The sequence below is a fragment of the Arthrobacter ramosus genome (genome assembly GCF_039535095.1).
Taxonomy (GTDB): domain Bacteria; phylum Actinomycetota; class Actinomycetes; order Actinomycetales; family Micrococcaceae; genus Arthrobacter; species Arthrobacter ramosus.
In genome coordinates this window covers 3,035,513-3,093,183 of record NZ_BAAAWN010000001.1, presented here as the reverse complement: position 1 = coordinate 3,093,183, position 57,671 = coordinate 3,035,513, and the positions used below count along the sequence as shown (strand labels likewise).

Here is a 57,671-nt window from a genome sequence, read left to right as displayed (position 1 = left end):
GTGGCAATGCCCCAGCCGGAACGGCGAGGACCGCAGGTCCTCAACATCGGGGAGGTCCTCGCCCAACTCAGCGACGACTTTCCCACCATGACGGCGTCGAAGATCCGTTTTCTTGAGGAAAAGGGACTGATCAATCCGAAGCGCACGCCTGCCGGATACCGGCAATACGCCGAAAGCGACGTCGAGCGCCTGCGCTTCGTGCTGGCCCTCCAGCGTGACCAGTACCTGCCCCTCAAGGTCATCAAGGATTACCTTGACGCGATCGACCGTGGCGAGCGTCCCGAAAACCTTCCGCCGGGGGTGTCGGTTTCCCCTCGGATTGTCTCGGACGAACTTGCGGCTGAGCTGCAGGGCCGCGCACGTGCCCTGAGCGAGGAACAGTTGCGGACGGAATCCGGGGCCAGCGTCCCGCTATTGCAGTCCCTCCTCAGTTTCGGACTCATCAGCCATGTCAACGGCAAATTCGACGAACATGCCCTGCAAGTGGCGCGTGCCTGTGTCCAACTTGAAAGCCACGGACTTGAGCCGCGGCACCTCCGTCCGTTCCAAGCGGCGGCCGAGCGCGAATTCGGCTTGGTGGAGCGGGTGGTCGCTCCTTTGACCTCCCGCAAGGATGCGGCATCGCAATCCCGGGCCGCGGAAGCCGCCCGGGAAATCAGTGAACTCTGCCTCAGCCTGCATCGAGCCTTGGTGCAGGACCGTATCTCCCGTATGGACGCATGATGATTGAGGTCGAGATCGTTGGAGTGCGGATTGAACTGCCTTCGAACCAGCCTCTGGTCCTCCTGCGGGAGATGCACGGGGAACGCCATGTCCCCATCTGGATCGGCACACCCGAAGCCAGTGCCATCGCCCTGGCCCAGCAAGGAGTGGTGCCGCCCCGGCCCATGACCCACGATCTGATGATCGACGTCGTTGAGGCACTCGGCCACACCATCATCAGCGTGAACATTGTGGCGGTCGAGGACAACATCTTCTACGGTCAGCTCCAGTTCGACGACGGCACGGTGGTGAGTTCCCGCGCTTCCGACGCGCTGGCGCTAGCTTTGCGGGCGAAATGCCGCATCTGGTGTGCCGACGCCGTCATGGATGAAGCCGGCGTCCGGATCACTGAACACGACGAGGGCGAAGACACCGAGCCGGGCCCCGAAGTTGACGAAGAACGGGAATTGCGCCGATTCCGGGAGTTCCTGGACGACGTGGAGCCAGAGGATTTCGAAGGCTGAAGGCAGCCTAAGGTTAAAGTTGAGGGTGAAAGTTTCGACACGATCTGAAAATGCCCCGGACGTCTTTGACCTGAGGCTCCCGCACGCCTAACGTCGAAGATATCAAGTTCCCGTTGCGTACAGGACCCGCGCAAGTCACACTGAAAGGTGCGGCCGCGTTGAAATTACACGAGTGCATTTTCCCGTTTCGTGTTAGCCGCCGTATGCACCATCCCCAAGGGAACTTCTGACAAGGAGGGTCACGTGAGTCCCAAAGGCGAAGCAGGCGAGCTAAAGCAGGCCTCGACAGGCGTTGCTGTACCCGCAAGCGGTGCCCAGGGTCTGCTTTTCACCGAGGACCTTCCGGTCCTGGACGAAGATGCCGGCTACCGTGGTCCCACCGCGTGCAAGGCGGCAGGGATCACCTACCGTCAGCTGGACTACTGGGCACGTACAGGACTTGTTGAACCCGCTGTGCGAGGCGCCGCCGGTTCCGGATCGCAGCGGCTCTATGGCTTCCGGGACATCCTGGTTCTCAAAGTCGTCAAGCGACTCCTGGACACAGGTGTGTCCCTCCAGCAGATCCGCACGGCCGTTGAACATTTGCGGGAACGCGGAGTGGAGGACCTGGCGCAAATCACGCTCATGAGCGATGGCGCGAGTGTCTATGAATGTACTTCCGCGGACGAAGTCATTGACCTGGTGCAGGGTGGCCAGGGCGTTTTCGGCATCGCCGTAGGCCGCGTATGGCGCGAAGTCGAGGGCAGCCTTGCTGCGCTGCCGAGCGAGCACGTTATAGAACAGTCCTTTCCGGACGACGAACTCAGCAAGCGCCGTTCCGCGCGCCGCACAGGCTGAACCGCCGTCGGGATCGCCGCGAGCCGCCACTGAAGACCAATGAAGCCGCCTTCCAACAGGAAGGCGGCTTCATCGCCTTTCTCGAAGTTCGATAGCTGCTGCTTTGCAGACTCCCGTCAGCGCTTGCGGCGTTCCCGCGTGCCGTTGTTCGAGGACAACATGTTCTCCAGAAGCGAGTCAAACAGCTTGGCGGTGTTCTTGGCGGAGTCGCCAGGCCAGTGATGCACGGCATGGGCGGCCCCCTGGATTTGCTGCCAGTTCGCCTGTTCAGGAATATGCGGTGCCAGCAAAAGCTCGCCGAACATCGATTCCATCTCTGCAAGCCGGAACGTGTGCTCGGACGAGGCGGGCCGGACCCGGTTGGCAACGATCCCCGCAGGAGCCAGCTGCGGAGCGAACTCCTGGCGGAACAGCTGGATGGCGCGCATGGTGCGTTCCGTGCCGGCTACCGAGAAGAGCCCTGGTTCGGCGACAAGGACCACGCGGTCACTTGCGCTCCAAGCCATGCGGGTGAGGCCGTTGAGGGACGGCGGACAGTCGACGAGTACCAGCTCGTACTTTTCGGCAGGTGCAAGGACCGCAGACAGGCGGCGGAGATCGCGGCGCCCAAGATCCGGCCGATCGTAGATTCCGGTGTAGGCGGACCCGACGGCCACATCAAGGGCCGTCCCTCCGCCATTGCCGCGGGGGTGGTCAACCCAGCCGCTGCTGACCACGTTGTCCAAGAGCCTCGCCTTGCGGGGGTTCTTCAGCATGCGGCCGATGTCGAGCTGGTCGCCGGCCTGGACGCCGAGGGCCGTGGTGGCGTCGGCGTGGGGATCCAGGTCCACGACAAGGGTGGGGATCCCTGCGGCCAGTGCGGCCGAGGCCAACCCAGTGGTTACGGATGTCTTGCCCACGCCGCCTTTGAGGCTGCTGATGCTGACTACTTGCACTTGAAAACCCAAAACCTAACGCCGGTTGCCGTGTCGCGGTGCTTGTTGTTCCGGCGTTGCCGGAACCGGGGCTCTGCCGCTGCCCTTCAACATCATATGTTGAGTGGCCGCGGATTCCTGCCTTATCGGCCCTGAACGGTTTGGGCCGCCTGTTACTCGATCGTCTTTTAGCACGTGAAACTGCACCGTGCGCGAAGGTACACTGCTCGTGACGAATCCCCATGTGACTGTCACCACAAAGATTTGTGTTTGGGTATGGAGGTCTTACACACTGTGACCACCGACCGTTACACCCGCAATGATGCAGGAGAAGCATGTTTTCCAAGATTCTGGTGGCTAATCGCGGCGAAATCGCGATCAGGGCCTTCCGCGCTAGCTATGAACTGGGCGCCAAGACCGTAGCGGTCTTCCCGTATGAGGATCGCAACTCGATCCACCGGCAGAAGGCTGATGAAGCCTACCTGATCGGAGAGGAAGGTCATCCGGTCCGTGCCTACCTGGACGTAGACGAAATCGTCCGGGTCGCCAAAGAAGCGGGTGCTGACGCAATCTACCCGGGCTACGGATTCCTGTCCGAAAACCCGGACCTCGCCCGGGCGGCCAAAGAGGCAGGCATCACGTTTATCGGGCCGCCGGCGGAGGTGCTGGAGCTCGCCGGCAACAAGGTCGCCGCACTCGAGGCTGCCCGCAAGGCCGGCGTACCGGTTCTGAAGTCCAGTGCGCCGTCCCGCGACATCGATGAGCTCATTGCCGCAGCGGACGAGGTCGGATTCCCGATCTTCGCCAAGGCCGTCGCTGGTGGCGGTGGCCGCGGCATGCGCCGGGTGGAGACCCGCGAGGACCTTCCGGAAGCCCTCCGGGCGGCCATGCGCGAAGCGGACGCTGCGTTCGGCGATCCCACCATGTTCCTGGAGCAGGCCGTCTTGCGTCCCCGCCACATCGAGGTCCAGATCCTGGCCGATGGCGAGGGCAATGTCATGCACCTCTTCGAGCGCGACTGCTCCCTGCAGCGCCGCCACCAGAAGGTCGTGGAAATCGCTCCGGCCCCCAACCTGGACGAGTCCATCCGCCAGGCCCTTTACCGGGATGCCGTGGCCTTCGCGAAGGCCCTGAACTACGTCAACGCCGGAACGGTCGAGTTCCTGGTGGACACCGAGGGCGAGCGGGCCGGCCAGCATGTCTTCATCGAGATGAACCCGCGCATCCAGGTTGAGCACACGGTCACTGAGGAAATCACGGACGTGGACCTCGTCCAGGCACAGATGCGCATCGCATCGGGGGAGACCCTCGCAGACCTCGGCTTGAGCCAGGAGACGGTATCCATCAAGGGTGCCGCCCTGCAGTGCCGCATCACCACGGAAGATCCCGCCAACGGCTTCCGGCCCGACGTCGGAAAGATCACCGGCTACCGTTCCGCGGGTGGCGCCGGCGTCCGTCTTGACGGCGGCACGGTCTACTCGGGTGCCGAGATCAGCCCCCACTTCGACTCCATGCTGGTCAAGCTGACCTGCCGCGGACGCGACTACCCGGCTGCAGTGGCCCGTGCCCGGCGCGGCCTGGCCGAGTTCCGGATCCGCGGCGTGTCCACCAACATCCCCTTCCTCCAGGCCGTCCTTGCCGACCCCGACTTCATTGCCGGCAACGTGGCGACCGACTTCATCGACAAGCGCCCCGAACTGCTGAAGTCCCACGTCTCCGCGGACCGTGGAACCAAACTGCTGACCTGGTTGGCCGATGTGACGGTCAACAAGCCCAACGGCGAACTCAAAGTCCACACGGACCCCGCAGCCAAGCTCCCGTCGATTGCAGGGATCGTCGCACCGGCCGGCTCGCGCCAGAAGCTGCAGGAATTGGGACCCGAAGGATTTGCGAAGGCGCTGCGCGAGCAGCAGGCCGTGGCCGTCACGGACACCACCTTCCGCGATGCCCACCAGTCGCTCCTTGCAACCCGTGTCCGTACCCGCGACCTCGTCGCGGCCGGCCCCGCGGTCTCCGCGCTGTTGCCCGAACTGCTCTCGGTCGAAGCCTGGGGCGGTGCCACCTACGACGTCGCCCTGCGCTTCCTCGGCGAGGATCCTTGGGACCGTCTGGCCGCCCTGCGCAAGGCCCTGCCCAATGTCTGCCTGCAGATGCTGCTCCGTGGCCGCAACACGGTCGGGTACACGCCCTACCCCGAGGAAGTCACCGAGGCGTTCGTCAACGAGGCCGCGGCAACGGGCATCGACATCTTCCGCATCTTCGACGCCCTCAACGACGTCAACCAGATGGCTCCGGCCATCCGCGCTGTGCGGGCCACAGGCACCGCGGTAGCGGAGGTGGCACTCTGCTACACCGGCGATCTCCTCGACCCGAACGAGAACCTGTACACCCTCGACTACTACCTGGACCTCGCCCAGAAGATCGTCGACGCCGGTGCGCACATCCTGGCCATCAAGGACATGGCGGGCCTGCTTCGTCCGGCAGCCGCAGCCAAGCTTGTCAGCGCCTTGCGTGAACGCTTCGACCTTCCGGTCCACCTGCACACGCACGACACCGCAGGCGGCCAACTGGCAACCCTGCTGGCAGCCGTGGACGCCGGCGTCGACGCCGTCGACGTCGCGTCCGCGTCCCTGGCCGGTACAACGAGCCAGCCGTCGGCGTCGGCCCTTGTGGCCGCCTTGGCCCATACCCCGCGCGACACCGGGCTCAGCCTGGCCAGCGTCAGCTCACTGGAGCCCTACTGGGAAGCGGTCCGCAGGGTCTACGCGCCGTTCGAGTCCGGGCTTCCCGGTCCCACAGGCCGGGTCTACCAGCACGAAATCCCGGGTGGCCAGCTGTCCAACCTGCGCCAGCAGGCCATCGCGCTGGGCCTTGGCGAGCGTTTCGAGGCCATTGAGGACATGTACACCGCCGCGGACCGTATCTTGGGCCGGCTGGTCAAGGTGACGCCGTCGTCCAAGGTGGTGGGCGATCTCGCGCTGCACCTCGTGGGAATCCATGCAGATCCTGCGGACTTCAACGAGAACCCGCAGAACTACGACATCCCGGACTCCGTCATCGGCTTCCTGTCGGGTGAATTGGGAGATCCTCCCGGAGGATGGCCGGAGCCGTTCCGCACCAAGGCGCTTCAGGGCCGCAGCATCAAGGTCCGCGACGTCGAGCTGAGCGCCGAAGACAGTGCAGCGCTCAAGGGCGATTCCAAGTCCCGCCAGAGGACCCTGAACCGGCTGCTGTTCGAGGGCCCGACCAAGGACTACCTCAAGAGCGTGGACACTTACGGCAATCTGTCGGTGCTTGACACCCGCGACTACCTGTACGGTCTCCAGCTCGGCGCCGAACACGTCATGGAGCTCGAAAAGGGCGTGCGCCTGATCGCCTCCTTGGAGGCAGTCTCGGAGCCCGACGAAAAGGGCATGCGCACTGTCATGTGCAAGCTCAACGGCCAGTCCCGCCCCGTGGTGGTTCGTGACAAGTCGGTAGTCAGCAACGTGAAGGCTGCGGAGAAGGCGGATGCGTCCCAGCCCGGCCAGGTCGCAGCGCCGTTCGCCGGTGCCGTGACCCTGACCGTCAAGGCAGGCGACGCCGTGAAGGCCGGCGACACTGTTGCCACCATTGAGGCGATGAAGATGGAAGCATCCATCACGACGCCGGTGGCCGGCACGGTCTCGCGCCTCGCCATCAACAACGTGGAGCAGGTCCAGGGCGGCGATCTGTTGATCGTGGTCGAATAGCGGCTAGCTCCTCCGTGGAGCACGCATGAAGGAAGGTCCCGGGCTGTCAAGCCCGGGACCTTCCTTCTTTGGTTTCCTAAAGCGTCGGGGTGAGGCGGGTCAGGACGCCTTGGGCGCCGAGTACATTTCCTCGATCACTGCATTGAAGTCCTTCATGACCTGGGCGCGCTTGACCTTCAACGACGGGGTGAGGTGGCCGGAAGCCTCGGTGAAGTCGGCCGGCACAATCCGGAACGACTTGATCGCCTCCGCATGGGATACGGACTGGTTTGCGTGGCTGATCAATTCCTGGACGGCTGCCCGGACGACGGCGTTGTCCGCGGCATCCGTCGTCGTAGTGGACGCAGGAAGGCCGTGGCGCTCGAGCCAGCCCGGGAGGGCTTCCTCGTCGAGTGTGACCAGTGCGCCGATGAAGGGCCGGTTGTCGCCGATGACAAGGACTTGGGACACCAGGGCGTCTGCACGGATCTGGTCCTCCAGCAGGGCAGGCACGACGTTCTTGCCGCTGGCCGTGACGATGATTTCCTTCTTGCGGCCGGTGATCTTGAGGAAACCCTGTTCGTCCAGTTCGCCGATGTCACCTGTGCGGAACCACCCGTCGACGAAGGTTTCCGCGGCGAGGTCATCCCGCTTGAAGTAGCCCCTCATGACGCAGACGCCCTTGGCGAGGATTTCCCCGTCGTCGGCGATCTTGACCGCATTGCCCGGGAGCGGGGCCCCCACCGTGCCGATCTTGATCAGTGACGGTGTGTTGACTGAAATGGGTGCCGTGGTCTCTGTAAGGCCGTAACCTTCGAGGATCTGCAAGCCGATGCCGTGGAAGAAGTGGCCCAGCCTCTCGCCGAGGGGGCCGCCACCGGAGACGGCGTGGCTGACGTGGCCACCCATCGCAGCGCGAAGCTTCCCGTACACCAAACGGTCGAATACAGCGTGCTTGAGCCTCAGCACCAACCCGACGGATCCCGACTGCTGCGCCCTCGAGTAGGCGATTGCGGTGTCCACGGCCTTGTGGAAGATGGCACCCTTGCCACCGTCCTCCGCCTTCGTGAGGGCCGAGTTGAAGACCTTCTCGAAGACGCGCGGAACAGCCAGGATGAAGGACGGTTGGAAGCTTTGCAGGTCCGCCAACAGGTTCTTGATATCCGGCGTGTGTGCCACTTGGGCGCCGGCTGCGACGGCCAGGACGGAGATGAAACGGGCAAAGACGTGGGCCAGAGGAAGGAACATGATGGTCTTGGCGTTTTGGTTGACGACATCACCGAGGGAAGCCAAGGCGTTCTCCGAGAGTTCCACGAAGTTGCCGTGCGTGAGTTCACAACCCTTGGGGCGCCCCGTGGTGCCGGAGGTGTAGATGATCGTGGCGACGTCGGCTAGTTCCGCGCTGCTGCGGCGCGCCTCGAGTTCCTCGTCGCTGACACCGCTGCCGGCACTGCGAAGGGCGTCAAGGCCGCCGCCTTCAAGCTGCCAGACATGGGCGACCGAGCCGAGGCCTTCGGCGGTGACCGCTTCGCGGATGACGTCCTCGTGGTGCGAAGTCTCGGCGAATGCCGCGACTGCGCCGGAGTCGCCGAGGTTCCAGGCCACTTGCGACGGAGATGACGTTTCGTAGATCGGCACGGAAATGCCGCCTGCAAACCAGACGGCGAAGTCCACGAGGGACCATTCGTAGCGGGTCCTGGACATGATGCCCACCCGGTCGCCCACACCAACGCCGTTGGCGATCAGGCCTTTGGCCAGAGCCGATACGTCCTTGAGGAAGTCCTTTGCCCGGATGTCCTGCCATTGGCCGGCGCTGTTGAGCTTGGCAAACAGTGCCGGGTTGGATGGCTTGGCGGCCTGACGGACCACGAGGTCCGTGATGTTGGTTTCGGGGGCAACATTCACCAGGGGCGGAACACTGAATTCACGCACGATAGCTCCTTCGATATCAACAGACCATTGCGGGGCTGCTCTAACTCTATACGGCCAGGTAATGGGTGTGGCGCAATTCACCTTACTCAAGTTACTGATGAGTAACTTTACGTGAAGCGTGGGATTCCGCCAATGCAGGCGTGCGGGCGCTCCGTCCGCAGGTCCTGCATGTCAGTACATATGCGGCACTCGGAATAGGATGGCGACATGCCACTGAATTCATCCAACGACCAGAACCCGGCAAGAGTTCGGAAGATTTCCTGGTCCGGTTCGGCGTCAACCGGCCGGCGCCCCGGCTCCACGCACGGCGGCCTGCGCTGGGAGTCGGTGCCATGGGCCGCGCGCCGTTCCCATCTCGGCCGCAGGGGGCTGGCGATCGGGATCGACATCGGCGGCACGAAGGTGGCAGCGGGGGTTGTGGATCCCTCGGGCCGTGTGGTCGAGGAAGCGCGGCGCTCCACGCCGGGCAATGACGCCCGGGCAGTAGAGCGGGTGATCGTCGAGCTTGTCCAGGAATTGGGCAGAAGCCACCGGATTGCCTCCGTGGGGATCGGCGCCGCCGGTTGGATGGACCTCGACGGCGGTACGGTGCTGTTCAGCCCGCATCTTGCCTGGCGTAATGAGCCGCTGCGCGAAAACCTGCAGAGCCTGCTGAGGCGCCCGGTACTCGTCACCAACGATGCCGACGCTGCTGCCTGGGCTGAATGGCGCTTCGGCGCTGGTCTTGGGGAGAGCCGCCTCGTCTGCATCACGCTCGGCACCGGCATCGGTGGTGCCATGGTCATGGACGGACGGGTGGAGCGTGGTCGTTTCGGCGTAGCGGGGGAGTTCGGCCACCAGATCGTGGTGCCCGGCGGGCATCGCTGCGAATGCGGCAACCGCGGCTGCTGGGAGCAATATGCTTCCGGCAACGCGCTCGGTAGGGAAGCCCGGGAGCTGGCTCTGCGGAATTCACCGGTTGCCTACGAACTGCTCAAGGCGGCCGGAGGCTCGGCAGAGAACATCACGGGCGTTACCGTGACGGAGCGGGCAAAAGCCGGAGATTCCGCTTCGAGGGAGCTCCTGGAAGAAGTGGGGCACTGGCTCGGGCTTGGCCTGGCGAACCTGGCGGCTGCGCTCGACCCAGGGACGTTTGTTATCGGCGGCGGGCTATGCGATGCCGGTGAGCTTCTTGTGGGCCCTGCGCGGACAGCGTTCACCCGGAACCTCACCGGCCGCGGTTTCCGTCCCGCGGCAGCCATCAAGCTTGCCGCGCTGGGACCGAGGGCGGGGATGATCGGTGCTGCCGACCTGTCCAGGGTCAGCGGCAGGGCACGCGGCTAGTACGGGCTCCGCCGCGAGGGGATGCGCAGTGCAGCAGTCCGCTTAGATGCGGGCGCCGTCGTCGTTCTCGTCTTTTTCCTGGGGCAGCTTCATGATGAGGTAAACCACTGAGGTCAGAAAGGTCGCCAGGATGCCCATCACTGCCAGGAGCGGCGCCGAGCGCCAGAACATCGCGGTGAACAGCAGGGCGAGCGGGCCGCCCACGGCTCCGATCCAGGCGAGCATGGTCAGCGGTTCGGTGCCGGCCAGGCTCGGCGGGTCCTCCGGGACGAAGCCGTTCTCGTCCTCGACGTCGTAGTCGCGTGGACCGGTCGCTCCACTACCCTCCCCGCTGCTTGCGGGTTCTTCTGCAGCGCCCCTTTTGGACAATCCAAGAGGGTCGAAGTCCTGGAAGGAACGGGACGATGAGCGGCCTGGAACGTCGTCCGGCCCTGGATCCGGCTCTGTTCCGGAATCGTTGCCGGGTTCCTCCGCCGTCGGCGCCTCGTCGAGGGCCGAGGAAGGCATTGACTCAAGCCGGGCCACCAAATCGAGCCAGACGGCGTCGTCGTCTTTGTTGGCGCTCTGGTCGGGGGAGTCAGGCCCTGGCCTATTCATGGGGTGAATCCCGAAGCTCGGCAGCAGACTGGCTGGCAGGGGCGGAACTGCTTGTCAGCCCTGCCATCGTTTTCCTGATGAACTCGGCCGAGCCCCGGAAAATCTCCAGGGCGTCGTTGTCCAGGGTGGCCACATGGTAGCTGTTCTCCAAGGTGCTGAACTCCATCGAAGCGGTGACCCGCTCCTTCAATTGCTTGATGCTTCGATCCGAAACCACGTGGTCGACGGAGGAACGGAAGACGCGCACCGGTGCGGAAATCCGGGGGAGCAGGGTGACGGTGTCCTTGTACATCTTTTTCAACTCATGGGCGGCGGCGACCGGTGTCCGGGGGTATGCTCCCTCATCCATGCCGGGTTTGAGGATGTCGTTGGCAATGGCCGGGGTGGATTTCATGACGTGCTTGAGGATGCCGACCACGGCGGCGCGGGGATCATCGATCACCAGTCCCGGATTGACGACGACGGTACCGGCCACGGGCCGGGTAGCCGCGATCCGCAGAGCCAGTGTCCCTCCCATCGACAAGCCGGCGGCGAAGACGAAGTCGCACTCGGCCTCGAGCTCGAGGTACGCCGCGTCCACCGCCTGGTGCCACTCCTGCCAGTGCCGCGTGGCCATGTCCTGCCACGTGGTCCCGTGGCCCGGAAGCAGAGGGAGGCGGACAGCGTAGCCTTCCGCCGCCAGGTACTCGGCCCAAGGGCGCATGCTATGCGGACTGCCCGTGAAGCCGTGGCTCATCACGACGCCGATGCTGGGTCCACTACCGGTGAAGTCGCTGGTGTACGGCGAGGGATCGGGGAGAGTGTTCATGATGACTCCGAGGCTACTCTGTTGGCGGCACTGCTTTCCGTGATGAGTCCATCGTGTCACTGTTCGGGACAATTCTCACTGGAGTATGGTGGCTTCTGAGTGCGGGCCAGGACCGTCCGGACGCATTGCAGACGCCGCCCCGGAGAGGAACCAAAGTGTTCTATTGGGTCATGAAACGGATCTTTTTGGGTCCGCTTCTCAGATTGCTGTTCCGCCCCTGGGTCAAGGGCCTCGACAATGTTCCCCACGATGGCGCCGCGATTCTCGCTTCCAATCATTTGTCCTTTTCAGACTCGATCTTCATGCCGGTGATGGTGCCCCGGCGCGTCAGTTTCCTGGCCAAGTCCGAGTACTTCACGGGTACCGGACTCAAAGGCAGGCTTACGGCCATGTTCTTCCGGCTCACCAACCAATTGCCGATGGACCGTTCGGGCGGGGCCGCGTCCGAGTTGTCTTTGCAGGCCGGCAGGGACGTCCTGGCCGGGGGCGGCCTGCTGGGCATCTACCCGGAAGGCACCCGAAGTCCCGATGCCAAGCTGTACCGGGGCAAAGTAGGGGTCGCCAAACTTGCACTCCAAACCCGGGTGCCCGTTGTTCCCGTAGCGATGATCGGCACCGAGAAAGTCCAGCCCATCGGCAAGCGTTTGCCCAACATCCGCAGGATCGGGATCATTTTCGGGCAACCGTTGGACTTCAGCCGGTACTACGGCCAAGAAGAAGACCATTCCGTTCAACGCGCCGTGACCGACGAAATCATGTACGAACTTATGCGGCTCTCGGGGCAGGAATACGTGGATGAATACGCCGCCGTCGTCAAGCAGCGACTGGCCGGGCAGCTTCCGGAACCGGCGGGCGGGAGGGAAGCGAATCCAGCCGACGCCGGTGACGAGGGCAGGCGCCCGCCCGGCAACGGTTCAGGGCCGGACGGCGACGGTGCAGTGGCCGGGAAAGTGTGACGACCGGCGAATAAGGGTTACGGAAGCCATGCCCCGAACAGCGGGCAAGGCAACTAGTCTTGGAGAGTGACTGAGCTATCCGCGAACCCCGCACCGTCCATGACCGGCCCCCTGACCAGTTCCCTGGGCAGCCCCCTGACCAGCACCGCGCAAAGTGGCGCGGCAAACTATCCCGGCTTGGACGATTGGCGCCAGCTGCCTATCTCGCAGCAACCCACCTGGACCGATAGGGGCGTCTTCGATGCCTCCGTCAAAGAACTCTCCGTGCTTCCGCCGCTGGTCTTCGCGGGTGAAGTCGACATATTGCGCGAGCGTTTGGCCGCCGCGGCCCAGGGCAAGGCATTCCTGCTTCAAGGCGGCGACTGCGCCGAGACTTTCGAGGACGCCACGGCTGACAAGATCAGTGCCCGGGTCCGCACCATCCTGCAGATGGCCGTTGTCCTCACCTATGGTGCGGCCATGCCGGTCATCAAGATGGGCCGCATGGCCGGCCAGTTCGCCAAGCCCCGGTCGTCGAACGAGGAAACCCGCGACGGCGTGACCTTGCCTGCGTACCGCGGCGACATCGTCAACGGCTACGATTTCACCCCGGAGTCCCGCGCCCACGACGCCAGCCGCATGCTGAAGGCCTACCACACCTCGGCTTCCACACTGAACCTCATCCGCGCCTTCACGCAGGGCGGCTTCGCCGACCTCCGCCTGGTGCACCTCTGGAACAAGGGCTTCACCGAAAACCCCGCCCATGCCCGCTACGAGTCCTTGGCGAGGGACATCGACCGTGCCATCAAATTCATGGCGTCCTGCGGTGCCGACTTCGAAGCCCTCAAGCGCGTGGAGTTCTTCGCGAGCCACGAGGCACTCCTGCTGGACTACGAGCGTGCCCTGACGCGCATCGACTCCCGCACGGGACTTCCCTACGACACTTCCGGGCACTTCCTCTGGATCGGTGAGCGCACGCGTGAGCTCGACCATGCGCATGTGGACTTCCTGTCCCGCGTGCGCAACCCGATCGGCGTCAAGCTCGGTCCCGGAACCTCCGGAGACGACGCGTTGAGGCTCATTGACAAGCTGGACCCGAACCGCGAGCCCGGCCGCCTCACGTTCATCACCCGGATGGGTTCCAAGAACATCCGCGAGAAGCTGCCCGCCGTCGTCGAGAAGGTCACGGCCTCCGGCGCGCAGGTCCTCTGGGTCACGGACCCCATGCACGGGAACACGGTCACTTCGCCCAACGGGTACAAGACCCGCAACTTCGACGACGTCGTGGACGAAGTCCGCGGGTTCTTCGAAGTCCACCACGCCCTGGGCACGGTACCGGGTGGCCTGCACATGGAAATGACGGGCGACGACGTCGCGGAATGCCTTGGCGGCGCCGATCCCATTGACCAGGATGCCTTCCTGGACCGCTACGAGTCAGTGTGCGATCCCCGGCTGAACCACATGCAGTCCCTCGAGATGGCGTTCCTCGTGGCTGGAGCCCTCACCAAGCGGTAGTCCCCACCAAGCGGTGGTTCCCACCAAGCGGAAGTCCAGAAGCACGCCCGAATACAGGAAAGGCGATCCGGAACATTCCGGATCGCCTTTCCCGTACGGGTACGTCCTACACCACGGTCAAGGTGACGACGGAGCCCTCCGGCGCATCGCTGTCCACGGGGTTCTGGTCACGGACAGTGCCGAAGAAGCCACCCAGGATGTTGTTGATCTTGACGTCGAATCCGAGCTGCTCCAAGGCTTTGCGGGCGGCGTCCGCCTGCTTGCCGATGAAGTTGGGGACGTGCACCATTTTCGGACCCTTGGACAGGGTCAACGTGACGGAGTCGCCTCGGATCAAGGTGCCGTTGGCAGGGATCTGGCTGACCACGGCTCCCGCGGGGACCTTTTTGTCGTTGACGGGTTCCGGCGCAATTTTCGCGGTGAATCCGGCGTCGCTGATCGCTTTGACGGCTGCTTGCTGGGTCATGCCGCGGACATCCGGTACGGGGAGTGGCTGCGGTCCCTTGGAAACCACCAATGCCACCGGGGTGCCGTGGCGGACCGCGGTGTCCTGGGCCGGGGACTGGGAGATGACCGTACCTGAAGGCACTTTGTCGTCATATTGCTCGGTGACTTTGCCGAGCGTCATTCCGGCCACACCAAGGGCATTCTTTGCCTGGTCGAGTGTCAAGCCCGACATCGCGGCAAGCGGAAACAACTGTGGACCCTTCGAGACGAAGAGCGACACTGCTTGGAACTTCCGAACCACCTGGCCGGACGCGGGTTCCGTTCCGACCGCCAACCCTGCCGTGACTTCGTCGTCGAACACGTCTTTTGGCTCGGATTGGAAGCCGGCGGTTCTCAGCAGCTGCTGTGCCTCCGCAACCGTCTTGTTCTTGGTGTCCGGGATGGTTCCGGGCGAGCCGGGCCCCATGCCGAAGAACCAGCCTGCCGCAGTGGCCAGGATCGCCAGGACAATCACGACGATCGTCCAGATCACTGCCCGGCGGCGCGGGTTGCCTTCCCGCAAGGAGCGCGACGGCGTGGCCGCGGCCCGGGCGCGGTCCTTTTCTTCCTGGCGCTCCATCCGCCTGATGTCGCGTTTGCTTGGCGGGGCTTCGGCCGGTGCTTGGGGTTCCCGGTCCTGCGGCACCTGGACGTCGAAAGCCGCGGCGGCGGGGGAGAATCCCGACGGCGGAAGCACCGTGGTTGGATTGCGCTGGCTTGAGATGATCTCCGTCGGGCGGCCTATCCGTTCCAGGGGCTCGGTACGTTCGGAATGGAGAGGGGCGACTATCGCGGTTGCCCCGGCCGCTTCCTGTTGCCCTTCGGACGTTGCCGCCTTGGCGGCCGGCGGGTTGATGTCCAGTTGCGCGTCGCTCAAGCTTGTGCGGATATGCCGCAGTTCCGACAAGAGCGCGGAACCGTCCACGGGACGCTCTTCAGGTTCCTTCGCGGTGCACCACTGGACGAGTTCGTCCACGTCGGCGGCAAGGCCGGGCACCGCGAGCGAGGGCGGAGCGACGGCCGAGTTGACGTGCTGGTAGGCAACCTGGATGGGAACGTCGCCCGCATAGGGTTGCCCGCCGGTAAGCATTTCGTAAAGCATGATGCCGGTGGAGTAGATGTCGCTCCGGGCGTCCGCGGGTTTGCCGAGGACCAGTTCGGGAGCCAGATATGCGACCGTGCCGATCAGGGCGCCGGTGCTGGTTGTCGCCGTGACCGCCCGGGCGAGCCCGAAGTCGCCCACCTTGATGCGTCCGTCGTCGGCGATCAGGACGTTCTCCGGTTTGACGTCGCGGTGGATCAGCCCCGCCGCGTGGGCGGCCGCGAGCCCTTCGATGACGGGGTCGATCAGTGCAAAGGCCAGCCGGGGCGGAAGCGCTGCCTTCTCGTTGAGGACGTCGCGCAGAGTGTGGCCTTTGATGTACTCCATGACGATGTACGCAATGTGGCCATCCTGTCCCTGGTCGAGGACCCCTACGACGTGCGGGTGGGAGAGGCTCGCCGCGGCCCGGGCCTCGCGCTGCAAGCGGTCCAGGAAATTTTGGTCGTTGGCCAGGTGCGGATGCAGCACTTTGAGCGCCACGTCGCGGTCGAGACGCTCGTCGGTGGCGAGATAGACGGTTGACATTCCGCCGTTCGCGAGGCGCGATCGCACCAGGTAGCGCCCGTCCACGAGGGATCCGAGGAGTTGGTCCGAAACTTGTTCCTGCACCCTACGATCCTAGTTGAGCAAAAACACGGGCCCGAATCGACATGCGATCCGGGCCCGTGTTGTTCGCCGTGACTTAGCTGAAGTTCTTCTTGAGGGCCAGGATCGAGGCGACGTAGGCCTTGGTGTCGTCGTACATGCCGTGCTTGCTCACCGAGTACTGGCCCTGGTAGTAGCCTGCGATGGCGGTGTTCAGATCCTTGCTGGTGTTGACGAGGGCCCGGATGATGGCGACGCCGGCGGTCACGTTGTCATACGGGTCCAGGATGTTGAGCTTGCGTCCCACCAGTTGGGAAGCCCATTCACCGGAGGAGGGAATCACCTGCATCGTGCCGATGGCGTTGGCGGGAGAGACCGCACGCTGGTTGAAGCCGGATTCCTGGAAGGCGAACGCCATGGCCAACGACGGGTCCACCCCCATCCGACGCGCGGTATCGGCGACGATCCCCTTCATCTGGGCAGTGCTGGGGACCGGGGACGCATTGAGCAGGGCCTTGTTCGCGTTGGCTGAACTGACCACCGCCTCCGGGTAGGTGTAGCCCAGGAACGTGCTCGGAACCAAGGGGGCGCTGACCGAAGCCGGGGCCGGAGCCGAGGGCGCAGGAGCGCCCGGGATGGCGAGCTTCTGCCCCGGATAAATGATGGTGCTCATGGACAGCTTGTTGGCCGAGAGCAGCGATGACAAGGACACGCCAAGGCGGGACGCGATGCCACCAAGGGTGTCACCCGACTTGATGGTGTACGAGCCGGTGTTGGCAAGTGCCGGCGCTGCCGGGGCCGCCGGAGTGGAAGCAGGGACGAGTGCCGCTGGAGCCGGTGCCGCGGGCGCCGGTGCGTTCGTTCCCGGGCCGACCTTGATCTTCTGTCCCGGGTAGATGATGGACCGGCCGTTGAGGCCGTTCCAACTGAAGACGTCGGACAGGGCCACGCCGTGGCGGGCGGCAATGCCGCTCAGGGTATCGCCCGACACGACTGTGTAGCTGGCAGCCGACGACGACGCCGGGCTGGGTGCCGGGCTTGGCGCGGGTGCCGGGGCACTTGGAACAGCCGCGGAACCGGACAACTTGATCTGCTGTCCCGGGTAGATGATGGTGTTGCCCGAGAGCCCGTTGAGCTGCAGGACAGTGTTGGTGTTCAGCCCGTAGCGGGCCGCGATGCCGCTGATGGTATCGCCCCGGACGATGGTGTACGTGGCCGGAGCCGCCGGTGCCATGGGCTGCATGGCAGCCGGGATGGTCGCGGCAACCGCGGAGGCGGGAATGACGTTTGCGGACACGGCCGCGGCCTGGGCCTGCATGGCCGCAGTCAGCGATGCGGGGATCTTCTGGGTTTGTACCGCCGGAAGCGCTGTTGCCGGTTGGGCGAGCGCCAATGAAGAGAGCATGACGGCGGGCAGCGCCGCTGTGGTGGCCGCAATTATGGGCATGCTCGTTGTCTTCTTGGGCGAGCGGGGCGTCGTCATGGGAGCAATCCTCATCTCAGCAGCGGATGTTGGGAATGCCGCTGTTGCCTGTGTTACTAAAGTTAGTAGTGATGCAAATGTGGTCAATGTGAATCTCTCACATTTTTCGATTCCGCACAAGAAATCCCGGCGCATTCGATTCTTGGGCAATTCGGGGACGCAAATTCCGCCCGTACCGTCCGTCCGGCTAGGCGCAAAGTGCGCGGGCGTGGCAATCTTGATCCGTGAGTAATATAGAAAGCCTCGTTTCCGAATGGCTGCCGCTGCCCGATGTGGCAGAGCTGCTGAACGTTTCAATCACCAAGGTCCACGGTCTTCTGGATGAGCGTGCAGTGGTGGCTGTGAGAGTGGGCGAACGCAATATACGTTCGATTCCTGCACTCTTTATCCAGGACGGTCATGTGGTGGATAGCCTGAAGGGCACCATCGCAGTGCTTGGCGATGCCGGGTACACGGATGAGGAGCTCATCGCGTGGCTTTTCACTCCGGACGAGTCGCTGCGTGGCCGCCCTGTCGACGCGCTCCGTGAAGGGCGCAAAACTGAGATCCGACGCAGGGCCCAATCGCTTGCCTGGTAAGGGACTCCTGCCTTAAATACAGTGGTGGCGATCAGATTGCTGATCGCCACCACTGTATTTAAGGCAGGAATTTAGACTGCCCTTGACGTGGATTTCTCCAAGAGTTCACGCGGCCCGGCTGACGGCAGCTTCGGCCAACTGCCTGAGCGCGGTAAGCGGGAGCTCAGCCAAGGGGAGGCGTTCCAAGGCCTCGAAAGCCTCGTTGCTGAGTTCCTCGATCATCGATTCCGTGGCTTCGAGCGCACCGCAATCCACGATGATCCGCCGGATCTCGGCAACCTCGGCCTCGCCAAGGTCCTGCCTTCCGAGCATGGTATCGATGTAGCTCGAATCAGCAGCCCCGGCCTGGTTGATGGCGAAGCCCACCAGCACGGTCCGTTTGCCTTCGCGGAGGTCATCCCCCGCGGGCTTTCCTGTCGTCCCGGGGTCCCCGAATACTCCCAGGACGTCGTCGCGGAGCTGGAATGCTTCACCAAGCGGCAACGCGAACGCGGAATAGCCCTGCAGGAGCTCTTCGCTCGCACCGGCCAAGGCGCCCCCAAGGGCCAAGGGGTGTTCCGTTGAGTACTTCGCCGACTTGAAACGGATGATGGATTGGGCACGGTGGACGGCACCCGCGCGGTCCCGCACCGGGCCTGCAACTTCCTCCAATATGTCCAGGTATTGGCCGGCCATGACCTCGGCGCGCATCAGGTTGAAGATCCGCCGCGCAGGCGTGCCGGAAGCAGCCCTGCTACCAATCTCTGTGAACGCCTCCTCGCTGAAGGACAAGCAAAGGTCTCCGGTGAGAATCGCAGCCGCGTGCCCGAAGCGTTCGCTGTCGAGGGCCCAGCCTTCGCCCTCATGGAGCTGGCTGAACCGCTTGTGGACGCTTGGACCGCCGCGCCGTGTATCAGAGCGGTCGATGATGTCATCGTGAATCAGGGCTGCAGCCTGGAAGAGTTCCAAAGCGCAGCCGGCAGTGATGATGTCGGGATGTGCGGACTCGCCTCCGGCACCTCGCCACCCCCAGTAGCACATCAAGGCCCGGAGCCGTTTGCCACCTGTCACGAGGCTTGTGATTGAGCCCATGAGCGGAGCGACATCGGGGGAGATGGTGGCCATGGTTTCTTGTTGCACCCCAAGGAAACCGTTAAGTCTGGCGGCGACATCGGCCACAAAACGGCTCTGTTCCGAACCCAGGCTCTCCGTGGTCACTTGATTGACCCGGCAGCCACGTTGGCACCGATGGTGAACGTGGATTTGCCTGCGGTTTCCACCACCGAGATATTCACGGTTTCATTGTCGCCACGGAGGAAATCCTTTGATTTGATACTTCCGACAGTGCTGCCGGGGACTTCCTTAAAGCCCTGCGCCGTGAGCGCAGAGGTATAAAAGGCCACTACTGCGTCCGAGGGGGACGCAATGGTGCCGACCAGGGCCACGGACGCCGGGGAGGAGTTCTTGTCGAAACTGCTGGATTCCACAGCCGCCTTGGGCATCAATGGAATCAGTTGCTGCGGGAATCCCGGGACCAGGGCGCCGACCGCGGCCGAAGCTCCTGCAGCCGCCGTGGAAGTGGTGGACGGCCCCGGACTTGCCGAGGCAGTGGCCCCCCCGGACGATGTTGGCGCAGCCCCTTGGGATGCCGTGCTTGCCGGGGACGACCCGCAAGCCGAGACGGTCAACGCGACGCCCGTGGCCAGCAAGGCCAGGCTGACGGGTTGAGGCTTTCCAAAGAGCTTCACAGGGATTTCCTCCTGGGGACGACGCCGGATGCTGCCTCCAGTTTAGGGCGCCGGATGCAGCCACCAGTAACCAGTGCCGCGGCATAGGATTTCCTTGTGAGACCACAAGCAGAGAACAACGGGCGGGGCCCCGGACAAGAATTCGCCCCGGATCCCGCTGCTCTGCGGGAACTGAGGCGCACCAGCATCCTCCACGTGGACATGGATGCCTTCTTTGTCTCGGTGGAATTGCGCACCCGGCCTGAACTCAAGGGAAAACCCGTCATTGTGGGCTTCCCGGTGGATCGCTCGGTTGTCCTGTCCGCCTCGTACGAAGCGCGCGCTCTGGGCGTGAAGTCTGCCATGCCCATGGCCAACGCCATGCGGATGTGCCCCAACGCGGTCATCATCGAGCCCCGCCACAGCCTCTACTACGAGGTGTCCCGGCAGTTGATGGGCATATTCGAATCGATTACGGACCTCGTTGAGCCCTTGAGCGTCGACGAGGCTTTCCTGGATGTCGGTGGCGCGATCAGGAGGCTTGGTCCACCTCTCCAGATCGGTCATTTGATCCGGCGCCGGGTTGCGTCCGAGCTGGGAATCACTGCGTCCGTGGGAATAGCCGCCAACAAGTTCGTTGCCAAGATTGCTTCTACGCGCTGCAAACCCGACGGATTGCTGCTCATTGAGGAAGGGCAGACCGTAGCTTATTTGCACAGCCTGCCTGTGAACGCTTTGTGGGGAGTCGGGGCCAAGACCGCCGATGTCCTCGCCAGGCTGGGGATCCGTACCGTGGCTGATGTTGCGGCCACGCCGCTTTCTTCCTTGAAAAAGGTCCTTGGAGCTTCGGGTGAGCACGTCCACCGATTGTCGATGGGCTTGGATCCGCGGCCGGTCACGCCTACGCGCCTCGAAAAGAGCATTGGTTCCGAGGAAACGTTCGCTGTTGACACCCCGGATGACGCGCTCCTGCACCGCGAGTTGCTACGGCTCTCCCACCGAACCGCTTCACGGCTGCGGACAGCCGGAATGCTGGCCCGGACGATAGCTCTGAAGCTGCGCTATGCGGATTTTTCGACAATCAGCCGCAGCAAGACAATGCATACGCCGGTGGACAGCGCCCAGTTGATCTACCAGGTGGCGAGCCAGTTGCTGGCGTCCTTGGGGGAGCGCCCCATGAGCGTGCGCCTCGTAGGAGTCCGGGCTGAGCAGCTCGAACCGGCGGAACACACCTCGCTGCAGTTGAGCTTCGATCGCCGGGACGACAACTGGCGGGCGGCTGAACAGGCGCTTGACCGTGTCACCGAGCGATTCGGCATCAAGACTGTCCTTCCGGCGACGCTTCTGGAGCCGCATGCGGAGCCGGACGGGCCGGGCTCTCCCTAGGCTTCGAAGAGCCCTCGGGTGCCCTCCGGTGTGTCTTTCAGAACAGCGGCCAACAAACTATCCTAGAGATACACAGATTTAGACCGTCTGGATAAATTGCCATGTTGCGTCTGTTCCGTGAGACCGTGTTCACAAGACCCGGTCTTCGGGAACCCTTTTATGGGTTCGTCCGTTCAAGGGAACAGAGGCAACGGCCGCGGCGTATCCAGACGCTGGCCGACTAAAGGAGGTCGCGATGCCCCTCTCGGAGCACGAACAGAAGCTCCTCGAGCAACTCGAGAAGCAACTGCATGAGGACGATCCAAAGTTTGCCAATTCAATGGGCTCTGACCCCATTCGCTCATGGTCGACCAGGCACATCGTTATTGGCGTTCTAGGCACTATCGCCGGGATTCTCTTGTTGTTGGTAGGTGTGTCCTTGCAGAACATCTTCCTTGGGGTGCTGGGCTTCATCGTGATGGGCGCCGGCGTTTACTTTGCCACCCTGAGAAGGGCAGCCGGCGGGAAGTCGAAGAGTGGCAAGCCGGGCAAGGCAAGGAACTCATTCATGAGCAACCTCGAGGAACGCTGGGACGAGCGCCGCCGCGGCGAGGAGAGCTGAGCGCTCCACAAAGGGGCTTGTCCTCCAGACGGATGCCGAGTCCTCCACATTGCACCACCAGGTTCTGACCTGATTGCGAAAAGACCCGAATATCGGGTCTTTTCGCATTTAACGCCACGTTCTCCACACCTCGCGAGCCTGTAGGCGCGACTGGCGAAGCCGCCGTCGTGCGCCTCCGTGGAGCGCCGCCGCAAGTCTCCTCCACCACCAACCACCCCTGAGATCCTCATGTTTTCAGGCTCCTGCATTCGAAAATGGGGCCGAAACACGCCGGATTGCGTTGACTGTGGGGGCTTGTGGAGTAAAGTGGAGCGAGTAAGAGGGTAGTGGCGGCGTGGGGCAGGTACGGGCACCTTTACGGATGGGGGCGGTGGGCCAGTGTTTCTTGGCACGCATTCTCCTCGTCTGGACGAAAAGGGCCGGATCATCCTTCCCGCCAAGTTCCGCGAGGAACTTGCTGACGGCTTGGTGCTCACAAGGGGCCAGGAACGTTGCATCTACGTCTTCAGCCAGCGGGAATTCGAACGTATTCACGAATCCATGCGGGAGGCCCCCATCTCCTCCAAGCAGTCACGTGACTACATCAGGGTTTTCCTGTCCGGAGCCTCTGACGAGGTACCTGACAAGCAGGGGCGCGTGACGATTCCGGCGGCGCTCCGGAGCTACGCAGGTCTTGAGCGGGAATTGGCGGTCATTGGCGCCGGAACCCGTGCAGAGATCTGGGATGCCCAGGCTTGGGATGAGTACCTGGCCGAGAAGGAAGCCGCCTTCTCGGAGACCGACGACGACAACCTTCCCGGGTTCATTTAGAAACCGGGACAGGAAGCAGCAATGCTTCTTGGACGGGATCTCCAGCCGCCCATCACATTGTTTTCCTGGCTCACCTTCCCCGGAGCCAGGCAGACGCTGCGATAGGCGCGGATGGGGATCCGGCTCAAGAAGCGACCCGCCCGACTGACAGACGAACGATTCAGCTCTGAGGAGGCCGCATGGAGGAGCAAGACGCGCCAAAACCAACCTCGGAGCGACATGTACCTGTCCTGAAGGACCGGTGCATCAATTTGTTGGCACCAGGTTTTGAGGCCGCCCGCAGCCGTGGCGAAACGCCCGTCGTCATCGACGCCACGTTGGGAATGGGTGGCCACTCCGAAGCGATGCTGCAGCGGTTCCCCGATCTGCACCTTGTTGGCATAGACCGGGACGAAGAGGCCCTGGCCCTCGCCGGAGAGCGACTGCAACCGTTCGCGGCCCGCACTGACCTGGTACATGCCGTCTATGACGAAATCGAAGACGTGCTCGCGGATCTTGGTGTCCCGGAGGTGCACGGCATCCTCATGGATCTGGGCGTGTCTTCCCTCCAACTGGACGAGCGGGAGCGCGGCTTTGCCTACTCCTACGACGCGCCGCTGGATATGCGGATGGACACCAGCCGCGGCCAGACTGCCGCCGACGTAGTCAACAACTATTCCGAAGAAGACCTCGTGCGGATTATCCGCAAGTGGGGCGAAGAGAAGTTCGCCGGCAGGATCGCGAACCGCATCGTCACGGCGAGGGCCACCAAGCCATTCGCCACCACAGGGGAACTCGTCGAGCAGATCCGCGGCGTTGTTCCTGCGGCGGCTGCAAAGTCCGGCGGGCATCCGGCAAAGCGGACTTTCCAGGCCCTGCGGATTGAAGTCAACGAGGAACTCGACGTCCTGGAGAGGGCAGTGCCTGCCGCTCTCGCAGCCTCATCAATGGGCGGACGAGTAGTGGTGATGTCGTACCACTCACTCGAAGACAAGATCGTCAAGTCGGTCTTCCAGTCCCGGTCCAAGTCGTCGGCCCCGCTCGGCTTCCCTGTGGAGCTGGAAGAACATAAGCCGGAATTCAAGACCCTGACCAAGGGCACGGAAGTGCCTACCCCTGAAGAAATCGCCGAAAACCCGCGTGCGGCATCTGCCCGCCTGCGGGCCGTGGAACGCATCAAAGCGAGGAGAACAGCATGAGCACCGCTGCCGCGAAGATCCTGCCGACCACGGTGGGGAACACCGCGCGTGCCCTGCCTGCCCGGGGACCGGAGCGCGACACGACCCGCAGGGCGCGGACGCCGCTCTCGCTCGTACAGAGTGTTCCCGGACGACGGCGGACTCCGTTCGTCGTCTTTTGCTTCGGCGTGCTGGCGGCCGCCTTGTTGACCGTCCTGGTGCTCAACATCTCCGTTTCCACGGCCCAATACGACCTTGTGAAGCTCAGGAACGACGCTGCGTCCCTGAACAAGCAGAACCAGGATCTGACACAACAGGTCCAGAACTACCAGGCTCCCCAGAATCTTGCCGCCAAGGCCGCAGAATTGGGAATGGTAGCTTCCACCACCACGGGCCAGATCGATCTGGACAACCTGACGGTCACAGGAAAAGCCACGCCGGCAACCAAGGGACAGAATCCCGGTGCCGTCATCGCTGCTCCCGCGGTTGCAGGCCAGTCCAGCGTCGCTCCTTCTGCACCCGCCAAGAATGATGCACTGGACAGCCGTAAGCCCAACGGGGCCGCAGACTCGACGCCGGCCAAACCGCAGGCGCCCCCGGTTCCTGCGGCACCCAAGCCGCCGGTTGTGGATCTTCACGGTGGTTCGGTCCCGGCTCCACAGCAGAAGGTACCAGGGCAGTAGCGTCCAGCCGACCTGATTTCAGGTAACCAGCAAGGCAAGCAGCAAGGAATCGACGTGGTGCAGAAAACCGGCAAATCGAAGAACAAGAGAACGCCGGCGGCGAAGAAGCGTTTGCGCCTCGGCCTCGGAATCATGCTGACGCTGTTGCTGGTGGTCGGGGGCAAGTTGTTCCTCGTCCAAGGGCTGGACGTCGGTGGCCTGGCCGAGGCGGCCTACAACAACAGGCTGACAACCACGATCCTGCCAGCCGAACGAGGCAAGATCCTTGACGCCAACGGCACCGTGCTCGCCAGCAGCGTGATCCGCTACAACATCGTGGTGGACCAAACGGTCAACACCAACACTGATCAGTTTCCTCGTTTCAACTCCCAGACCCAAGCCATCGATACGATCTCCAGGTCCCAGGGGATAGCAGAACTTGCCAGCGCCCTGGGGATGGACGTCGGGCAGGTCACACAGGCCGTGACCGGCGTGAAGAAGTACAACATCGTGGCCAAGGAAGTGAAGCCGGACGTCGAGGACCGGATATCCCAACTGCACATCCCGGGTATCGTCTCGGAGGGCATCAGCAAGCGCGTCTATCCAAACGGCAGCGTCGCCGGTGGGATAGTCGGCTTCCTCAAGGACGGCACCACGGGCCAAGCAGGCCTCGAGCAGACCCAGGACGAGCTGCTGCGCGGCAAAGACGGCAAGCGCGTCTTCGAGATCGGCGCCGACGGTCTCCGTATCCCCGTGGCCACCGACCTGCTGACCCCGGCGGTCAACGGCAAAGACGTCAAGCTGACGCTGAACACGGACATCCAGTACTTTGCGCAGCAGGCCATCCAGACCCAGGTCAACCAGCTCAATGCTGAGTGGGGATCAATCGTCGTCGAGGACATCAAGACCGGGAACCTCATTGCGATGGCGGACACCAATGCACCGGATCCCAACGACCCCGGCAAGGTAGCGGCTGCGGACCGCGGCGTACGGTCCGTGACGGCTGCTTACGAGCCGGGTTCGGTGGAGAAGATGATCACGGCGTCCGCTGCGATCAATGAAGGAAAGTCCAGCCCATTGGACACTGTCACCATTCCACCGGCTTTGACTATCGACGGTCAGACTTTCACCGATGCGTTCGACCATGGAACCGAGCAGAGGACCCTTGCCGGCATCCTTGGCTATTCGATGAACACGGGTACCGTGATGATCGGCAGCCGCCTGAGCAAGCAACAGCGTTACGACTACCTCACGCGCTTCGGTATCGGCCAAGCCCCGGACATTGGTCTTCCCGCCGAAACCTCGGGCATCCTGGCCAAGCCCGATCAGTGGGATGACCGCCAGCAATACACCGTGCTGTTCGGCCAGGGTGTTTCCCAGTCCACGCTGCAGACCGTCCGGGCCTACCAAAGCGTGGCCAACGACGGCGTGATGCTGCAACCGCGGCTGATTGACGGCTATGTCGGAGCTGACGGGGTCGAGGAGAAAGTGCCTGCCAAGGACTCCCGGCAAGTCGTTACCAAGGACACCGCGCAGCAAGTGCGGGACATCCTGGAGAGCAACGTCACCATGGGCGAAGTGAAAGATGCCGCCATCGACGGTTACCGGGTGGGCGCCAAGACGGGTACGTCCCAGGCGCCCCGCGAAGATGGCCTGCCTGGCTTCGATGGCTACACCGCGTCCATTGTGGGCATGGCGCCCATGGACAATCCGCGCTTCATCGTTGAGGTTGTCCTCCAGCGGCCCAAGGGCAGCATTTACGGCATCACCCAGGGGCCGATTTTCCGCTCGGTCATGGGCCAGGTCCTGCGCACGTACAACGTCCCGCCGTCCACCGGCACTCCGGCGCGGTTCCCCCAATACGCCAAATAGGGCCAAGTACCGCAAATAGGGCCCAGTACTGCAAAAGGCCGGTACGGCAAGTAGTTCAGTTTCGCCAAGTAAGCTTGTTGGGCATCTGTCCGGCCACATTACGATCCACCCATGCCGATTGCGGGAGCCCCCGGGTTCCCGCGCGGCCAGTTTTACGAGTACCAACGGAGACCACCTTGTCAGAGCAGAATGATGCCGTATCGATCCCTACAGGGAACCCGTCGGCTACGGACAAACCCGGCTTCCGTCCAGCCGTCGTGGCGCCTGTTCCCCTTGAGGCCATCGCAGCTTCCCTCGGAATCGTGCTGCCCCCGGACTCCGGCGGTACGTCGGTGACTGGAGTGTCCCTCAACTCGCGCACCGTCGAGCCGGGAGACTTGTACCTGGCCCTGCCCGGTGCCACACGCCACGGGGCCGACTTTGTCACCCAAGCGGTGGCAGCCGGCGCTGTGGCCGTCTTGACCGATGAAGATGGCGCCCGTCAATTGGCACTCAAGGACCTTGCCGTTCCCGTGCTGATCGTTGGCAATCCCCGTGCCGCCGTCGGCACCCTCGCCGCCCTCATTTATCGAAGCCGGCCCCTCGACGGCGTTTCGCCCACGCTTTTCGGTGTCACCGGTACGAACGGCAAAACCACGACGACGTATTTCATCAACTCCCTCCTCCGCGCCCTGGGCATGAATCCCGGCCTGATCGGGACGATTGAAATTCTTGCGGGGGGCGAAGCCATCCCGAGCCTGCTGACCACGCCGGAGTCAACGGATGTGCATGCCTTGCTCGCCCTCATGCGTGAACGTGGGCTGGAGGCGGCTTCCATGGAGGTCTCCTCCCATGCCCTGTCGTTCCACAGGGTCGACTCGGTGACGTTCGACGTTGCCGGCTTCACCAACCTGACACAGGACCACCTCGATCTCCACGGAAGCATGGACGAGTACTTCCGGACCAAGGCGGAACTGTTCACCAGCGCGCGCGCACGGCGGGCTGTAGTGACCGTGGACGACCCCTGGGGGCGCTTGCTGGCCGATGAGGCGGGAATTCCCGTGACCACGCTGTCGGCCACGCCGGGGAGCGACGCTGACTGGACGGTGGAGTCAACCAAGCCACGCGGGCTTGGAACGGACTTCGAATTGCGCCACCGCGATGGAATGGCCCTGCGCGTCCATACCGGATTGCCGGGGGACTTCAACGTGGCCAACGCGGCGCTGGCCACCATTATGGTGCTCGACTCCGGCATCGACCCGTCGGTACTTCAGGCGGCGCTGGACAGCCACGATCCCTTCACCGTTTCCGTACCCGGCCGGATGCAGCTGATCTCGGATGCCCCTGCCTCAGTTGTCGATTTCGCGCACAACCCGGACGCGCTGGCGAGGGCCCTGAAGGCCGTACGCCCGCGATCACCCGGATCCCGCGTGATCGTTGTTTTCGGCGCCACAGGTCAGCGCGACCAGGGCAAGCGGCCGACCATGGGCGCCATCGCCGCCCGGCTCGCGGACGTCGTGATTGTCAGCGACGACGATCCCCATGACGAAGACGCTGCGGCGATCCGTTCGGAAGTCATCGCCGGCGCCCGTGCCGCCCGCGAGTCAGAGGACCTGGACTGCGAGATCGTGGAAGCGTACCCCCGGGACGTCGCCATCCGCCAAGCCGTGGAACTGGCCACTGAGAAGGACACCATCCTGATCGCCGGCCGCGGCCATGAGGTCTGGCAGGAAGTGAAGGGCGTCAACCTTGCCCTCGACGACCGGGTGGAACTGCGGGCGGCCTTGACAGCCAGGGGATTCAAAGTTTCCACGGACGAGCGGATAGAGTCCTAGACCGAGATGATTGCACTTACTGCGGCGGAGATCGCCGATATTACCAATGGCCGATTGGCAGCGGACCCGGGCATAGTCCCGGCGTCCGTCGTTACCGACTCCCGTGAGGCGGCCGCTGGATCGTTGTACGTGGCCAAGCCAGGAGAAAACGCTGACGGCCATGCCTATGTAGGCGCCGCTTTTGAGCGCGGGGCTGTCCTGGCGCTGACTGAGCGCGACGTTTCCGACGACGACGGCCGGCCGTACCCCGCCGTCGTCGTCGATGACGCCGTGATCGCCATGGGTGCCCTGGCTGCAGAGTCCGTGCGCCGCATCCGCGCCGCACGTGCGGCACAGGGGGAGCCCTTCACCGTCATCGGCATCACAGGCTCGGCTGGCAAGACCACCACCAAGGACTTGCTCGCGGGCATTCTTTCCCGGGCCGGCGCCACAGTGGCGCCGCAGGGTTCGTACAACGGTGAAGTCGGCGTGCCGCTCACCGTGTTCGGAGCCGATGCGGGTACCCGTTACCTCGTGATCGAAATGGGCGCCACCGGCGTCGGCCACATCAAATACCTCGCCGAGATGGTCCAACCGGACATCGGCGTGGTTCTTTGCGTCGGCACCGCCCATGCCGGCGAGTTCGGTGGCGTGGAGAACATAGCCAAGGCCAAGGGCGAACTCGTCGAGGCGCTGGGGCAGGACGGAACCGCCATCATCAACCTCGACGACGCGCGCGTCGCGGCGATGGTCTCCCGCACCCGGGCTAAAGTGCTCGGAACCACCGCTACCGGCGTTTCCGGCTCAGCAGTCGAAGCCAGGAACGCAGATATCGACGAAGACGGCCACCCGGAATTCGAACTCGTCCTCCCAGACGGCGGGGTCCCCCATCCTGTCCACAGCAAGCTCATCGGTGCGCACCACATCACCAACCTGCTGGCCGCCGCGGCCGCCGCGTTCGCGGCAGGCCTCCCCGCCGCCGGTATCGCCGACTCGTTGAGCGAGCAGTCGCCGGCCAGCCGGTGGCGCATGGAACGCACTGAGCGGGCAGACGGCGTCACCATCATCAACGACGCATACAACGCGAATCCGGAATCCATGCGTGCAGCCTTGCGCACCCTTGCCGACCTCGGCCAGGGACGCCGCACCTGGGCGGTGCTGGGCGCGATGCTGGAACTTGGCGAAGATTCCATCCGCGAACACACCGCAGTGGGGACGCAAGTGGTTCGCTTGAACATTTCCCGGCTCGTCGTGGTTGGCCGCGAAGCCCGTGCACTGTACATTTCCGCGATCCAGGAAGGCTCCTGGGGCGACGAGTGCAGTTTCGCCGAAACGGCCGACGAGGCCTACGAACTGTTGCAGGCTGAGCTCAAACCAGGCGACTTGGTGCTCTTCAAGTCCTCGAACGGGGTCGGGCTAAGGCATTTGGGGGATCGGATAGCATTACCCCCACAGGCCGGAACGAGTGCGAACACCGCGGCTGCAACTGCCGCCAATGAAGGGAACGAGCTGCTGTGATTGCACTGTTGATCGGCGCGGGCGTCGCCCTCCTGGTGGCTTTGGTTGGAACGCCACTCTTCATCCGGTTCCTCGTCACCAAGGGATACGGCCAGTTCATCCGCGACGACGGACCCACCTCCCACCACACCAAGCGTGGTACTCCCACCATGGGCGGGACAGTCGTGGTGGCCGCCGTGCTCATCAGCTATGGGTTGACCCACCTGATCATGTGGATGATGAACCCGCGATCACCGGGCCCGTCAGCTTCGGGCCTGCTCTTGTTGTTCCTCATGGTCGGCATGGGATTCGTTGGCTTCCTCGACGATTTCATCAAGATTTCCAAGCAACGCAGCCTCGGACTCAATGCCAAAGCCAAGCTGATCCTTCAAGCGTTCGTCGGCATTGTCTTCGCAGTGCTCGTCCTGAACTTCCCCGACGCGCAGGGGATCACGCCGGCCTCCACCCATATTTCCCTTGTACGGGACATTCCCTGGCTGAACCTGGCCTTCGGTGGCACCGTCCTCGGGGCCATCCTGTTTGTCATCTGGTCGAACCTGATCGTCACCGCGGCAACGAACGGCGTCAACCTCACGGATGGCCTGGACGGCCTTGCCGCCGGCGCCTCCATCATGGTCTTCGGGGCTTACACCCTCATGGGAATCTGGCAGAACAACCAGGCTTGCGGTTCACCCCGCGAGGCGGGCAGCGGCTGCTATTCAGTCCGTGACCCGCTCGATCTGGCGCTTCTGGCGGCTATTTGCAGCGCCGCGCTGGTGGGCTTCCTCTGGTGGAACACGTCTCCGGCGAAGATCTTCATGGGAGACACCGGCTCCCTGGCCATCGGCGGCGCGGTAGCCGGCTTTGCGATCCTCTCCCGCACCGAACTTCTTTTGGGCATCATCGGCGGGCTCTTCGTCCTCATCACGCTGTCGGTCATTATCCAGGTGGGCTACTTCAAGGTCACCAAGGGTAAGCGGGTCTTCAAGATGGCCCCCCTTCAGCATCATTTCGAACTCAAGGGCTGGGCCGAGATCACGGTGGTTGTCCGATTCTGGATTCTCTGTGGCCTGTTCGTGGCCGCAGGCCTTGGGATTTTCTATGCTGAATGGGTGGTGCTGCTGTGAGCGCAAGTCCTCAAACCAAGCCTTCTGCCAACGACCGGCTCGAGAACCTCGTCAGTTGGGATTCCGACTGGAAGGGCCTGCGCGTCGTCGTGACGGGCATCGGCGTCTCCGGTTTCGCGGCCGCCGATACCTTGATCGAGCTCGGCGCACGGGTGGTGGTTGTTGACGCTGCCACCAGTGCCAAAGCCCTCGCACAAGCGGACACCTTGAAGATCGTCGGCGCAGCCGACGTTCTCCTTGGCCAGGACGCCGTCAAAACACTGCCCCGCGTGGACGGCGAAAAAGCCGAACTCGTCGTGACGTCGCCGGGCTGGCGGCCGGACCAGTCCCTCCTGGCAGCTGCCAAACGGGCCCACGTACCGGTGTGGGGCGACGTCGAACTCGCCTGGCGGGTACGCGAACGCAAGGGCCGCAAGACGGCGGACTGGCTGACGATCACGGGTACCAACGGCAAAACCACCACGGTGGGCATGACCGAAGCCATGCTGCAGGCAGCGGGGCTCAAAGCAATCGCCGTGGGGAATGTAGGCACTCCCATCCTGGACGCACTCCGTGACCCTGTGGAGTACGACGCCTTCGCGGTTGAGCTTTCCAGCTTCCAATTGCACTGGATCGAATCGCTCTCCCCAGTGGCCAGCGTCTGCCTCAATGTCGCCGAGGACCACGTCGACTGGCACGGCTCCTACGAGTCCTATCTCGCGGACAAAGCAAAAATCTTCGAGAACACCCAGAAGGCGTGCATCTACAACGCCGAGCAGATCGAGACCGAACGCATGGTGGAAAACGCCGACGTGGTCGAGGGTTGCCGGGCTATCGGCTTCACCACCTTGACTCCGGCTATCAGCATGCTCGGCGTCGTCGAGGGGCTGCTCGTGGACCGTGCGTTCATCGAAGAACGCAAGAGCTCAGCTGAGGAACTCGCGTCCCTGGCGGATCTGGGCACGGCTGCGCCGCGACACATGGTTGCCAATGCGCTGGCTGCTGCCGCACTGGTGCGCGCCTACGGAGTCGAACCGGCCGCAGTGCGTGAGGGACTCAGGAACTATCTCCCGGGAGACCACCGCATACAGCCTGTGGCCAAGCTGAACGGCGTGCTCTGGGTCAACGACTCCAAGGCGACCAATCCGCACGCAGCTTCTGCGGCCCTGTCGGCGTTCGATAAGGTCGTCTGGATTGCCGGCGGTTTGTCCAAGGGCGTCAACTATGACGACTTGGTCAAAAGCAACGCGCACAGGCTCAAGGCGGTGGTGCTGATCGGCTCCGATACCGCTGACCTGGAGGCCTCCCTCAAGCGACACGCAGCGGATGTGCCCGTTATCGGGCAGCCCAAGGGCGACACTGAAATGGTGCAGTCCGCCGATTCAGCTGGTACCGCCGCGGAACCGTCTCCGATCTTCGGCGACACCGTGATGGCCCATGCTGTCGAGTCGGCAGCAAGTATCGCCGAACCCGGCGATACCGTGCTGATGGCCCCGGCGGCTGCCTCCATGGACCAGTTCTCTTCCTACGCTCACCGTGGCGATGCTTTCATCCGGGCAGTGCGCGAGCTTGTGGAAGGCCAGGCACAGACCACCGAGGAGTAACAATGGTCAGCACGCCCACGCGCAGCGGGCCCGGGCGGACCCGGACCGGCAAGTCAGACCCCGCTGGACGCGCGGCAGGCGTTGCCCGAGCCTCGCTGCCGTCCCGCATTCGTTCGGGGATTTCCGGGTTTTGGTCAACTCTCGAGGGAAGCGGCAAATCGAGCGGCGGGTCAACCTACTACTTGATTCTTGGCGCTTCGCTGGCGCTCACCGCTATCGGGATCATCATGGTCCTGTCGGCGTCCAGCGTCGAAGCGATTGCGGCCGGCGAATCCCCGTACTCCATCGCCACCAAGCAAGGCATGTTCGCAGGCATCGGCATCGTTGCGATGCTGGTGCTTTCACGGGTCAACGTCGTTTGGCTGAAGAGATTCGCGTGGCCCTCGATCATTCTTGCCGGCGCCCTGCTGGTGCTGGTCCTGGTCATCGGCAAGCGTGTGCTGGGCAACCAGAACTGGATCGAGATCGGTGGCTTCACGTTCCAGCCATCGGAGTACGCCAAATTCGCCCTGGTGCTCTGGATGGCCACGGTCCTTTCCGTCAAGGCGAAACTTCTCGACAAGTGGACGCATGCGCTGATCCCGATCGTTCCGGTCTCCGGCGCCATCATTACCCTCATTGTCCTGGGGCATGACCTCGGCACCTCGCTGGTAGTCATGCTCATCATGGCTGCGGGCTTGTTTTTCGGCGGCGTCAACCTGAAGCTCTTCGCTGCGGCCGGTGGTGTTGCCGCCGCTGCCGCGCTGATTCTGGCGGTCACGAGCGGAAACCGGATGTGCCGGATCACCTCGTGGATGGGGCAGAGCTGCGCAGGGGCAAGCGACATCGGCTTCCAGAGCGAACAGGGGCTCAGCGCCCTTGCTTCGGGAGGTTGGCTTGGTGTCGGACTTGGCCAGAGCCGGCAGAAATACCAGTGGATTCCCGAAGCCCACAATGACTTCATCTTCGCTGTCATCGGTGAGGAACTCGGGCTTGTCGGGACCATCGTGGTCCTGGTGCTTTTTGCGCTGCTCGCCGTTGCCATCTACCGGGTTGTCAGCCACCAGGAAGACTTGTTCGCCCGGGTGCTCGGCGGCTCGATCATGGCATGGATGCTTGGACAGGCCGCGATCAACATGGCCATGGTGGCCGGCCTGCTGCCGGTGATCGGCGTTCCGCTGCCTTTCATTTCCTACGGCGGTTCAGCGTTGGTGATGTCGCTATGCGGCGTGGGCGTAGTGTTGTCTTTGGCCCGCGCCCAAATGGCTCCTGCCGGCCGTTCCAAGCCGCGTTGGCGACTTGCGAAAACTGCACGAAAGCGTACATAGCACTCCATGAATTCCCAGCCCAAGCCCCTCTCCGTGGTCCTCGCCGGCGGCGGGACCGCCGGACACATCAGCCCGTTGCTCGCCATTGCCGATGCCATCAAGTCGCTGCGGCCGGATGCCAGGATCCTTGCCGTCGGCACACCCAACGGCATGGAAACGCGTCTCGTTCCGGCTGCCGGCTACGAGCTGGCCACCATCGACCGGGTTCCCTTTCCCCGGAAGCCTTCCGCTGATCTGCTCAAACTGCCCGGCAGGCTCGCTGCGGCCGTCAAACAAGCCGGGCGCATTCTGGACGACGCGCAGGCCGACGTCCTCCTCGGCGTCGGCGGCTATGTCTGCACTCCCATGTACCTCGCGGCGTGGCGTCGCAGGATCCCCATCGTCATCCACGAGGCCAACACGCGCGCCGGGCTTGCCAACCGGGTGGGAGCTTTGTTCACCAAGCATGTGGGGGTGGCCTTCCCCGAGACCCGGCTACGGCACGCCCGCCACGTGGGGATGCCCATGCGCAAGGCCATCGCAGGTTTGGACCGGGCGGCTTGGCGCGCGGATGCCAGGCAGTCGCTCGGCCTGGACGCTGGACAACCCGCACTCATCGTGACGGGCGGTTCTTCCGGAGCCCAGAGCATCAACCTCACCATTGCCGGTGCTGTCGGCGCTCTGGCTGAAGCCGGTATCCAGACACTGCACATCACCGGCCGTGGCAAGGCAGTGACGAACGACGACGGCGTCCCCCTGGCTGCCGACGGCTACCACCAGGTGGAATACGTGGACGGCATGGAAAACGTGTACGCGGCAGCAGACGTTCTCCTTGCCCGGTCCGGCGCGGCAACCGTCAGCGAGGTGGCCGCCGTCGGGCTCCCTGCGGTCTTCGTCCCGCTGCCGATCGGGAACGGCGAGCAGGCAATGAACGCGTCCGCCCTGGTCAAGGCCGGGGCAGCGCTTTTGGTCGACGACCGGGCATTGACCGCGGAATGGCTCAAAGCCGAGTTGATTCCTTTGCTCACGGATCAAGCCCGCCTCGAGGATATGGCCAGCAAGGCAAAGGAACTTGGCATCAGAAATGCTGATCAGCGGATGGCTGATCTCGTCTTGGAAGCGGTAACCGAATGACCCAGCCCCTCGCAGACATCGATTCCCTCGGCCGGGTCCACTTCATCGGCATCGGCGGCGTGGGCATGTCTGCCGTCGCACGCATCATGGTGGCCAGGGGCGTTCCGGTGAGCGGTTCGGACGCCAAGGACCTGCCCGTCATGCAGGACCTCCAGTCCGCCGGGGCACGGATCGCAGTTGGCTACGCCGCGGAAAATCTTCGTGACGCGCAGACCGTCGTCGCCGGTTCGGCCATCAGGGCGGACAATCCGGAGCTGGAAGCGGCCCGGGCGGCCGGCCTTCCGGTGCTCCACCGCTCAGAGGCCCTCGCCGCAACCATGGGCACAGACCGTGTGGTGACCGTGGCCGGCACGCATGGCAAGTCCACCACCACCTCAATGGTTGCCGTGTTGCTCAAGGAAGCGGGGCTCGACCCGTCATTCGCCATCGGCGCCAACGTACCCGCTCTCGGTGTCAACGCGGCGCACGGCACCTCGGACATCTTCGTTGCCGAAGCCGATGAATCCGACGGTTCCTTCCTCAACTACCGGCCGCTCATTGCCGTCGTCACGAACGTCGAGGCTGACCACCTGGACTACTACGGCACGCCTGAGGCTGTCTACGCCTCCTTCGACAGTTTCGCGGCACTGCTGCCCGCCAACGGCGTGCTTTTCGCCTGCGCGGACGACGACGGCGCCCGGGCCCTCGCGGAACGCACCCGCGCCGCGGGCAATACCCGGGTGCTGGGCTACGGGACCGCGGAGGACGCCGATATCCGCCTGCACGATGGGGGACCCGGCGACGTCCGGGTGTCCATCGACGGACAGGGATACCAGCTTGACCTCCAAGTACCCGGACGGCACAACGCCTTGAACGCGGCGGCCGCGTTCGGCGTCGCAGTCGAGCTCGGCGTGGCGCCCGAGGCTGCCGCGGCTGCCCTCGGCCATTTCACCGGCGCATCGCGGCGATTCGAGTTCAAGGGGCAGGGGAGGGGCGTGCGTGTCTACGACGACTACGCCCACCACCCCACGGAGGTCCGGGCCGCCTTGTCCGCTGCCCGCTCCGTGGCAGGCGGCAACAAGGTGCATGTGCTCTTCCAGCCGCACCTGTTTTCGCGCACCCGCGAATTCGCGGAGCAGTTTGCAGAGGCGCTTGGCGAGGCGGACACCGCCCTCGTCCTGGATATCTACCCTGCCCGCGAGGATCCCATCCCCGGGGTCACGAGTACCTTGATCACGGGGCGCCTCAAAAGCGGCAGGCTCGTGGCCGGCGGCCAGGAAGCGCTGGACGCGGTTCTCTCCGCGGCCGGCGAGGGCGACATCGTGCTGACCGTCGGAGCCGGCGACGTGACCGCCTACGGGCCCCGGATCGTGGAGCTGTTGGGTGGCTGATACCCGGAAGCCCACTTTCAAGCCGCAGGCCGGCACCCGGCCCGGAGTGGTCAGTGCTGAACGCAGCCTCGACGATCCCGTCGGGGGCCCTTCAGGGGCCGCCAGCGGCAAGGACAGCAATGTGCTGGCCTTTCCGGAGCCCAAGGGACGCAAGCGGCGGAGGACGGTACTCACGGCGTTGGCCATCGTCGTCGCCCTGGTCGCCGGAATTATCGTTGCGGCGATCTACTCGCCGGTGTTCGCTGTGCGCACGGTGACGGTCGACGGCACCAAGCTACTCCAAGCGGGGAGCGTCCAGAAGGCCCTCGAACCGGTGAAGGGAAAACCCCTTCCACAAATCAACGACGCAGAGATCGCCCGGCTGCTCAAGCCCCTCGTCCAGGTGCGTTCCGTCAGTACCGAAGCCCGCCCGCCGTCGGAACTTTTGGTCCACGTCGTGGAGCGGGTGCCCGTGGCGCTGGTCAAGAGCGGTGACAACTATTCACTGGTTGACGTCGACGGCGTCCAGCTTGGATCAACCGCCGATCCCGCATCGGTTGCCTTGCCCCTCATCGATGGGCTAGGAGCCAACCAGAATCTCTTCAGGGCGATCACGGCCGTTCTTGCGACGCTGCCGGCTGATGTCCTGGCGAAGATGGCCAGCGCGTCGGCCTCGTCGCCGGACGCCGTCGAGCTCAAGCTCACGGACGGCAAGATCGTTGTGTGGGGGAATGCGGACGAGAAGGAGCTGAAGGCGCGCGTCCTCGAGGCGTTGCTTAAGGCTCCCGCCAATCCAAAAGTTCCGGTGAATGTCTACGATGTCAGCGCACCGAGGCACCCGTTTACCAAATAGGCCATTCCACGAAGTAACGTCGCCGACGTATGGGGCTATTTTTCGGACTTTCACACGACACGCGGAGGCGGTCATTGAATGTCGGATTCATAGCCCATACCGTCACTTAAGAGTTACTTGACATAACTATAACCTTCAACTAGAGGGTTAAGGTCCAAGGATTCAAGTTGGACTCGATCTGTTTCGCTATAGGACACAAGCAAGGGGCACGAAACGTGGCAGCACCGCAGAATTACTTGGCCGTCATCAAGGTCGTCGGCATCGGCGGCGGTGGCGTGAATGCAGTTAACCGAATGATCGAAGTCGGCCTTCGCGGCGTCGAGTTCATCGCCATCAACACCGATGCCCAGGCTCTCCTCATGAGCGACGCGGACGTCAAGCTTGACGTTGGACGCGAGCTCACACGCGGTCTGGGAGCCGGCGCCAACCCCGACGTCGGACGCCAGGCCGCCGAGGACCACGCCGATGAGATCGAAGAGGTTATCCGCGGAGCCGACATGGTCTTCGTCACCGCAGGCGAAGGCGGCGGCACCGGAACCGGCGGCGCCCCCGTCGTGGCCCGGATCGCACGCTCGCTCGGCGCCCTGACCATCGGCGTCGTCACGCGGCCCTTCACCTTCGAAGGCCGCCGGCGCGCCGGTTCGGCCGAGGCCGGAATCGACGCCCTGCGCGATGAAGTCGATACCCTCATCGTCATTCCCAACGACCGCCTCCTGTCGATCAGCGACCGTAACGTCTCCGTCCTGGACGCTTTCCGTTCCGCTGACCAAGTACTCCTGTCCGGTGTCCAGGGCATCACTGACCTCATTACCACCCCCGGCTTGATCAACCTCGACTTCGCCGACGTCAAGTCGGTCATGCAGGGCGCAGGCTCCGCGCTCATGGGTATCGGTTCGGCGCGCGGCGAGGACCGCGCCGTCAAGGCCGCAGAGCTCGCCATCGCGTCGCCGCTGCTGGAAGCGTCGATCGATGGCGCCCACGGCGTCCTGCTCTCCATCCAGGGCGGTTCGGACCTGGGTCTGTTCGAAATCAACGAAGCTGCAAGGCTCGTGCAGGAAGTGGCCCACCCCGAGGCCAACATCATCTTCGGTGCCGTCATTGACGACGCCTTGGGTGACGAGGCACGCGTCACGGTCATCGCCGCTGGTTTTGACGACGTCAAGGCCACGTCACCGTCGATGAACCAGTCGGTTTCCCAGCAGCCAGGTCAGCACCAGGCCCCTGCGGCTCCGGACCGTCCCGCCGCGCCTTCGGCTGCCCCGGCCTATTCGGCGCCGCAGCACGTTTCCGCTGGCGTCGGCGCTTCCGGCTTGAGCAACTGGGGCCAGCAGCGCCCGTCGGCCTTGCCGGCTGACTCCGGCTTCGACGTCGACCTTCCCGCCGTCGTCGAACCGGACCTTTCGGGAAGCCGCACTGACGACCTCGATGTTCCGGACTTCTTGAAGTAACCGTTCCGTCCAGACCCACCCAGGAGAGTCAGCCAGTAGTGTTTTGGTGGCAAAAAGAAGTGCGGCCCGGAATTTCGGTAGCCTTCTCCGATGACGATGCGGGCAACCTGGCTCTGCACGTGGCGGACAATCCTGACGACGTGATGGCGCGCCGGGTCCGGCTGGAAGCAGCAGCGGGGCTCGGCGAACGGCATTTCCAATACATGAACCAGGTCCACGGAAAAGCCGTCGAATTCATCACCGCGCATGGCGACGGGCCGACGGCCGACGCCATGGTGTCGAGGGGCCAGCCTCTCGCGGTCATGGTGGCCGACTGTGTCCCCGTCGTGCTGTTGGGCGAAGTGCCGGAAGAAATCGATCCGGTCCTTGCCGTGGTCCACGCCGGCCGGCCCGGGGTTGCTGCGGACATCGTTTCAGCCACCGTGGCGGATATGCGAAACCGCGGTGCGGCGAGCATCAGCGCCTGGGTAGGCCCTTCCATCTGCGGAGAATGCTACGAAGTTCCCGAACAGTTGCGGACGGACGTAGCTGCCGCGGTCCCGGAAACCTGGTCCACAACCTCATGGGGTACGCCCGCACTGGATCTGCCCGCCGGTGTGCGCGCCCAGCTGAAAGCACTCGACGTCACGGTCGAGTACTCGGGGGAGTGCACGCTGGAGACCGCCCGGCTCTACTCGTACAGGCGCAATCAGCAAACAGGCCGCTTTGCAGGTTTGGTGTGGACGCATGAGTGAGTATTTCCCAACAGCCGAAAGCGCCGCGGGCGATTCACGGACAGCCGAGCTGCGCGAACGGCTCGCCGCGGTCCGCCGGCGGATTTCGGCGGCAACCGTGGCGGCCGGGCGAAGCGAAGAACCGCAACTGATAGTCGTCAGCAAGTTCCATCCGGCAGCGGATGTCGCCCGGCTGGTGGCACTTGGCGTGACGGACGTCGGTGAAAACCGCGACCAGGAAGCGGCCGCGAAGTCTGCCGAGCTCACCGGACTCCCGGTGCGTTGGCACTTCATCGGCCAACTGCAAAGCAACAAGGCCAAGTCCGTAGCGAAGTACGCGTTTTCCGTGCAATCGATCGACCGTCCGCAACTCGCCGAGGCCCTTGCCAAGGCTGTTGCGCGGCAACAGTCCGAGTCCGGCAGGCCGGACCTTGACTGCTACATCCAGGTCAGTCTTGAGGACGACGCCGGCGCCCACCGCGGCGGTGCCGCTCCGTCCGACGTCGAGCGCCTCGCCGAATCCATCGCTACCGCCGCCGGGCTGCGCCTGGCCGGAGTGATGGCCGTCGCGCCGCTCGGCGCACCCCCGGAGGAAGCATTCGAGAAACTCGCCGCCATTTCACGGGATCTGCGGGGACCGCATCCGGACGCCGTGGGGATATCCGCCGGGATGAGCCAGGACCTCGAAGCTGCGGTTCAATTTGGTGCGACACACCTGCGAATTGGCTCGGATATTCTCGGTTCGCGTCCGCGGGTGGGGTAGCGTCAAAGTATTGGAAGCGACGGGCCGGGATTTCAGCGATGTCAAGTCATGGGCGGCCCGCCTACTGCAGACACGATAGGAGTCCAGCATGGCTGGCGCACTGCGCAAGACAATGGTTTATCTTGGGCTCGCCGATGGCGATGAACACTACGAGTCTGAGCAGCACGTGCAGCACACGGACGAGGACCGGTCTGTCGACCACAATCGTGAAGAGCGCCGCGCCCCTGCACCTGTACGTGAAGTAGTTCGTGAAGTCCCCCCTGTCGCCGAAGAGGAATACCGCGCACCCGTGACACCTATCAAGCGTGCGGCATCCAGCCGCGAAGACGCCTCCGGCCTGAGGCAGATCACCACCGTCCATCCCCGCTCCTACAATGACGCCAAGATCATCGGCGAAAGTTTCCGGGACGGCATCCCCGTGATCATGAACGTCACCGACATGGGTGAGGGAGATGCCAAGCGCCTCGTCGATTTTTCCGCCGGGTTGGTCTTCGGACTCCATGGCAGCATTGAGCGCGTCACCAGCAAGGTTTTCCTGTTGTCGCCGTCGTACGTCGAAGTTCTTGGCGACGACAAGAAGGTCAGCGAAGCCCAAGCAACGTTCTTCAACCAGAGCTAGCATAGTCATCACAGAATGCCAGGCAGAGCGATCTGCCTGGCATCTGTGTTGCAATAGAGGGACTGACCGAGAAAAGTGGCGAACTAGGAGATCTGAGCTAACCCGTGGGCATAGTTTTCGGCCTTTTGTACATTGCATTGCTGCTGTTCCTGGTCACCCTCGTCATCAGGCTCGTCTTCGATCTGGTGCAGATGTTTGCGCGCCAGTGGCGCCCCCGTGGCGCTGCCCTGGTGGCCGCGCACGTGGTCTATTCTGTGACTGATCCGCCCTTGAAACGGATCCGCCGGCTGATTCCACCGCTGCAGCTTGGTGGGGTGTCCCTTGACCTGGCATTTCTGATCGTGTTTATTGTCGTCAGCATCGCGATGGGATTCGTCTACACGCTGGCGTAGCTTTTCCGCAGGCCATTTGCCGTCGATCTGTTTTCTTCGGCCGGTGGACTGCAATCCTCCGACCCAACACGATGGTGTTGAATTGGGGGAATCAGATGATATTTAGGTACCGTAGTTTTGAACGGCCGGAAGGCCTACTGACTAACTAGACCAACGAGGTGACCAGATGGCTTTGACGCCAGAAGACGTTGTCAACAAGCGCTTTCAGCCGACCAAGTTCCGCGAAGGCTACGACCAGGACGAGGTCGACGACTTTCTCGACGAAATCGTCGTCGAGCTGAGGCGCTTGAACCAAGAGAACGACGAGCTCCGCAAGAAGCTTGGCGAAGGCGGAAACCCGGTCCCTGCCAGCGCGGCATCGGCACCCGTGGTCGAGAAGGTGCCCGCTCCGGTGAAGGCCGACAAGGACGCACAGGCCAAGGCGGAAGCCGAAGCGAAGGCTGCCGAAGCCGAGAAGAAGAAGGAGCCGGCCGTTGCCGCCGCTCCGGCCCCGGCCGCACCTTCGGCTGGCTCTCCTTCCGCCGAGTCCGCCGCCGGCCTGCTGGCCATGGCTCAGCAGATGCACGACAAGCACGTCGCCGACGGTGAGCAGCAGAAGGAAAAGATCATTGCCGAGGCACAGATCGAAGCCTCCAGCCTCGTCAACGACGCGCAGGACAAGTCCCGCAAGATCCTCGGTGCCCTCGAGCAGCAGCGCAGCGTTCTCGAACGCAAGGTGGAGCAGCTCCGCGGCTTCGAGCGCGACTACCGCTCCCGCCTGAAGGCCTACATCGAAGGCCAGCTGCGTGACCTGGATGCCCGCGGCTCAGTTGCCGCTCCTGAGGTCGGCGAAGCCGCCGCAGAGGTCTAGCAAGTATTCTGAAAGCCGGTGGCTGGGGATTCCTCGGCCACCGGCTTTCGCCTGTTAAGGCGCCAGAAGCCACGCTTACCGAATGAAAGTACTATGAGCGAAGAACAAACTGACGGCACCACGGAGCCGGTCCGCATCAAAGCCCACACGTGGCGTCCCGCACTGCTTTGGGTCTTTGCAGGCTTTGCCGTGTTCGCGTACGCCTTCGACCAACTAACCAAACTCTGGGTCACCAGCACCATGGTCGAAGGCGAGCGGATCGCCGTCCTTCCTCCGCTCCTGCACTGGTACTACATCCGAAACTCGGGCGCCGCGTTCTCCATCGGTGAAAACGTCACATGGGTCTTCACGATCGTCATGGCGGCCGTTTCAGTGGTGATCCTGTTCCAAGTGCGTCGACTGGGGTCAGTCTGGTGGTCGCTGGCACTCGGCCTGCTGCTGGGCGGCGCACTCGGAAACCTCACGGACCGCCTTTTCCGCGAGCCTTCCTTTGCCATGGGCCACGTGGTGGATTTCATCCAGTTGCCCAACTTCGCTATTTTCAACATCGCCGACTCCGCGGTGGTTTCCAGTGTCGTGGTCATCTGCCTGCTGACCTTGCGGGGGATCAGCCTCGACGGCTCCCGCCATCACTCCGCCGGTTCCGCACCGGCCAAGGCCGGCGCGCCGGATGATGAGGATCCGGGCGATGTCTGAGCAATTCGTGGTGCCCGAAGAGCTGGGCGGGGCCAGGGCTGACGCGGGCTTGGCGAAACTGATGGACATCTCCCGCTCCGCGGCCGCCTTGCTGATCGCCGAGGGCAATGTCACGGTCGCTGCAAACACGGTGGGCAAATCGGCGAAACTCGTTGCCGGCTCCGTGCTGGAAGTCACCGTTCCCGAACGCCGGGATCCCTTGGAAGTCGTGGAGGAAGTCGTGGAAGGCCTGAAAATCCTGTTGGACGATGACGACTTTGTCGTCATCGACAAGCCTGTCGGCGTGGCGGCACACCCGTCACCGGGTTGGGTCGGCCCTACCGTGGTGGGTGGCCTCGCCGGTGCGGGATACCGGATCTCAACGTCCGGCGCGCCTGAACGTGCCGGCATCGTCCACCGCCTCGACGTCGGAACGTCGGGCGTCATGGTCGTGGCCAAGAGCGAACAGGCTTACACGGTGCTCAAGCGGGCCTTCAAGGAACGCACGGTGGACAAGGTGTACCACGCGGTGGTCCAGGGCTTGCCGGATCCACTGGAGGGCACCATAGACGCGCCCATCGGGCGCCACCCGGGGCATGATTGGCGTTTCGCGGTGATCGAGGATGGCCGTCCCTCGGTGACGCACTACGAAGTCCTCGAGGCCTATGGCAAGGCGACCCTCGTGGAAATTCACCTCGAGACAGGCAGGACACACCAGATCCGGGTTCATTTCTCGGCCCTCAGGCACCCCTGCGCGGGCGATCTGACCTATGGGGCGGACCCGCGTTTGGCTGCCAACCTGGGACTCACCCGGCAGTGGCTGCACGCGCGGCGGCTTGGCTTCAACCACCCCCGGACCGGCGAATGGGTGGAAGTCACCAGCCAGTATCCGGCGGACCTGCAGTACGCGCTGGAGCTCCTTGAGAGCGGCAACGCGTAGCCGGATTAACGCTTCAGGTGCGCCACTCCAACAGCGGCCCCTGCCGGTAGACTGTCGTGGTGACTTCCAGCAATGACTCGTTCGTCCATCTGCACACCCACACCGAATACTCCATGCTGGATGGTGCGGCGCGTCTTACTGAGCTGTTCGATGAGACCGAGCGGCTCGGCATGCCTGCGCTGGCCACCACGGACCACGGATACCTGTTCGGTGCCTTCGATTTCTGGAAGAAGGCCACGGACAAAGGCATCAAGCCGATCATCGGCGTCGAAGCCTATGTCACGCCGGGCACGGCGCGCGGCGACAAGGAACGCGTCCGCTGGGGCGACGAGGGCCAGCGCAAGGATGACGTTTCCGGTGGCGGTTCCTACACCCACATGACGTTGTTGAGCTACAACAATGTGGGCATGCGCAATCTGTTCCGGGCATCCTCGATTGCTTCCCTCGACTCGGTGTTCGGCAAATGGCCCCGCTTGGACCGGGAGTTGCTGAACACCTATTCCGAAGGCCTGATCGCCACCACGGGCTGCCCATCCGGAGAAGTCCAGACCCGTCTTCGGCTGGGGCAGTACCGGGAAGCCCTGGCTGCGGCTTCCGAGTTCCGCGACATCTTCGGCGCGGAAAACTACTTCTGCGAACTCATGGACCATGGCCTGGACATCGAGCGGCGGGTCACTGGCGATCTGCTGCGGTTGGCCAAGGAGCTGAAGCTTCCGCTCGTGGCCACCAATGACCTTCACTACACCCATGAGCATGACGCGAAGGCCCACGAGGCCCTGTTGGCGATCCAGTCGGGCTCGACGCTGCTCGAGCCCACGTATGACAACGGCGGCTCCCGATTCGCGTTCTCCGGCAGCGGCTACTACCTGAAGTCGCCGCAGGAGATGCGCGAGCTGTTCCGCGACCATCCGGAAGCCTGCGACAACACCTTGCTGATCGCAGAGCGCTGCGAAGTGTCCTTCAACACCGGTGCGAACTACATGCCGCGGTTCCCTTGCCCTCCCGGCGAGGACGAGACGTCCTGGCTCGTCAAGGAAGTAGCCACGGGACTCGATTACCGTTACCCGAACGGCGTCCCGGACAAGGTACGCAAGCAAGCCGACTATGAGCTTGAGGTCATCACGTCCATGGGCTTCCCGGGCTACTTCCTGGTGGTGGCCGACTTCATCAACTGGGCCAAGAACAACGGAATCCGGGTGGGCCCGGGCCGTGGTTCGGGTGCGGGCTCCATGGTGGCGTATGCCATGCGCATCACCGACCTCGACCCGCTGGAACACGGCCTGATTTTCGAGCGCTTCCTTAACCCGGACCGCGTGTCCATGCCCGACTTCGACGTCGACTTCGATGATCGTCGCCGCTCCGAAGTCATCGACTACGTCACGCGGAAGTACGGCGACGAGCGCGTGGCGATGATTGTCACCTACGGCACCATCAAGACCAAGCAGGCGCTCAAGGACTCCTCCCGCGTGCTCGGCTACCCGTTCAGCATGGGTGAACAGCTCACCAAGGCCCTGCCGCCGGCCGTGATGGCCAAGGACATCCCGCTGGCGGACATCCAGAACCCGGAGGCCAAGCGCTACGGCGAGGCCGGAGACTTCCGCCAGCTGATCAGTACGGACCCGGAGGCCGCCAAGGTTTTCGAGACCGCGCTGGGCATTGAGGGGCTGAAGCGGCAGTGGGGCGTGCATGCCGCGGGTGTCATCATGTCTTCGGACCCCATCATCGACGTCATTCCTGTCATGCGCCGCATCCAGGACGGCCAGGTCATCACGCAGTTCGATTACCCGACGTCCGAAGGCCTTGGCCTGATCAAGATGGACTTCCTCGGCTTGAGGAACCTGACGATCATTTCCGACGCCCTGGAAAACATCAAGATGAACCGAGGCGTCGACCTGGATCTCGAGCACTTGGCGTTGGACGACCCGGCGTCGTACGAGTTGCTGGCGCGCGGCGACACTTTGGGCGTCTTCCAGCTCGATGGCGGGCCCATGAGGTCGCTGCTCAAGCTCATGAAGCCCGACAACTTCGAAGACATCTCCGCCGTGTTGGCGCTGTACCGGCCGGGTCCCATGGGCGCCAACGCCCACACGGATTACGCCCTGCGCAAGAACAAAATCCAAGAGGTCATCCCGATCCATCCGGAGCTCGAGGAACCGCTCGCCGAAATCCTCGGCGGAACGTACGGCCTGATCGTGTACCAGGAGCAGGTCATGGCCGTGGCCCAGAAGCTGGCCGGCTACTCGCTCGGTCAAGCCGATATCCTGCGCCGCGCCATGGGCAAGAAGAAGAAATCAGAACTGGACAAGCAGTTCGCCGGCTTCTCCCAAGGCATGCAGGACAACGGCTACTCCATGGATGCCGTCAAGACCTTGTGGGACATCCTGCTCCCGTTCTCCGACTACGCCTTCAACAAGGCGCACTCCGCCGCGTACGGGGTCATCTCCTACTGGACTGCGTACCTGAAGGCCCACTACGCTCCCGAATACATGGCCGCACTGCTCACTTCCGTGGGAGACGACAAAGACAAGTCGGCCATCTACCTCAATGAATGCCGGCGCATGGGCATTATTGTCCTGCCGCCGGACGTCAACGAGTCAAGCCTCAACTTCACCCCTGTCGGAACCGATATCCGCTTCGGAATGGGGGCCATCCGCAACGTTGGCGTCAACGTGGTGGAAGCCATGGTGGCAGCCCGGGCGGGCGAGGGCGCCTACACCTCCTTCAAGGACTTCCTCATGAAGGTTCCGGCGGTCGTCTGCAACAAGCGCACCATCGAGTCCCTCATCAAGGCGGGCGCGTTCGACTCCCTCGGCCATCACCGCCGTGCGTTGGCCATGGTCCACGAAGAAGCGATCGACTCCGTCATCACGCTCAAACGCAATGAGGCGATCGGCCAGTTCGATCTCTTCGCCGGATTCGAGGACCAGGAGCCGCAGGCCTCCCTGAGCACGGAGATCCCTGACCTGCCGGAATGGGAGAAGAAGGACAAGCTCGCCTTCGAGCGGGACATGCTTGGACTGTATGTCTCGGACCACCCCCTGCAAGGGCTTGAGGGCGTGTTGAGCCAGCATGCTGAGCAGTCGATCACCTCGATCCTGGGAGAAGACGGACCGCACGACGGCGCCATCGTCACCATTGCGGGCATGATCACCTCGCTCAGCCGCAGGATCGCCAAGGCAAGCGGCAACGCCTACGCTCGGGCGGAGATCGAAGATCTGGGCGCTTCCATCGAGGTCATGTTCTTCGGCCAGGTTTACGGGCCTGTCGCTTCGGTCCTCGCGGAGGACCTGATCGTGGTGGTCAAGGGCCGCCTGCAGCGGCGCGACGACGGTGCGGTCACCTTGAACTGCATGGAGCTCTCGGTTCCGGACCTGAGCGAAAGCACCAACGGTCCCCTCGTCATCACGATGCCCACCTACAAGGCAACCGAGGCCGTCGTCACTGATCTTCGCGATGTTTTGACCACCCACCGGGGAAACTCCGAGGTCCGGCTCCACTTGCAAGGTGACTCCAAGGTCGAGGTCATGGGCCTGCCCGTGCACATGCGCGTGAATCCCACTCCGTCGCTTTTCGGTGATCTCAAGGTACTTCTTGGCCCGACCTGCCTGGACAGTTGATCGCTTCAGCCAGTAGCGCTCAGATTTCCTGCTTTAACTAGATTTCATAGTCGAGCGGAACCGGCTGGCCGTAGGAGCCCGAGTGGTACAGCAGCGGGGTGTCGTCCTCGCCGACCAGTCCGTCGACAACCTCCACCACCACGATTGCGTTGTTTTCGAAGGACAGGCGCATCTGGATCTTGCCGATCAACCAGCCGGCGACGTTCTTGAGGATGGGGACATCGAAGGGGCCCGGTTCCCAGTGATCGCCTTCAAACCGTTCCTGGGTGCGGGCGAAGCGGTCTGCGAGAGCCTGGTTCTCAAGGCCGAGCATGTGCAGGCCGATATACGTCGAATTCGCCACCGCCGGCCAGGAACTGGAACTGCGGGACATGTTGAACGTAAAGCGTGGTGGCTCGGCCGACAGTGAAGCCACGGACGTCGCGGTGAAGCCGAAGGGCTTGCCGTTGAGGTCGGCAGTGATGATGGCCACACCGGCGGCATGCCGGCGGAACATTTGCTTGAATGTTGCTTCAAAAGCCGAATTGTCCGAAGCCACTTTGCCGATCTCCTGCGCGAGCTATTGGTAATAACGCTGGTGGATTCAGCGTATTCCGCTGCCCGCCGGGACGCCTGCTTGTTGAGCGTCCAGAAACGTTTGTTAATGTTTGTGTCATGACCAAGCCAACATCGAACCTTCTCGACTCCGGTCCCACGGGAGACACGGACCCGGACACGGACACGGACACGGACACGCGGGACCGCAAATGGTGGCTTTGGCTCGCCGTGCCCGCCGCCTCGGGTATCGGGCTGGGCCTCGCATGGTGGTTGTTGGCTCCGGGCGGCCTCAACGTGATCTCCGGAAATCCTGCCCTCGCCGATCCCACAGCCTCGGCTGGGCGCCTTCCGAGGGACTTGGTCCTGGCCGGGCTTCTGCTGCTTTCCGGCTGCTTCACGGCGGTCCTGCTGGATAGCAAGGTCCGTAAGCCGGGACATGGCATCCGGACGTTCCTGGCAGTCCTAGGTGGTACGGCAGGGGCTTTGGTGGCTTGGCAGGTGGGGTTGCTGGCCGCGCAGTGGTGGGGTCCCGCCTCAAACGGAAGTGAGGGCTTCACATTGCGGGCGGCGACGGCACTCCTGCTGTGGCCGGGGGCGACGGCCCTTGTGACATTCCTCCTGACTCTTTTCAGCTTGATGGGAAAGCAGCCGGAGGCACCGCCGCTCGCCCCGTAAAATGATCTGGTGACCATTTCTCCGGAGAATCCTGCCGAAACCGCCGCCCAGTCCCTGGATTTCCGCCGCATTGACTTGCGCGGACGATCCCTGACCCTGGCGGAGCTGCGTGCCGTGGTGCCCCGGGCGAAGCATCAGACCATGGCGGACGCCGAGCAAAAAGTCCTGGACATCATTGCGGAGGTCCGCTCCCGCGGCTTCGAGGCGCTTGGGGAGTTCGCGTTGGCGTTCGACGGCGTGGAACAGTCCCACCCCCGCGTGCCGGCCGCCGCCCTTGCTGAAGCCCTTGAAAACCTGGACCCGGCAGTCCGCGCGGCCCTGGAGGAATCCATCAGCCGTGCCCGGCGCTTTGCGGATGGCCAACGGCCCGCGAACGTCGATGTGGAACTGGGGGACGGCGCCGTCGTCAGCCAGAACTGGGTACCGGTGGGCCGTGTGGGACTGTACGTTCCCGGCGGCCTGGCCGTCTACCCGTCGTCGGTGATCATGAACGTTGTTCCGGCGCTGGCTGCCGGTGTCGCCTCGATCGCTTTGGCTTCCCCGCCCCAGAAGGACTTCGGAGGCTTGCCCCACCCCACCATCCTGGCCGCAGCCGCTTTGCTCGGCATTGACGAGGTGTATGCCATCGGAGGTGCCCAGGCGATTGTTTCCTTGGCCTACGGCATCCCCGGGGCCGGCAATGATCAGCCCATCGAGCCCGTGGACGTTGTGACCGGCCCTGGAAACATCTTCGTAGCCACCGCCAAGCGGCTTGTGAAAGGCGTAGTGGGGATCGACTCCGAGGCCGGCACTACCGAGATCGCCATCCTGGCTGATGCTTCCGCCCGTCCGGCGCTCGTGGCTGCGGACCTCATTAGCCAGGCCGAGCACGACCCCAAGGCGGCGTCTGTCCTGATCACCGACTCCGAGGAACTCGCCTCTGCTGTTCAGCGGGAACTCGCGGTGCAGGCAGGAACCACGAAGCACGGCGAACGGGTCACCACGGCATTGTCCGGCCCGCAGTCAGGCGTGGTGCTGGTAGACGATATCGAGCAGGGCATCGCCGTCTGCGATGCGTATGCGGCAGAGCACTTGGAAATCATGACGGCGGACGCAGCCGCGGTCGCCGGAAGGATCCGCAACGCGGGCGCGATTTTCGTGGGGGACTACAGCCCGGTCAGCCTCGGCGACTACTGTGCAGGCTCCAACCACGTTTTGCCCACGAGCGGTACCGCAGCCTTCTCTTCCGGACTGAACGTGACAACATTCCTGCGCGCCGTCCAGGTGATCAACTATGACAAGGCTGCCTTGGAGCAGGTCAGCAGACATATCGTTAGCCTCGCCGATGCCGAAGACCTTCCCGGCCACGGCGACGCCGTCAAGATTCGTTTCGCGGGGGCCTAAACCACTACATGTATGGGTCACAACCACTACATATAGTAATTACAGTCTTGTCATTAGGCCTTATGTAGCCGTAAACTGGTGCCGGAAGTCAAACTTCCGGCACCTTTTGCGTTCCCGGCCGATGCCGCCGCGAGGACAGGGGGCCGGAACCGAACAGGGGAGGCCCAGCGTGTATTGTCCGTTCTGCCGAAACCCCGACTCACGCGTTGTGGACAGTCGAATGGCCGACGACGGCTCGGCCATCCGCCGTCGGCGCCAGTGCCCCGAGTGCGGACGCCGTTTCACCACAGTGGAGACCACCAGCCTTTCCGTCATCAAACGTTCAGGCGTGGGCGAACCCTTCAGCCGGATCAAGATCATCAACGGCGTTCGCAAGGCCTGCCAAGGGCGACCCGTGACCGAGGACGACCTTGCGATGCTGGCCCAGGAAGTCGAGGAAAATATCCGCTCTTCAGGTGCGGCGGAAATCGACGCCCACGAGGTCGGCCTGGCCATCCTTGGACCACTCCAGAAACTGGACGAGGTCGCCTACCTTCGCTTTGCCAGTGTTTACCAGGCCTTCGAATCGCTTGAGGACTTCGAGTCGGCCATTTCGCTGCTTCGCCACGAGGCTGAAAGCGCAGCGGCCGAGAATGCGGCGAAGATCGCCAAGGGCAAGAGCTCCGAGAAAAGCCCCATCTAGCTCCGGTGGTGGCAGCGGAGGGGAAGCCGCAGCCACCACCGGCACCACTGCTACTTGGCCAGGTTGTGGTGGAGGGCGACGTCCAGCGCGGCCCCCACGATTCCGGCGTCGTTCTTCAGTTCCGCGGTGACGATGCGGGTCCGCAGATTCAAATGGGGGAAGTACTCGTCCGAACGCTTCGAAATGCCGCCACCGATGATGAAGAGTTCGGGGGAGAACAGGAACTCGACGTGGGAGAGATAGCGCTGCAGCAGCACGCTGTATTCTTCCCAGCTCAAGCCGTCGCGTTCACGCGCGACGGCGGATGCCTTCGTTTCGGCGTCGTGGCCGTCCACTTCGAGGTGGCCTAGCTCGGCGTTGGGCACGAGGTGCCCGTTGAAGATGAAGGCCGAGCCGATGCCCGTGCCGAGTGTGATGACCAGGACCGTGCCGTCGACCCCTTCGCCTGCGCCGTAGCGGGCTTCGGCGAGACCGGCTGCGTCGGCATCGTTGATGACCTCGACGGGACGGTCCAGGCGCTTGGTGAGCAGCGAATCAATGTCGGTGTCGAGCCAGGACTTGTCCACGTTGGCGGCAGAGCGGACCACGCCGTGCTGGATGATTCCGGGGAAGGTGACTCCCACGGGCGAACCCTTGGCCGGAGCATCCTCGCGGGCCGACAATTCTTCGACGATCTGTGCGATCACTTCGGCGACGGCTTCGGGAGTGGCGGGCTGCGGCGTCGGGATGCGGAGGCGGTCCCCGAGCAGCTTGCCCTTCTTGAGATCGACGATGCCGCCCTTGATGCCGGTGCCACCGACGTCGATGCCGATCAGCGGGCCGTTCTTGTGGATCTTCTCATCCTTCTTGGTCAATGCGTTTCCGTTCATGGCAGGAGGGGTGGGCATGTCGCAGCACGAACGGCTGCAGGTGACCTTCCGGCGAGCTTAAGGAAGAGTCAGGATTTCGGCGCCGGTCTCGGTGACCAACAGGGTGTGTTCGAATTGCGCGGTCCGTTTGTGGTCGCGGGTGACTACGGTCCATTCATCGGGCCACATGTCCCACTCGACCGTTCCGAGGGTGAGCATGGGTTCAATCGTGAAGACCATGCCTGCTTCGATCACGGTGTTGTAGGCCGGCGCGGCGTCGTAGTGGGGGATGATCAGGCCCGTGTGGAAGGCCTCGCCGACGCCGTGGCCTGTGAAGTCGCGGACCACGCCGTAGCCGAAGCGTTTCGCGTAGGACTGGATGGCCCGGCCGATCACGTTGATTTCGCGGCCCGGCGCTACGGCCTTGATGGCCCGGTTAAGCGACTCCCGGGTACGTTCAACCAGGAGCCGGGACTCTTCGTCGACGTCTCCCACCAAGAAGGTGTAGTTGGTGTCACCGTGGACGCCGTTGATGTAGGCCGTGATGTCGATGTTCAGGATGTCGCCATCCTGCACGACAGTGCTGTCCGGAATGCCGTGGCAGATGACCTCGTTGAGCGAGGAGCACAGGGACTTGGGGAAGCCGCGGTAGCCAAGCGTCGACGGGTAGGCGTGGTGGTCCAGAATGAACTCGTGGCCGATCCGGTCCAACTGGTCCGTCGTGACGCCAGGCTCGATGTGCTTGCCGACTTCGACGATCGCCCGGGCAGCAATTTTGCTGGCGATGCGGATCTTCTCGATGGTTTCCGCCGATTTGACCTCTGAACCGGTGAACTTCGCGGGTCCCGGCTTGCCAACGTACTCCGGGCGCGGGATGGACCCCGGTACAGGCAGCTGCGGGCTGACGGTTCCACGGGTGAGCGTGCCGATGGGTGCGGTCAGAGCGGGAGAAGGCATAGATTGATCATATAAGGGACGCACGAGACGCAAGTAACTAAGTAGCTAAATATCGGCCCGCACGAAGGGCAACCGGCCCCGCCGAGCTTACGGCGGCATTCGCAAAGGAGAAACCGTGGCGGAGTTCTGGTACAACGTTCAGACACACCAAATCGAAGAGGACGCGTTGTCCGACTGGTCCCAGCTGATCGGTCCTTACAAGACCCGCGAGGAAGCCGAGCATGCCCTCGAAAAGGTCAAGGCCCGCAACGAAGCCTGGGACAAGGACGACGAGGACTGAAGCTGTGTCCTCCTAGAAGGAGTGTTCCGGGCCTGGGAACTGGCCGGACCTGACGTCGTCGGCGTACGCCCTCGCTGCCTCGCTCAGGGTGGTGCGCAGATCCGCATACTGCTTCACGAACTTTGCCATCTTGCCGCCGCGCAGTCCGGCCATGTCCTGCCACACCAGAACCTGTCCCGTGGTTGCGTTGCCTGCGCCGATACCGATAGTCGGCACCTCAATGGCTGCGTCGACGGCGGCTGCGGTTTCAGCGGGAACCATCTCCATGAGCACACAGAACGCCCCGGCATTTGCGAGGGCAACGGCGTCTTCGACCAGGCGCGCGGCGTCATCGCCCCGGCCCTGGACGCGATAGCCGCCCAGTGAGTGTTCGCTCTGGGGCGTGAAGCCGATGTGCGCCATGACGGGAATGCCTGCCTGGACCATGGCCCGCACAGTTCCGGCATAGAACGCGCCGCCTTCGATCTTGACGGCGTGTGCCAGGCCTTCCTTCAGGAAGCGAACGCCCGTTGCCACTGCCTGCTCCGGCGACACTTCGTAGCTCCCAAAGGGAAGATCTGCCACTACCAAGGCACGCTTGGCGGATCGGGCCACCGCGCGGCACAAGGGAAGGAGTTCGTCGACGGTCACGGGGAGGCTGGTTTCGTTCCCGAAGACGTTGTTGGAAGCCGAATCGCCTATCAGCAGGACCTCGATGCCGGCCTGGTCGAAAATTTCAGCCGTGTATTGCTCGTAGGCGGTCAACATTGCAAAGCGCTCACCCTTGGCCTTGGCCTGTTGCAGGTGATGGGTGCGGATCCTGGTGGCGGGCTTCGGCGTTGAAGCATCCGCTGAAGCTCCGGAACCTGCAGCGGCAGGTCCGGTTCCGTAGGGCGCAGGAACTTCGGCGGGCATGCTGGAATCGGAACTGTTGCTTGGGGCCATGAATAGAGCGTATGCGGTACCGGCCGTGCTAGCCACCGGCGCATGAGGAGCCTCACATTTGTAAACGCTGTGTTACGCGAACCGGGGGTGCAGCCATTCCGGGCCAATGCTTAGTAGAGTGAATGCTGAGTTGTCGTCGGCTTCGAACTTCGAACCCGCGGCATGGACGTTGACCCGGAAATGAGGCCCCATGGACCGCCAGCAAGAGTTCGTTCTGCGGACTATCGAAGAGCGTGATGTGCGCTTCGTACGCTTGTGGTTTACCGACGTCGTCGGTTCCCTGAAGTCGGTGGCACTTGCGCCGGCGGAAGTGGAAGGCGCCTTCGAGGAGGGCCTGGGTTTCGACGGCTCGGCGATCGAGGGCCTCGCGAGGGTGTTCGAATCCGACATGCTGGCCCAGCCGGACCCCTCCACGTTCCAGATCCTTCCGTGGCGTGGGGAAACCGAGCAGACCTCCCGGATGTTCTGCGACATCCTGACCCCCGACGGCGAGCCGTCGGCTGCCGACCCCCGGAACGTGCTCAAGCGCACCCTCGCCAAGGCCGCGGACATGGGCTTCACGTGCTACACGCATCCTGAGATCGAGTTCTACCTCCTCAAGTCCCAGGACCTCGACGCCAACGGCGTTCCTGTTCCCGTTGACGAGGGCGGCTACTTCGACCACGTGCCCGGCGGCGTGGCACAGGACTTCCGCCGCACGGCCGTCACCATGCTTGAATCCGTGGGTATCTCCGTGGAGTTCAGCCACCACGAAGGCGGACCCGGCCAGAACGAGATCGATCTCCGCTACGCGGATGCCCTCCAGACGGCGGACAACATCATGACCTTCCGCACGGTCATCAAGGAAGTGGCCCTGCAGCAGGGTACCTACGCCACGTTCATGCCCAAGCCGTTCACCGACCACCCGGGTTCGGGCATGCACACGCATTTCTCGCTGTTCGAGGGTGACACCAATGCCTTCTACGAGGCCGGCGCGGAATTCCAGTTGTCCAAGACCGCACGCCAGTTCATTGCAGGCATCCTGCACCACGCGCCGGAATTCACCGCCGTCACCAACCAGTTCGTCAATTCGTACAAGCGTCTCTGGGGCGGCGGCGAGGCGCCGAGCTACCTGAGTTGGGGCCACAACAACCGTTCCGCCCTGGTTCGGGTGCCGCTCTACAAGCCGGGCAAGGGCCAGTCCGCGCGGATCGAATACCGCGGGATTGACTCCGCCACGAACCCGTACCTCGCCTACGCCGTGTTGCTGGGTGCCGGGCTCAAGGGCATCGAGGAAGGCTACGACCTTCCGGCCGCGGCGGAAGACGACGTTTGGTCGCTGACCACGGCCGAGCGCAAGGCGATGGGTCACACTCCGCTGCCGGCCAGCCTCCACGATGCCATCCGCGCCATGGAAGATTCGGAACTCGTAGCGGACATCCTCGGCGAACAGGTCTTTGACCACTTCCTGCGCAACAAGCGTGCGGAATGGCAGGATTACCGGCTCCAGGTCACACCCTACGAGCTCAAGCGCAATCTCGGCATTCTCTAGGCTGTGAGTGTGAGCCTGGCCCGCCGGCTCATCTCAGCCGGTTTCAGCGATCTTGAAAAGGGTGAACGGTTCCTTGCCGCGCGTGAACTCGAGGGCATCGACCAGGACACGATCTTTGCCGGCCTGCACCTGAGCGCCAACCCGGACACCGCGCTCCAGTCGCTCGTCCGTTTGATTGAGAAGCATCCCTCACTCAGGCAGCTCGCGGGGGAGCACCCGGATCGCAGCGAGCCGCTTTACCGATTGCTGGGGGCATCCGAGGCCTTGGGGGAGTTCCTGATCAGGCATCCGGAACATCTGGACGTCTTCGATGTCCGCGTCAGCCCGGAACCCTTGTCCGCCGACGCCGGTGAGCTGCGGAGGAAGCTGCTCCGATCGGTCAAAGCAGACCCCAATTCTCCCCGGCCCGTTGCCGCGATGACGGGAGCCCGCGCCTACACCGCTCTGCGGACTGCTTACCGGCGCGGGCTCACCGAACTGGCCATCAAGGACCTCTGCGCCGCGAGTCCCCAAGACTTCATGCCCGCCGTCGGCGCCGAACTGGCCGACCTCGCCGGTGCGGCGATAGAAGCGGCCCTCGCGGTTGCCAGGGCAGAAGCCGCGGCGACTTTCGATCCCGCCGATATTGCCGGCGTCGGGCTGGCCGTCATCGGCATGGGCAAATGCGGTGCCCGCGAGCTCAACTACATTTCCGACGTCGACGTCATCTACGTGATCGAGGCGCCGAACCTGGAGGACGCCGAGGCCGCAACCATCGGCACGGCCCTGGCCGCCGGGATCTCCCGTGCCATTTCGTCCACGGGATCCGAACCCGGGCTGTGGGAGGTCGACGCGAATCTTCGGCCCGAGGGGAAATCGGGACCCCTCGTCAGGACGTTGCCCTCGCACTTGAGCTACTACGCGAAGTGGGCTGAAAGCTGGGAGTTCCAGGCGCTCCTCAAGGCCCGGACGATCGCAGGGGACAGGGATCTGGGCTCGCGTTACGAGCAGGCCGTCCAACCGCTCGTGTGGGCTTCGGCCGGCCGGGAAGGATTCGTGGAATCGGTGCAGGCGATGCGCCGGAGGGTGACGAACAACATCGCTCCGGCGGAAGAACAGCGCCAGATCAAACTCGGTCCCGGCGGCTTGCGCGATGTCGAGTTCACGGTGCAGCTCCTGCAACTCGTCCACGGAAAGTCCGATGAAACGCTCCGTTGCCGGGATACGACGTCGGCGATATCCGCGCTGTCCGCGGGCGGCTACATCGGCCGGGTGGACGCCGCTGCCTTCGACGCCGCCTACCGCTATCTGCGGGTTCTTGAGCACCGCATCCAGTTGTTCCAGATGCGCCGTACCCACCTCATGCCCACGAGCCAGGAGTCCTTGCGTTTCCTCGCGAAGGCAGTCCTGGGACCTTTTTCCACGGGGAGGCCGCATCCGGACGCCCTGATCGAAACCTGGCAGAAGACCAAACGGTCCGTTCGAGAACTGCACGATCGGATCTTCTACCGGCCGCTGCTCAACACTGCCGCGAAGCTGAGCACCGAAGACGCCCGGCTCACTCCGGAGGCCGCCCAAGGCCGCCTTGCAGCGCTCGGCTACCGCGACCCGCAAGGGGCCATGCGCCATATCGAGGCCCTCACGGCGGGTGTCAGCCGCCGCGCCGCCTTGCAGCGGCAACTGCTCCCCATCCTTCTCGGCTGGCTCGCCGAAGGTGTCGACCCCGACGCCGGACTGCTCGCCTTCCGTCGCGTCAGCGAAGCCCTCGGAACCACCCATTGGTATCTCGGGATGCTCCGGGACTCCCAAGCGGCGGCCGAGCGGCTTTGCCACGTGCTCTCCAACTCGCGGTTGATCGCCGATCTTCTGGAGGTTTCCCCGGAATCCGTTGCGTGGCTTGGTGCCGACAAAGAACTCATGCCGCTGAGCTTCGAAGCGCAGTGGCAGGAAATCCAGTCCAAGATGTCGCGCCACGCCGATCCTGCGAACGCGATGCGGCTCATCCGGCTCATCAGGCGCCGGGAAATCCTCCGGATCGCCATCGCGGACAGTTCCGGCCTCCTGGAACAAGACGCAGTGGGCGCGGCATTGGCCGATGCCGACCGGGCTGCGGTTCTGGGCGCCTTGCACGTCGCCGAGGCCGTCGTGGTTTCCGATGGGCTCCTCAAGACGCAGGTGTTGGTGGTTGCCATGGGCAGGCAAGGCGGACGCGAGATCGGCTACGGCTCGGACGCCGACGTCATGTACGTCCATCGCGCTCTTCCCGACGCGAGTGAATCCGAAGCCCAGCAACAAGCCCTTGCCATCGTGGGGCACATTTCCACTTTGCTGACCCAACCCCTCAAACCGGCCATCCTGGCGGAGCGGGTCCTCAGAGTCGACGCCGATCTTCGCCCCGAGGGGAAGAGCGGGGCCATGGTCCGTTCCCTCGAGTCATACGCGGAGTATTACCGGCGGTGGTCCCTCATCTGGGAAGCCCAGGCGCTGTTGCGGGCCCAGCCAATGGCCGGCAACGACGATTTGGCCGCGGAGTTCCTCCGGCTCATCAACCCGATCCGCTACCCGGAATCGCTCGCAGAGACAGATGTGCGCGAGATCCGACGCGTCAAGGCACGGGTTGAGTCGGAACGGCTCCCGAGAAACGCCGATCCGGCCAGGCATGTAAAGCTCGGCAGGGGCGGACTCAGCGACGTCGAATGGCTTGTCCAGCTGCTGCAGCTCCAACACGCAGGGAAGCATCCGCAACTCCGGACGACTTCCACCCCGCAGGCCCTCGACGCGATTGAGTCGTTGGGCTTGATCGACAAGAGTGACATCGTGTTGCTACGCGAAGCCTGGCGGCTCGCGAGCCGTATCCGCTCGGCGAATGTGATCTGCACCGGGCGTGCCTCCGATCTCCTCCCTGCCTCCCGCAGGGATCTCGAGGCCGTTGCCAGGTGGTGTGGCTACGCTCCTGGGCAAGCCGCGGTGTTCGAGGAAGATTATCTGCGTCTGAGCCGACGGACCCGGGC

49 protein-coding genes and 1 pseudogene (1 of these 50 cut by a window edge) are annotated in these 57,671 nt (G+C 63.6%); 38 read left to right on the top strand and 12 right to left on the bottom strand.

Annotation, left to right across the window (positions count from 1 at the left end; translation table 11 throughout):
• The first annotated feature begins 6 nt into the window (after window positions 1-6).
• The 3 genes from ftsR to ABD742_RS14310 all read left to right on the top strand — a co-directional run bounded on the left by ftsR (window position 7) and on the right by ABD742_RS14310 (window position 2,063).
• Window positions 7-723: a transcriptional regulator FtsR gene (gene ftsR, locus ABD742_RS14320; RefSeq protein WP_234753791.1), complete on the top strand. Its 717-nt coding sequence runs from the start codon at window positions 7-9 to the stop codon at window positions 721-723.
• Window positions 723-1,226 carry a bifunctional nuclease family protein gene (locus ABD742_RS14315; RefSeq protein WP_234753890.1) on the top strand — a complete coding sequence of 168 codons (504 nt, stop codon included), beginning with the start codon at window positions 723-725 and terminating at the stop codon, window positions 1,224-1,226. Before ftsR ends, ABD742_RS14315 begins: the two co-directional genes overlap by 1 nt.
• Before the next feature lie 243 nt (window positions 1,227-1,469).
• Complete coding sequence (locus tag ABD742_RS14310; RefSeq protein WP_234753792.1) at window positions 1,470-2,063, top strand: MerR family transcriptional regulator; 594 nt, start codon at window positions 1,470-1,472, stop codon at window positions 2,061-2,063.
• A gap of 116 nt (window positions 2,064-2,179) precedes the next feature.
• Here ABD742_RS14310 and ABD742_RS14305 read toward each other — a convergent pair whose 3' ends face one another.
• Window positions 2,180-2,998, bottom strand: coding sequence for a ParA family protein (locus ABD742_RS14305; RefSeq protein ID WP_234753793.1), 819 nt, complete (start codon window positions 2,996-2,998; stop codon window positions 2,180-2,182).
• 314 nt (window positions 2,999-3,312) lie between these two features.
• Between ABD742_RS14305 and ABD742_RS14300 the strand changes: the two genes are divergently transcribed.
• Window positions 3,313-6,708 carry a pyruvate carboxylase gene (locus tag ABD742_RS14300; RefSeq protein ID WP_234753795.1) on the top strand — a complete coding sequence of 1,132 codons (3,396 nt, stop codon included), beginning with the start codon at window positions 3,313-3,315 and terminating at the stop codon, window positions 6,706-6,708.
• Window positions 6,709-6,807: 99 nt separating this feature from the next.
• Here the strand turns inward: ABD742_RS14300 and ABD742_RS14295 are convergent, their stop codons facing one another.
• A complete protein-coding gene (locus ABD742_RS14295; RefSeq protein ID WP_234753797.1) occupies window positions 6,808-8,619 on the bottom strand; it encodes an AMP-dependent synthetase/ligase in 1,812 nt (603 codons plus the stop codon).
• A 207-nt stretch (window positions 8,620-8,826) separates the two neighbouring features.
• Between ABD742_RS14295 and ABD742_RS14290 the strand changes: the two genes are divergently transcribed.
• Window positions 8,827-9,942, top strand: a complete 1,116-nt coding sequence (locus ABD742_RS14290) for an ROK family glucokinase (protein ID WP_234753799.1) — start codon at window positions 8,827-8,829, stop codon at window positions 9,940-9,942.
• Between the two features lie 42 nt (window positions 9,943-9,984).
• On the opposite strand, the gene ABD742_RS14285 is transcribed toward ABD742_RS14290, so the two are convergent.
• Window positions 9,985-10,539 carry a hypothetical protein gene (locus ABD742_RS14285; RefSeq protein WP_234753801.1) on the bottom strand — a complete coding sequence of 185 codons (555 nt, stop codon included), beginning with the start codon at window positions 10,537-10,539 and terminating at the stop codon, window positions 9,985-9,987.
• The gene (locus tag ABD742_RS14280) at window positions 10,532-11,347 is read right to left on the bottom strand and encodes an alpha/beta hydrolase (RefSeq protein ID WP_234753803.1); all 816 of its coding nucleotides are present in this window, start codon (window positions 11,345-11,347) and stop codon (window positions 10,532-10,534) included. The genes ABD742_RS14285 and ABD742_RS14280 overlap by 8 nt, the downstream gene beginning before the upstream one ends.
• A gap of 155 nt (window positions 11,348-11,502) precedes the next feature.
• Between ABD742_RS14280 and ABD742_RS14275 the strand changes: the two genes are divergently transcribed.
• The gene (locus tag ABD742_RS14275; protein ID WP_234753892.1) at window positions 11,503-12,303 is read left to right on the top strand and encodes a lysophospholipid acyltransferase family protein; all 801 of its coding nucleotides are present in this window, start codon (window positions 11,503-11,505) and stop codon (window positions 12,301-12,303) included.
• 66 nt (window positions 12,304-12,369) lie between these two features.
• Window positions 12,370-13,797 carry a class II 3-deoxy-7-phosphoheptulonate synthase gene (locus ABD742_RS14270; protein ID WP_372460977.1) on the top strand — a complete coding sequence of 476 codons (1,428 nt, stop codon included), beginning with the start codon at window positions 12,370-12,372 and terminating at the stop codon, window positions 13,795-13,797.
• Window positions 13,798-13,903: 106 nt separating this feature from the next.
• Here the strand turns inward: ABD742_RS14270 and pknB are convergent, their stop codons facing one another.
• Together pknB and ABD742_RS14260 are read right to left on the bottom strand one after the other, a co-directional pair.
• The gene (pknB, locus tag ABD742_RS14265; protein WP_234753805.1) at window positions 13,904-15,994 is read right to left on the bottom strand and encodes a Stk1 family PASTA domain-containing Ser/Thr kinase; all 2,091 of its coding nucleotides are present in this window, start codon (window positions 15,992-15,994) and stop codon (window positions 13,904-13,906) included.
• A 73-nt stretch (window positions 15,995-16,067) separates the two neighbouring features.
• On the bottom strand, window positions 16,068-17,453 hold the full coding sequence (locus tag ABD742_RS14260; RefSeq protein ID WP_234753807.1) for a lytic transglycosylase domain-containing protein: 1,386 nt from the start codon (window positions 17,451-17,453) through the stop codon (window positions 16,068-16,070).
• Window positions 17,454-17,677: 224 nt separating this feature from the next.
• Here ABD742_RS14260 and ABD742_RS14255 point away from each other — a divergent pair, with 224 nt between their 5' ends.
• A complete protein-coding gene (locus ABD742_RS14255; RefSeq protein ID WP_234753809.1) occupies window positions 17,678-18,031 on the top strand; it encodes an Rv2175c family DNA-binding protein in 354 nt (117 codons plus the stop codon).
• Between the two features lie 105 nt (window positions 18,032-18,136).
• On the opposite strand, the gene ABD742_RS14250 is transcribed toward ABD742_RS14255, so the two are convergent.
• Both ABD742_RS14250 and ABD742_RS14245 read right to left on the bottom strand, forming a co-directional pair.
• Window positions 18,137-19,135, bottom strand: a complete 999-nt coding sequence (locus tag ABD742_RS14250) for a polyprenyl synthetase family protein (protein WP_268819537.1) — start codon at window positions 19,133-19,135, stop codon at window positions 18,137-18,139.
• A gap of 89 nt (window positions 19,136-19,224) precedes the next feature.
• Complete coding sequence (locus ABD742_RS14245) at window positions 19,225-19,413, bottom strand: hypothetical protein (protein ID WP_308193892.1); 189 nt, start codon at window positions 19,411-19,413, stop codon at window positions 19,225-19,227.
• A 22-nt stretch (window positions 19,414-19,435) separates the two neighbouring features.
• Here ABD742_RS14245 and ABD742_RS14240 point away from each other — a divergent pair, with 22 nt between their 5' ends.
• The 24 genes and pseudogenes from ABD742_RS14240 to dnaE all read left to right on the top strand — a co-directional run bounded on the left by ABD742_RS14240 (window position 19,436) and on the right by dnaE (window position 46,864).
• On the top strand, window positions 19,436-19,738 hold the full coding sequence (locus tag ABD742_RS14240) for a hypothetical protein (RefSeq protein ID WP_308193893.1): 303 nt from the start codon (window positions 19,436-19,438) through the stop codon (window positions 19,736-19,738).
• A gap of 182 nt (window positions 19,739-19,920) precedes the next feature.
• A complete protein-coding gene (gene dinB, locus ABD742_RS14235; protein ID WP_234753894.1) occupies window positions 19,921-21,123 on the top strand; it encodes a DNA polymerase IV in 1,203 nt (400 codons plus the stop codon).
• A gap of 235 nt (window positions 21,124-21,358) precedes the next feature.
• A complete protein-coding gene (locus ABD742_RS14230) occupies window positions 21,359-21,724 on the top strand; it encodes a DUF3040 domain-containing protein (RefSeq protein ID WP_234753815.1) in 366 nt (121 codons plus the stop codon).
• Window positions 21,725-22,102: 378 nt separating this feature from the next.
• Complete coding sequence (mraZ, locus tag ABD742_RS14225) at window positions 22,103-22,534, top strand: division/cell wall cluster transcriptional repressor MraZ (protein ID WP_234753817.1); 432 nt, start codon at window positions 22,103-22,105, stop codon at window positions 22,532-22,534.
• 179 nt (window positions 22,535-22,713) lie between these two features.
• Complete coding sequence (rsmH, locus tag ABD742_RS14220) at window positions 22,714-23,712, top strand: 16S rRNA (cytosine(1402)-N(4))-methyltransferase RsmH (RefSeq protein WP_234753819.1); 999 nt, start codon at window positions 22,714-22,716, stop codon at window positions 23,710-23,712.
• Window positions 23,709-24,374 (top strand): cell division protein FtsL, encoded by a 666-nt coding sequence (gene ftsL, locus ABD742_RS14215; protein WP_234753821.1) that lies wholly within the window; start codon window positions 23,709-23,711, stop codon window positions 24,372-24,374. The genes rsmH and ftsL overlap by 4 nt, the downstream gene beginning before the upstream one ends.
• A 54-nt stretch (window positions 24,375-24,428) precedes the next feature.
• Window positions 24,429-26,225 (top strand): peptidoglycan D,D-transpeptidase FtsI family protein, encoded by a 1,797-nt coding sequence (locus ABD742_RS14210; RefSeq protein WP_234753823.1) that lies wholly within the window; start codon window positions 24,429-24,431, stop codon window positions 26,223-26,225.
• A 176-nt stretch (window positions 26,226-26,401) separates the two neighbouring features.
• Window positions 26,402-28,039: a UDP-N-acetylmuramoyl-L-alanyl-D-glutamate--2,6-diaminopimelate ligase gene (locus tag ABD742_RS14205; RefSeq protein WP_234753826.1), complete on the top strand. Its 1,638-nt coding sequence runs from the start codon at window positions 26,402-26,404 to the stop codon at window positions 28,037-28,039.
• 6 nt (window positions 28,040-28,045) lie between these two features.
• Window positions 28,046-29,536: a UDP-N-acetylmuramoyl-tripeptide--D-alanyl-D-alanine ligase gene (locus ABD742_RS14200; RefSeq protein ID WP_234753827.1), complete on the top strand. Its 1,491-nt coding sequence runs from the start codon at window positions 28,046-28,048 to the stop codon at window positions 29,534-29,536.
• Window positions 29,533-30,642 (top strand): phospho-N-acetylmuramoyl-pentapeptide-transferase, encoded by a 1,110-nt coding sequence (gene mraY / locus ABD742_RS14195; RefSeq protein ID WP_234753829.1) that lies wholly within the window; start codon window positions 29,533-29,535, stop codon window positions 30,640-30,642. The genes ABD742_RS14200 and mraY overlap by 4 nt, the downstream gene beginning before the upstream one ends.
• Entirely contained in the window at window positions 30,624-32,225 is a 1,602-nt protein-coding gene (gene murD / locus ABD742_RS14190) for a UDP-N-acetylmuramoyl-L-alanine--D-glutamate ligase (protein WP_234753830.1), read from the top strand. Before mraY ends, murD begins: the two co-directional genes overlap by 19 nt.
• 2 nt (window positions 32,226-32,227) lie before the next feature.
• Window positions 32,228-33,532 (top strand): putative lipid II flippase FtsW, encoded by a 1,305-nt coding sequence (gene ftsW, locus ABD742_RS14185; protein ID WP_234753832.1) that lies wholly within the window; start codon window positions 32,228-32,230, stop codon window positions 33,530-33,532.
• 6 nt (window positions 33,533-33,538) lie between these two features.
• Window positions 33,539-34,645, top strand: coding sequence for an undecaprenyldiphospho-muramoylpentapeptide beta-N-acetylglucosaminyltransferase (gene murG, locus ABD742_RS14180; protein WP_234753833.1), 1,107 nt, complete (start codon window positions 33,539-33,541; stop codon window positions 34,643-34,645).
• Between the two features lie 95 nt (window positions 34,646-34,740).
• Window positions 34,741-36,015 (top strand): annotated as a pseudogene (murC, locus tag ABD742_RS14175) (UDP-N-acetylmuramate--L-alanine ligase); the annotation flags it as partial.
• Complete coding sequence (locus ABD742_RS14170; protein ID WP_234753837.1) at window positions 36,008-36,847, top strand: cell division protein FtsQ/DivIB; 840 nt, start codon at window positions 36,008-36,010, stop codon at window positions 36,845-36,847. The pseudogene murC and the gene ABD742_RS14170, both read left to right, overlap by 8 nt.
• A 215-nt stretch (window positions 36,848-37,062) precedes the next feature.
• Window positions 37,063-38,295, top strand: coding sequence for a cell division protein FtsZ (gene ftsZ, locus ABD742_RS14165; protein WP_234753839.1), 1,233 nt, complete (start codon window positions 37,063-37,065; stop codon window positions 38,293-38,295).
• 38 nt (window positions 38,296-38,333) lie between these two features.
• A complete protein-coding gene (locus ABD742_RS14160; protein ID WP_234753841.1) occupies window positions 38,334-39,029 on the top strand; it encodes a purine nucleoside phosphorylase YfiH/LACC1 family protein in 696 nt (231 codons plus the stop codon).
• Window positions 39,022-39,771 carry a YggS family pyridoxal phosphate-dependent enzyme gene (locus ABD742_RS14155; protein ID WP_234753843.1) on the top strand — a complete coding sequence of 250 codons (750 nt, stop codon included), beginning with the start codon at window positions 39,022-39,024 and terminating at the stop codon, window positions 39,769-39,771. The genes ABD742_RS14160 and ABD742_RS14155 overlap by 8 nt, the downstream gene beginning before the upstream one ends.
• Window positions 39,772-39,859: 88 nt before the next feature.
• On the top strand, window positions 39,860-40,390 hold the full coding sequence (locus tag ABD742_RS14150) for a cell division protein SepF (RefSeq protein ID WP_078105563.1): 531 nt from the start codon (window positions 39,860-39,862) through the stop codon (window positions 40,388-40,390).
• Window positions 40,391-40,494: 104 nt separating this feature from the next.
• Window positions 40,495-40,782: a YggT family protein gene (locus ABD742_RS14145; protein ID WP_234753845.1), complete on the top strand. Its 288-nt coding sequence runs from the start codon at window positions 40,495-40,497 to the stop codon at window positions 40,780-40,782.
• 166 nt (window positions 40,783-40,948) lie between these two features.
• Window positions 40,949-41,632, top strand: coding sequence for a DivIVA domain-containing protein (locus tag ABD742_RS14140; RefSeq protein ID WP_234753847.1), 684 nt, complete (start codon window positions 40,949-40,951; stop codon window positions 41,630-41,632).
• Between the two features lie 93 nt (window positions 41,633-41,725).
• The gene (lspA, locus tag ABD742_RS14135) at window positions 41,726-42,328 is read left to right on the top strand and encodes a signal peptidase II (RefSeq protein WP_234753849.1); all 603 of its coding nucleotides are present in this window, start codon (window positions 41,726-41,728) and stop codon (window positions 42,326-42,328) included.
• Entirely contained in the window at window positions 42,321-43,247 is a 927-nt protein-coding gene (locus ABD742_RS14130; RefSeq protein WP_234753851.1) for an RluA family pseudouridine synthase, read from the top strand. The genes lspA and ABD742_RS14130 overlap by 8 nt, the downstream gene beginning before the upstream one ends.
• A gap of 59 nt (window positions 43,248-43,306) precedes the next feature.
• The gene (gene dnaE, locus ABD742_RS14125) at window positions 43,307-46,864 is read left to right on the top strand and encodes a DNA polymerase III subunit alpha (protein ID WP_234753853.1); all 3,558 of its coding nucleotides are present in this window, start codon (window positions 43,307-43,309) and stop codon (window positions 46,862-46,864) included.
• Between the two features lie 37 nt (window positions 46,865-46,901).
• Here the strand turns inward: dnaE and ABD742_RS14120 are convergent, their stop codons facing one another.
• Window positions 46,902-47,360: a flavin reductase family protein gene (locus ABD742_RS14120; RefSeq protein ID WP_113990687.1), complete on the bottom strand. Its 459-nt coding sequence runs from the start codon at window positions 47,358-47,360 to the stop codon at window positions 46,902-46,904.
• A 158-nt stretch (window positions 47,361-47,518) separates the two neighbouring features.
• Between ABD742_RS14120 and ABD742_RS14115 the strand changes: the two genes are divergently transcribed.
• The 3 genes from ABD742_RS14115 (at window position 47,519) to nrdR (ending at window position 50,141) form a co-directional block, all read left to right on the top strand.
• The gene (locus ABD742_RS14115; protein ID WP_234753857.1) at window positions 47,519-48,076 is read left to right on the top strand and encodes a hypothetical protein; all 558 of its coding nucleotides are present in this window, start codon (window positions 47,519-47,521) and stop codon (window positions 48,074-48,076) included.
• A 9-nt stretch (window positions 48,077-48,085) separates the two neighbouring features.
• Window positions 48,086-49,459, top strand: a complete 1,374-nt coding sequence (gene hisD / locus ABD742_RS14110; protein ID WP_234753859.1) for a histidinol dehydrogenase — start codon at window positions 48,086-48,088, stop codon at window positions 49,457-49,459.
• A 169-nt stretch (window positions 49,460-49,628) separates the two neighbouring features.
• Window positions 49,629-50,141 carry a transcriptional regulator NrdR gene (nrdR, locus tag ABD742_RS14105; protein WP_234753861.1) on the top strand — a complete coding sequence of 171 codons (513 nt, stop codon included), beginning with the start codon at window positions 49,629-49,631 and terminating at the stop codon, window positions 50,139-50,141.
• A gap of 50 nt (window positions 50,142-50,191) precedes the next feature.
• Here nrdR and ppgK read toward each other — a convergent pair whose 3' ends face one another.
• On the bottom strand, window positions 50,192-50,995 hold the full coding sequence (gene ppgK, locus ABD742_RS14100; protein WP_308193894.1) for a polyphosphate--glucose phosphotransferase: 804 nt from the start codon (window positions 50,993-50,995) through the stop codon (window positions 50,192-50,194).
• 72 nt (window positions 50,996-51,067) lie between these two features.
• Entirely contained in the window at window positions 51,068-51,946 is an 879-nt protein-coding gene (gene map, locus ABD742_RS14095) for a type I methionyl aminopeptidase (protein ID WP_234753865.1), read from the bottom strand.
• Between the two features lie 115 nt (window positions 51,947-52,061).
• Between map and ABD742_RS14090 the strand changes: the two genes are divergently transcribed.
• Window positions 52,062-52,226, top strand: a complete 165-nt coding sequence (locus ABD742_RS14090; RefSeq protein ID WP_234753867.1) for an SPOR domain-containing protein — start codon at window positions 52,062-52,064, stop codon at window positions 52,224-52,226.
• Window positions 52,227-52,238: 12 nt separating this feature from the next.
• Here ABD742_RS14090 and panB read toward each other — a convergent pair whose 3' ends face one another.
• Window positions 52,239-53,150: a 3-methyl-2-oxobutanoate hydroxymethyltransferase gene (gene panB / locus ABD742_RS14085; RefSeq protein ID WP_234753869.1), complete on the bottom strand. Its 912-nt coding sequence runs from the start codon at window positions 53,148-53,150 to the stop codon at window positions 52,239-52,241.
• Window positions 53,151-53,340: 190 nt separating this feature from the next.
• Between panB and ABD742_RS14080 the strand changes: the two genes are divergently transcribed.
• A complete protein-coding gene (locus tag ABD742_RS14080) occupies window positions 53,341-54,681 on the top strand; it encodes a glutamine synthetase family protein (protein ID WP_234753871.1) in 1,341 nt (446 codons plus the stop codon).
• A 9-nt stretch (window positions 54,682-54,690) separates the two neighbouring features.
• On the top strand, window positions 54,691-57,671 hold the 5' portion of the coding sequence (locus ABD742_RS14075; RefSeq protein WP_234753872.1) for a bifunctional [glutamine synthetase] adenylyltransferase/[glutamine synthetase]-adenylyl-L-tyrosine phosphorylase. It continues 31 nt past the right edge of the window; only the first 2,981 of its 3,012 coding nucleotides appear in the window; the start codon lies at window positions 54,691-54,693; its stop codon lies beyond the right edge, outside the window.

What these genes read in the sequence shown, in the direction of transcription:
- ftsR (WP_234753791.1), top strand. Translation starts at nt 7, where the DNA reads ATGCCCCAGCCGGAACGGCGAGGACCGCAGGTCCTCAACATCGGGGAG.
- ABD742_RS14315 (WP_234753890.1), top strand. Translation starts at nt 723, where the DNA reads ATGATTGAGGTCGAGATCGTTGGAGTGCGGATTGAACTGCCTTCGAAC.
- ABD742_RS14300 (WP_234753795.1), top strand. Translation starts at nt 3,313, where the DNA reads ATGTTTTCCAAGATTCTGGTGGCTAATCGCGGCGAAATCGCGATCAGG.
- ABD742_RS14290 (WP_234753799.1), top strand. Translation starts at nt 8,827, where the DNA reads ATGCCACTGAATTCATCCAACGACCAGAACCCGGCAAGAGTTCGGAAG.
- ABD742_RS14285 (WP_234753801.1), bottom strand. Translation starts at nt 10,539, where the DNA reads ATGAATAGGCCAGGGCCTGACTCCCCCGACCAGAGCGCCAACAAAGAC.
- ABD742_RS14280 (WP_234753803.1), bottom strand. Translation starts at nt 11,347, where the DNA reads ATGAACACTCTCCCCGATCCCTCGCCGTACACCAGCGACTTCACCGGT.
- ABD742_RS14260 (WP_234753807.1), bottom strand. Translation starts at nt 17,453, where the DNA reads ATGACGACGCCCCGCTCGCCCAAGAAGACAACGAGCATGCCCATAATT.
- ABD742_RS14250 (WP_268819537.1), bottom strand. Translation starts at nt 19,135, where the DNA reads ATGGCCACCATCTCCCCCGATGTCGCTCCGCTCATGGGCTCAATCACA.
- ABD742_RS14240 (WP_308193893.1), top strand. Translation starts at nt 19,436, where the DNA reads ATGGTGCCGACCAGGGCCACGGACGCCGGGGAGGAGTTCTTGTCGAAA.
- ABD742_RS14230 (WP_234753815.1), top strand. Translation starts at nt 21,359, where the DNA reads ATGCCCCTCTCGGAGCACGAACAGAAGCTCCTCGAGCAACTCGAGAAG.
- rsmH (WP_234753819.1), top strand. Translation starts at nt 22,714, where the DNA reads ATGGAGGAGCAAGACGCGCCAAAACCAACCTCGGAGCGACATGTACCT.
- ftsL (WP_234753821.1), top strand. Translation starts at nt 23,709, where the DNA reads ATGAGCACCGCTGCCGCGAAGATCCTGCCGACCACGGTGGGGAACACC.
- ABD742_RS14200 (WP_234753827.1), top strand. Translation starts at nt 28,046, where the DNA reads ATGATTGCACTTACTGCGGCGGAGATCGCCGATATTACCAATGGCCGA.
- murD (WP_234753830.1), top strand. Translation starts at nt 30,624, where the DNA reads ATGGGTGGTGCTGCTGTGAGCGCAAGTCCTCAAACCAAGCCTTCTGCC.
- ftsW (WP_234753832.1), top strand. Translation starts at nt 32,228, where the DNA reads ATGGTCAGCACGCCCACGCGCAGCGGGCCCGGGCGGACCCGGACCGGC.
- murG (WP_234753833.1), top strand. Translation starts at nt 33,539, where the DNA reads ATGAATTCCCAGCCCAAGCCCCTCTCCGTGGTCCTCGCCGGCGGCGGG.
- ABD742_RS14155 (WP_234753843.1), top strand. Translation starts at nt 39,022, where the DNA reads ATGAGTGAGTATTTCCCAACAGCCGAAAGCGCCGCGGGCGATTCACGG.
- ABD742_RS14150 (WP_078105563.1), top strand. Translation starts at nt 39,860, where the DNA reads ATGGCTGGCGCACTGCGCAAGACAATGGTTTATCTTGGGCTCGCCGAT.
- ABD742_RS14140 (WP_234753847.1), top strand. Translation starts at nt 40,949, where the DNA reads ATGGCTTTGACGCCAGAAGACGTTGTCAACAAGCGCTTTCAGCCGACC.
- lspA (WP_234753849.1), top strand. Translation starts at nt 41,726, where the DNA reads ATGAGCGAAGAACAAACTGACGGCACCACGGAGCCGGTCCGCATCAAA.
- ABD742_RS14130 (WP_234753851.1), top strand. Translation starts at nt 42,321, where the DNA reads ATGTCTGAGCAATTCGTGGTGCCCGAAGAGCTGGGCGGGGCCAGGGCT.
- ABD742_RS14120 (WP_113990687.1), bottom strand. Translation starts at nt 47,360, where the DNA reads ATGTTCCGCCGGCATGCCGCCGGTGTGGCCATCATCACTGCCGACCTC.
- ABD742_RS14115 (WP_234753857.1), top strand. Translation starts at nt 47,519, where the DNA reads ATGACCAAGCCAACATCGAACCTTCTCGACTCCGGTCCCACGGGAGAC.
- map (WP_234753865.1), bottom strand. Translation starts at nt 51,946, where the DNA reads ATGCCTTCTCCCGCTCTGACCGCACCCATCGGCACGCTCACCCGTGGA.
- panB (WP_234753869.1), bottom strand. Translation starts at nt 53,150, where the DNA reads ATGGCCCCAAGCAACAGTTCCGATTCCAGCATGCCCGCCGAAGTTCCT.
- ABD742_RS14080 (WP_234753871.1), top strand. Translation starts at nt 53,341, where the DNA reads ATGGACCGCCAGCAAGAGTTCGTTCTGCGGACTATCGAAGAGCGTGAT.